Genomic DNA, 56,039 nt, shown 5'->3' on the forward strand with positions numbered 1-56,039 from the left:
GGCGACTTGATCTTGGGGAGGCCTACGGAATTGAGCAGAAGATCGACGGTGCCATTCGGACCGAGCACGCGGATGAAAGCAAAGCTCAGGATGATCGAGGGCACGAACATCGGGAAGATGGCGAGGCCCTGGACATAGGCGGCGATCTTGGAATTGGAGAAGCGCAGGTAAAGTGCGATGGGCAGGCAAATCACGAGGAGCAGCACGGCGCAGACGCCGGTGGTCCAGAGCGTGATCGCGAGGTTCGCCCGGCTATAGGGATCGCTGACGAAGAACTCGTAGCTCGAGACCGAAAGGGTGCGCCCGCCATCGGGGGCCGGCAGCCAGAGGGTCTGGATCACCGCCGAAATGATCGGCCAGATGATGAGCCAGAGAACGAGAAGAACGGGCACGGCCACGAGCAAGAGGCCGATCGGCCTCTTGCGTTGCGTGGGTGCGGGCGCCAGAGCGCCCGCTTCTATCGATGTCACGAGGCAGGGTCCACGTTTGGTGCAACGGCGCGGTACCAGCCATCATTGATGGCGGTTTCCCACTTGCCGCCCGGGAAGGTCGGGATTGATTCCGGGATGATGTCGGCAAAGCGTTCGCGAAGGTCAGCTGCCACATAGTCCCAGGAAACGCCGGGGAAGCCGCCGAGTTCGGTGAGAATGGCGGACTGGATTTCCTCGGTGAGAAGGAAGTCGGCGAGCTTGAGAGCGGCGTCCTTGTTGGCGCCGTTCGAAAGCACGGCGATATAGGTGAAGCCGCCGGGCAGGCCGAGATCCTGAAGCTGGACGAGGCCTGTGGTTTCCGGAAGCACGCCCTGCTGGATGGCCGAGAGCGCCTGATCGGACCAGGCCGGGATCATGGTGACGGCGGACTGGCCGAGCAGCTGCAGCGACTGTGTATTGCCCGAAGTATAGGCGCCGCTTTCAAAAAGCGACGGGGCGAGATCGTTGAGCATGGCCCAGGCTGGGGTCAGGGCTTCTTCGGCAAATTCAGGGGTGAAGTTGTCGACGGTGAATTTCTTGGGGTCGTTGCCATTGGCTTCGAAAATGGCGCGGCGGACGAAATTGCCACCCGAACCGCCCTTGTTGGGACGATTGTAGATGAACTGGCCCGGATTGGCCTTGATCCAGGCGACGAGATCGGCCCAGGTCTTGGGCACATTGGCCGGATCGAGCTTGGTCGTGTCATAGGCAAGGAGCACCTGCGAACCGCGGTAGGGCAAGCGGGTCGGGATGTCGTTGGCGAGCGGGTTGATCTTGGAGTAGTTGGAAAGGCCTGCGGCCGAGAAATCGACGAAAAGGCCCTTGTCGATGGCGCCGGCGTTGACGCGGGTGTCGTAGCCTTCGAAGACGTCAGCCTGCGGGTCGGCGCCGCTCGCGAGGGCGGCAAGGGCGCGGTCGCCGATGGCGGCAACGCCGGGGCCATCGCCACCGTCAACAAGGTTGAGTGTGATGCCGGAATTGGCGGCTTCGAATTTTGGCTTCACCACATTGGTCCAGAAGTCGATGACGTTCTGGTCCGAGGTGAAATAGACGTCGATCACGCCTTCGGCGGCGAAGGTCATGCGCGGCATCAGGGTGACGCCAGCCGAAATGGCGGCGGCTGAAATGAGGAAATTGCGGCGTTTCATCTTATTCTCCCATGGGGGCGGCCTGGGGCTACCCTAGCTGTGCTGATGACGGAGTCCATGCACCGGCTGACGCCGACAGGCAGATGCGCACCAGCCCGCATCCGCAAACTTTTGGGAACTCCCCTCCTCGTTGCGGCAGAACGCGGAGGACAATCCCAATCTTTTGTCGGGTATTGCCGTCAGCGCGACCGCACGGACAAGACAACACCGAATGCCGCTTGCACACAAGTGCATAAGCGACATTTTCGACGACGCTAGTTATGAGGCTTCGATAACGCTTTGATGACAGAGAAGGCATTGCGCACGTGTGCAGCGCTTTGCACTCAGGGCTTCTACTTGCGCGACGCTCTCTAGCCGGCTGATGGCCTTACGCTTTTGCGCCAGACGGGCACCGGCTCGAAAATACGGCGCTCGGCGCCAGCCATGCCCGGATCAAGAACCAGGGCGACGACGTGATCGGCCATTTCATCGAGCGGCTGGGAGAAGGTCGTCAGGCGATAGGATTGCCAAGCTGCTTCCTCGATATCGTCAAAACCGACGATGCAGAGGTCTTCGGGGACATGGAGATCGAACTCGAATCGCGCGGTATCCATGAAGCCCATGGCGAGAAGATCGGTGACGCAAAAGACGCCATCGGGGGCGCGGGAGCGGCCGAAGATGCGCCGGGCAGCTTCACTGCCGGAGGCGTAGCTCGTGGGTCCTGCGGCGATAACGGAAACTTCGACGCCTGCCTTCGCGGCGACTTCGAGAAAAACGCGCTCGCGTTCGAGTAGGCTTGCGGTGCCGGCCGTCGAGGTGACGAGGCCGAGGCGCTTGCAGCCGGCGCGATGGAGCAGGAAGAATGCTTCGCGCCCGGCCATGGCGTTATCGACGCCGAGATTATGGCTGCCAGAAAGACGATCGTCGCGATTGATCAGGACGACCTGCTGGCCATTGGCAAGGCAGGTTTCGATGAGCGAGGCCGGCGGGGTGCCGGACAGGACGACGGTGGCATCGGCGCGATAATTCAGCGTCTGGCGCAGGGCGGCAGCGACACTTTCGGTCTGCGACTCGGTGTTGATCACCATGATGATCTTATCGGCCGCCTGCAGCTTGCGGCTCAGGATATCGACCATGCGGGCGCGGATCGGCGTCGTCATATCGGCGACGACGAGGCAGACGATGTTGCTGCGCTCGCGCAGGCCACGGGCAAGATGGTTGACGTGATAGCCGAGGGCGGTTGCGGCTTCGAGCACCTTGCGGCGCGTGGGTTCGGAGACGCTGGCGCCATCGGTGAAAGTGCGTGACACGGCCGAGCGCGACACCCCTGCCCTTTCGGCCACCATCTGTGCGCTGACAAAGGATTTCGGTTTTGCCGCGTCCATGCTGGTCCTCCCCGGAAGGGGGATATTGACGGCGGCGGGGCTTGCGTCAAGCGTCAGAGGCGTGTCTGAAGAGGGTAAGCCGGTGATCCCGGCGCCCCATTGACCAGATTTGGAAAGGACGCAGCGTGAAATCTCGTGCCGCAGTTGCCTTCGGACCCGGAAAGCCCCTCGAAATCGTCGAGATCGACGTCGCGCCGCCCAAGAAGGGTGAAGTGCTGATCAGGATCACCGATACCGGCGTGTGCCACACCGATGCTTTCACCCTCTCGGGCGATGATCCGGAAGGGGTGTTTCCGGTGGTGCTTGGCCATGAAGGCGCCGGGGTCGTCATCGAGGTTGGCGAAGGCGTGACCTCGGTCAAGCCGGGCGATCACGTGATCCCTCTTTATACGGCCGAATGCGGCGAGTGCCTCTTCTGCAAGTCGGGCAAGACCAACCTTTGTGTGGCCGTGCGCGCGACGCAGGGCAAGGGGCTGATGCCGGACGGAACGACGCGCTTTTCCTACAATGGCGAGCCGATCTACCACTATATGGGTTGCTCGACGTTCTCCGAATATACGGTCGTAGCCGAGGTTTCGCTCGCCAAGATCAACCCGGAGGCGAACCACGAGCATGTGTGCCTGCTCGGTTGCGGGGTGACCACCGGTATCGGCGCGGTGCACAATACGGCCAAGGTGCAGGCGGGCGATACGGTCGCCGTGTTCGGGCTCGGCGGCATCGGCCTTGCGGTGATTCAAGGCGCGCGCCAGGCCAAGGCCGGGCGGATCATTGCCATCGATACCAATCCGGGAAAGTTTGACCTCGCGCGTGAGTTTGGCGCGACCGATTGCATCAATCCCAAGGACTACGATAAGCCGATCCAGCAGGTGATCGTCGAGATGACCGGCTGGGGCGTTGATCACTCATTCGAGTGCATCGGCAATGTGAACGTGATGCGGGCGGCGCTTGAATGCGCGCATCGGGGCTGGGGTCAGTCGATCATCATCGGCGTCGCCGGCGCGGGCCAGGAAATCTCTACCCGACCGTTCCAGCTGGTAACCGGCCGGAAGTGGATGGGCACGGCGTTCGGCGGGGTCAAGGGCCGGACGCAGCTGCCGGGAATGGTCGAAGACGCCATGAGCGGCAAGATCGACCTCGCGCCCTTCGTGACCCACACAATGAGCCTCGACAAGATCAACGACGCGTTTGATCTCATGCACGAAGGCAAGTCGATCCGGTCTGTCGTGAAGTATTGATCTATTCGAAAGAGCGGCCGAGATGACCTGTCTCGGCCGCAGCTGCGACCGTTTCGCGACCGACGACCACCGGCAGACCATGGCGCTCGGCCATCACGCGGCGGCCGAAGCGGGTGAGCTTGAGGCCGCGGGGCGTGATCTCAGCGACATTGTGGAAGCACAGCGCCCGCTGGATGATCCACTCGACATCCTTTTGCGGTCCGGCCGTCATGGCCAGCATCACCAGTTGTTCGGGCATTTTAAACTGGTTCCAGGCGATCTGCCCTGCCCTCTTCGAGAATAGCACTTCAGCCTCCAAGCCTGAATTTCGGAGGTCTTAACGCAGGCGTCTCGACGTGGTTGCGAGTGACGCCGATCACGAAATCGGTGAAGGCTTAGGCGTCGAGACCGGCGGCCGGGACGATGCATGGCATCGATCGAGATTGATTTGGCAACTAGACTAGCCGCCTGCCGTTCCACCGCAAACTTGAGGTGGACATGCGCAAAGAACATCGGAACGACGGAAAGAAGCGTGGCCGCAACGCGGACGGCCCGCAGGATATTCCGCCCGCAGGCTGGAAGGATATCGTCTGGCGCGCCTATCGCGAGATCGGCGATGATCGCGTGACGATGATAGCGGCGGCGGTGACCTATTATCTGCTACTGTCGCTATTCCCGATGCTGACGGCATTCATCTCGATCTACGGTCTTTTCGTCGACGCGCAGACCGTGTCGGATCATCTCAACCTTCTGTCATCCATCGTCCCGCAAGGGGGGATGGATATCGTCAACGAGCAACTTACCAAGTTGTCCGAAACCGGGACGAGCACACTTGGGGTCGCTCTCGTGATCTCGACGGGCCTGGCGATCTGGAGCGCCAGCTCGGGCGTCAAGACAATGTTCGAGGCCATGAACATTGCCTATGACGAACGCGAAGACCGCAATTTCTTTGCTCTCAACGCGATCGCACTAGCCTTCACCTTCGGGTCGATCATCGGTGCGATCGTTCTGCTGGGCGCAGCCCTGCTGGTGCCGGCCGCACTCAATCTCATGGGGCTGGGGACTGGCCTTGAATGGCTCCTGCGGATCGGCTCCTACGCTCTCCTGACGGCGGTGCTGTTGCTTGGGCTCGCGCTGCTCTATCGGTTTGGTCCAAGCCGCCAGCAGGCGAAATGGCGCTGGATTTCGCCTGGCGCTCTGCTTGCCACGGTGATTATCCTCATCCTGTCGCTGCTCTTTTCCTGGTACGCGGCAAATTTTGGGAACTACGACAAGACCTATGGATCGCTTGGCGGCTTGATCGCGCTTTTGACCTGGATCTGGATCAGCGTCACCGCCGTCATCGTCGGCGCCGAACTCAATTCCGAAGCCGAACGGCAAACCCGGCGCGACTCGACGACGGGAGAAGATGCGCCACTGGGCTTCCGCGACGCGGTGGTAGCAGACACGGTGGGACAATCGATCGATGACAAGGACGAAGACGATCCATTCGCCGGAAAAAGTGCTGAGTGGATCGAAGGTTACCGGGCTGCAAGCGTCGCCGCGCGACCGGCCAAGCGGCCTAATCTTGGCTTCGTCGCCGCGGCCATTCCTCTCTCCCTCGCGCTTGCCGCAGCGCGTTCGCGCCGCCGCTCCTGAAACACTGGATCTCCCCGGAACATAGCGCCGGCCATGCCGTTGGCCGCATGCCGACACAACCAACCCAACGGAGTACCGCATGACCGACCTGACCGATTTGGAACGCGAACACATGCGGCAGGCTGTCGATCGTGCGCTGCAGGCAAGGAAAGAATCGGGGAAGGCTGGGATTGCAGCGGCCATTCTGCTTGATGGACAAGAGATCGGCCGGGGCGAAAATGAGGTGCGGCTGCAATCGGACCCAACAAAGCATGCCGAAATGGTGGCGCTGACAGAAGCTGCGCAAAAGCTCGGCACGACGGATCTATCGTCCTGCGTAATGATCTCGACGCTGCAGCCTTGCGAAATGTGCCTTTCGGCCATGCGCTTTGCCGGCATCAAGCGGGTGATTTTTGGCGCAACGCAAGCCAAGGTCGACGGAAAGTACTTTGTGTTTCCACGGCTCACTCTTGAGGATTTCCAATCCTCTGGTGAAGCATTCGACGCAATTGGCGGCGTCTTCGAAGAAGAGCTTTTGCCGCTTTATGAGGATGGAGACGAGTAGGGTTGGTTTGCCTCAAGTCGGCTGCTTGATGGTGCCTCGTTGACCGCGGCAGGCGTCCGAGCAATAGCGAACCTCATGCCAATCCTTCGCCCACTTCTTTCGCCAGGTGAATGGCCGCCCGCAGACGGCGCAAAGCTTGGTGGGCAAGTCCTTCTTGGCGACGCGCTTGGGCATCTTCGCCTACCAACCCATCGATCCTTCAATGCCCTTGAAGGGCCCCACAATGTCGGGCGTGATCCAACCGCCATAAAACCCGCCCGGCTGCGGCGTTACGACTACACCATCGATCGTGCAGGAATCCATGGGCCCGGCATAGAAGGCGACATGGTTGGCTATGGCGGCAAAAGCGCTGGTTGGCTCTGGATAAGTCCAGGCGGCTTTGTCGGCGCGTTTGCTCTTGGCGATGACGTCGAAATAAGCGGCCCTTCCCTTCCACTCGCAGACGCTGCTCCCCGTAGCTGGCTCCAAGGCACCGGGCGCTATGAAATCCGGTGAAATATAGTAGACCGGCGGATGGCTGGTTTCGAGGACACGATGGCAGTGTGGCGCATCGACGATGCGTAGGCCAGCAAACACGATCTCGATGCGTTTTCCGACGTATTCGAGCCGCGGCGGGCGCGGATAATCCCACACGCTCTCCTGTCCGGGTTTTGGCAAAATTCGTTTCGGGCTCGGCATATCGATCTCACAATCTCGAACGCGCTTTGCTTAGATACGAAAGAGCGGCGATGATAGATCGGCGCTGTGCTGCCAAACTTGCGCTGATCTCTGCCTCTATGCCGGAACCGTGATGACGGGTCAGAGTTGCTGAAGGGCGAGGCCTTCCTCGCGGAAATGAGGTCGACAATGTCCAATAGACTAAACGTGGAAACTATTTTCCGCCGTCGACCCTCCACTTTTGAGAGTGTGGCGACCTTTGCCATCATCGCCGCCCTTCTCTATCTGGGCGCAGGCATCCTCGTTCCGCTCACCTTGGCCGTTCTCCTGGCCTTTGCGCTCAGTCCGGTTGTTTCGATGCTCAATCGCAAACTCGGGCTGCCGGACCCCGTGGCAGTGATTGTCGCCGTAGGGCTGGCCTTCTTCGTACTGGCCGGCTTTGCAGGAATCGCCGGCTATCAGATTGCAAGCCTCGCCGCAGAGCTTCCGGGGTATCAGCAGACTGTTATGACCAAAGTCACAGCCTTGCAGACGCAGTTCGGCGGCTTTACCTGGCTCGACCAGATCAATTCGACCATAGCCAATCTCGGCAATTCCATGGGCGCCGAGCGGCCGACCAATGGAGAAAACACTCCCCTTCCGGTGACGATCTCGAACGAATTGGGTCCCCTGACGCTGCTGACGTCCGTCATGGGCTCGGTGCTGGGGCCGGTCGCGACCGTCGCGATCGTGACGGTCTTCCTGATCTTTTTGCTGATGGGCCGCGCCGATCTGCAAGATCGGTTCATCCGTCTGGTGAGTGCCGGCAAATATTCGCTGACCAATCTCGCCATCTCGGACGCCAGCCGCCGGGTGGGGCGCTATCTTATCGTCCAATTGATGGTCAACACCGTTTATGGCGCAATTTTCGGGATCGGACTTTGGCTCATCGGGGTACCGAGTGCCCTGCTTTGGGGCATGCTGATCGTGCTCTTCCGCTACATTCCCTTTGTCGGCGCGCTCATCATCGCGGTGGTTCCGTTCACGCTGGCCTTCGCGGTCGATCCCGGCTGGGGCATGCTTTTGAAGTCGGTCGGGCTGTTTCTTCTGCTCGATCTTACCACTGCCAACGTCATCGAGCCGCGGCTTTATGGATCAAGCACGGGCGTTTCGGCGCTCGCCATTTTGCTTTCGGCCATGTTCTGGGCGACCCTCTGGGGGCCGGTTGGTCTTATTCTTTCAACGCCGATGACTGTCTGCCTGGTCGTCATCGGGCGGCATCTGCCGCAATTCCAGTTCCTTGAAACCCTATTGGGCAGCGAGCCGGTGCTGTTGCCAGCGGAACGGCTCTACCAGCGCATGCTCAAGGGCGACAGTGAAGCCGCCATCGAAATCAGCGAAGACCATATCGAGGAATTCGGCAAACCACATTTCATCGGCGAATTGATGCTGCCGGCATTGCAGATGGCCAATGTGGAGCTGCAAACGGGCCCCGAGGCCGTGCCGCAGCGGCGCGAATTAATGCGATCTTTCGAGACGGTGCTCGATACGACGCTGATGCCGCGCTGGTCGGACGCGGCCGATGTCTTGCTGATCGGGGGGCGGAGCGAAATCGACGAGGCCGCGGCACAACTGCTCGGCACGGCGCTGACCGACAGCGGCGCAGCAGTCGATGTCTTGCCTCCAGGAGCCATCCGGCAGGAGGCGATCGGCCGGCTCGATCTGACCAATGTCGAGACGCTGGTCCTGGTGTTCATGGGCGACGATGTGCGAGCCCAATGCCGCTATGTGGCGCGTCGCGTTCGCCGGATGGCACCGAACATCCGGATCGTTGCCTGCATCCTCAATGATCTCGTGCTCAATGAAACAGCGGAGACGCTGCATGTCGACCATGTCGCCCACGATCTCGACGCGGCCGCCGAAATCATTGTGCAGGATACCCCAGCAAAGCGCGCGCCCGAAGATGTCACCAGCGCCAATCCCTTTGCCGGTGGCGGACGCGGCAGCGATGCGCTGGGGCGCGCGCTCGACGCCGTCGCCGAGCGCTTTCACGTTCCTGCCGCCATCATCAACCTCGTGGACGACCAACGTCATCTCGAAGACGAGGAAGCGGCCAAGCTTACCCTATTGGTGGCCGAACACCGCAAACCGCTGATCGTCCATTCCGACCAGCCCAATCCGCTTGTCGGCGACAACGCCTATCTCCAGACCAACGGCATCGACCTCTATGCCGGGGCACCGCTCCTGATGCCCGACGGCACCTGCCCCGCCGTCCTTGCGCTGATCGATTACGAAGAGCACGCATTTTCGCCGGCAGACAGCCAAGCGCTGATGTTGGCGGCCAAAGAACTGGTCAGCAAATTCGGCATGAAACCCGCGCCAGCACCACGACCGCAACGGCTTTCGGTGGCTTGAGCCGACAATGAGGGGGAACGTGGCGGAGAGGAAGGGATTCGAACCCTCGAGGCCCTTCCGGACCTGCACCCTTAGCAGGGGTGTGCCTTCGACCACTCGGCCACCTCTCCAACGGGGTCGGGTCTAGCGGGAGGGACCAGGGATGGCAAGCGGTTTTTGGCGCGCCTCCCTGATTGGGCGGGAAATCGGCGAATGCCAGCGGGGCTAGGTTTCGATTGGTGTTCCTGCCCAGCGCCGCTAGGCTAGTGCCAGCGGCGGATCGGCTCGAATCACGACGCTGGCGGTTCGAATTTCAAGGCGGCGGCGATGGTACTTCGTGGCACGGCAAATGGCGTTCTGGCTTTGGCGGCTTGGCTGGGCTTTGCGGGGGCAGCTCTCGCTCAAGTCGAGGCGCCGCAATTTCCTTTTCCGCCCTCGCCCATCGAAGGGGTTTGGCGGGCGCAGCTCCTCTCGGAAGTGACGATCGAGGTTTGCGAATTGGGCTATTGCGGGTTCCTGACGAAGATCGTCGTGCCCAGCGAGGGTCTTAGCGCAGAAGAAGCGGCGGCGGCGGCGCAAATGTCGCCCGATCATTTCTTCGACCAGCGCAACGAAGATCCGGCGCTGCGAAGCCGACCGATGCAGGACCTGCAGCTCCTGACCCTGCGGCCGAGCGACAAGCCGACCATCTTTGACGGCGAAATTTACAATCCGCAGGATGGCAAGACGTATTCGGGCTATGTCGAGCTGACGGGGCCCGACACCATGCGGCTCAATGGCTGCGTGCTTTACAATGTCATTTGCCGGGGCGAGGATTGGGTACGGGTACCGCAGGCGGAGCTGGAAGCTCGGGCGGCGGAAGACGCTACCGCCCAATAGGGGTGCACCGCGCGTCACCAGGGGATAAAGCCCAAGGATGACGAGCGGCGCGTTCGGGGATCAGCGGGCGCGCTGGTTGAAGAGGATTTTCTGGGCTTCCTTATCGTCGGCAAGGCTCTTGCCCTGGGCTTCCTTGCCCCAGTTGAGGCCGCTCTGGACGGCAGAACGGGCGCCGACGCGATCGATCCAGGCGAGCGCGTTGGGGAATTCTTCGCGCGTGATGCCATAGCGTTCCCAGGATTGGGCCCAGCCGATGGAGGCGATATCGGCGATGGAATAATCACCAGCGATATAGTCCTGGCCTTCGAGCTGCTTGTTGAGGACGCCGAAGAGACGGTGGGTCTCGTCGCTGTAGCGCTTGATGGCATAGGGGATCTTTTCGGGCGCATAGACGGAGAAGTGGTTGTTCTGGCCCAGCATGGGCCCGAAGCCGCCGACTTGCCAGAAGAGCCATTCATCGACCTTGACCTGGGCACGGGTATCCGTCGGGTAGAACTGGCCGAATTTCAGGCCGAGATATTTGAGGATCGCGCCGGATTCAAAGATCGAGATCGGTTCGCCGCCCGGGCCTTCGGGATCGACGATGGCCGGGATTTTGTTATTAGGAGAAATGGCCAGGAACTCGGGCGTGAACTGCTCACCCTTGCCGATATCGATGCGATGATAGTTCCACGGCACGCAAAGCTCTTCGAGCATGATGTGGACCTTCTGCCCGTTTGGCGTGGGCAGGGAGAATGCTTCGATCGGCTTGGTCTGGGTGGTCATAAGGCACCGTCCTGTTTCTGGATGAGCTAGATATATCGGTGTTTTACGATGATGAGCAAGGTGGGGCTGTGTTTGTGGCGCCAGTCCCTCCCGGCCTCCCCCACAAAGGGGGAGGTGGGGCGCTGCGGCTGCGGAGGGGTCGGAGGTCGGCTGCTATTCCCGCATCAGGCGCATCTGGGGGGCGCCGTTGCCCCGCAGGGCGGGCGAGATGCCGTGGATGTCGACGGTGGCGGTGACGCGCTGACGGGTGGCGGCGAACATGAAGTGCGGGGTGACATTGACCGGTTCATCGAACTGAATGGTCACCTTGTGGTGCTGCATGTCGCTTGAGAGCTGAAGACCGATCAGGAGGCCGCGGAAGGGCTGCTCGAGATAATAGCCTTTGACGCGCATCCCGACCTGGAACGGGACGGCGACGCGATCGGGCAAGGTGGCGCGCGCGGTGTTCCAATCGCGAAAGCCATGCGCGCGGGCAGTCTCTTCGAGAGCGGCGCTGTGGGTGATCGGTTGGCCGGATCTGGCGCGCTCTTCGCGCAGGTTCTTCGCCTCGGACTTCAAAGTCTGGGCGGATGGGGTATCGAGGGAAAAAGCCATCGGGTCATCTCCTTGGGGAGGCGACTGGTGCATGGGTGCCCGCTTTGCCATGATGCGCCTCGGAGGAACCGAAGGGTCGTCAGGTCTTCTCAGGCTGGACTTCACCATGGACACGTGTCCGCGAGCGGCGGGCGCCAGCAACCGGAGGCGTCAATGCGCTCTCCCGATCGGGAAGTCAAGATGGGCGGATCACCGAGCGTGATGGCGAGGATCAGACAATTGCGTTGGGCGAATGTCTGCGTTCGGTCTAGGAACACATGTTTCCCTTTCGCGGAATTGTCATGACCGAACTTCTGCTTTTCATCGCCGGCCTTCTGGGCGGCGCCGTCAATTCGCTGGCCGGCGGGGGATCGTTCATTGTCTTTCCGGCGCTGCTCTTTGCCGGGGTGCCGCCGGTGCTCGCCAATGCGTCGAATACCTATGCCGCCCTCCCCGGCTATGTCAGCGGCGCAGCAGGCTATTGGAAGTCCGTGGCGCCTTATAGGGACAGGCTGCTGATCTACGGGATCATTGCGGCGGTGTTCGGCTTTGTCGGCGCGGAACTGCTGCTGGTGGTTTCGGATGCACAGTTTTCGCTGGTCGTGCCGTGGCTGATGGCTTTTGCCGTGGCGCTGTTCATCTTCGGCAATCGCATCAACGGGGCACTGCGTTCGCGCGGTGGCGGACGGTCGGGGATGAAGGCGCTGGGGGCGGTGCTGATCCTCGTGCTGCTCGCCGGGGTTTCGGTCTATGGCGGGTTCTTCAATGCCGGGCTCGGTATCCTGCTGCTGGCGTTCCTGGCGCTGGCGGGGATGAGCGACATGCATGCGATGAATGGGCTGAAGCTGTTCATCTCGTCCACCATCGCGCTGGTGGCGGTGGTGCGCTTCGTCTTTAATGGCACGATAGACTGGTATCATGGCTCGATCGCGCTGGTTGGCGTGACGATCGGTGGCTATATCGCGGCGCGGCTGGCGCAGCATATTCCGGCGCAGTGGATCCGCGTCGGCGTGATCATCTATGGCATTGCGATGACGGGCTATTTTTTCTGGCGGGCTTATGCCTGAGTCAGAGCCGACTTCCTGATCCAGACCGCTGCGTCGTGGAAGGGGACGCCGCCGAAGGGAGGGGCGGGTTGGGCTGAGGTGAGCATGTTGATGCCTTGGCCGCCGCGATGGGCTTTGTTGCGATGCAGACCCTCGGCGATGAGGGTGCCGGTGGGCAGGCCCGAAAAGACGCGGGCGGTGAGCTGGACCTGGCCGCGGTGATTGCCGACGGTCACGGCGTCGCCATCGGATATCGCAAGACGGGCGGCGTCTTCGGGGTGAATGAAGACGGAGGGTTCACCCTCGCGCTTGAGGCTGCCGGCGGTCTGGTTGAAGGACGAGTTGAGGAAGGCACGGGCCGGGCTGGTCGCGAGCTTGAACGGGTGCTCGGCGTCGGTCTTTTCGGTGATGTCCCAATGGTCAGCGAAGCGGGGCATGATCGATGGGTCACAGACCCAGCGATAGCCTTTCCTGCGGGCGACTTCGTCCCAATCAGGCGCGAAGCGATAGCGGCCATCGGGCCAGCCGAAACCCTTGGCGAAGCGCGCGACGTCGTCCGGGCGTTCCTTGTCGATGAAGCCGGTCTTTTCGACTTCTTCGAGCGTGGGCAGGCCTGAGCGGGCAAAGGTTTCGGCGACCACTTCGCGGTCGGTGGTCGAAAAGGTTGGGTCGGTACTGCCAAGACGGAGGGCCAAGGCGTTGATGACGTCGTGATTGGAGCGCGCTTCGCCGGGCGCATCGACAACTGCGGGGCCATAGAGAATCCGGGTATGGCCACCGCGGGTGTAATAATCGTTGTGTTCGAGGAACATGGTGGCGGGCAGGACGATATCGGCCAGTTCGGCCGTTTCGGTCATGAACTGCTCGTGGACGACGAGAAAGAGATCGTCGCGCAGCAGACCCTGGCGCACCAGAGCCTGATCGGGGGCGACGCAGGCGGGGTTGGTATTTTGCACGATCATGGCATGGACCGGGGCGCCATTTTGCAGCGCAGCGGCATTGCCGGTCAGGATCGGGCCGATCTCTGACATGTCGAGGACGCGCGGTGTGCCCTTTTGCAGATGCGTGCCTTCGAGGCGGGACTTGTCGAGGTTCCACGTGCCGGAATTGGAATGGAACGCGCCACCGCCGCGATGCTGCCAGGAGCCGAGCATGGCGGGGAGAGACAGCGCGGCGTGCATGGCTGTGGCGCCATTGGTCTGGCGGGAGAAGCCGTAGCCGAGACGGAAGAAGGTTTTAGGCGTCTTGCCGATGAGGTGGGCAAAGGTTTCGATTTCGGCGACGGTGAGGCCGGTTATCCCGGCGGCCCATTCGGGGGTGCGGGTAGCGAGATGGGCCTCGAACTCGGGCGAGAAATCGGTGAATTCGGCCATATAGGCGCGATCGGCGAGGCCATCGCGGAGGAGCACGTGCATGGTGGCGACGGCGAGGGCGCCGTCGGTGCCGGGGCGAAGGACGAGGCCGAGATCGGCCTGTTCCATGGTGGCATTGCGATAAATGTCGACGACCAAGATTTTTGCCGCACGGGTTTTGCGGGCGCGCATGGCGTGGGTCATGACGTTGACCTGAGTGTGCACCGCGTTGGTGCCCCAGATCACGACGCAATCGCTCTCGGCCATCTGTTCGGGATTGACGCCCCCGAGAAGGCCGGTGCCCGCAATATAGCCGGGCCAGGCAAGGCCGGTGCAGATGGTGTCGTATTGGTGGGAATAGCCACGGACGGCGCGAAGGCGCTCGATGCCGTCGCGATGCACATGGCCCATGGTGCCAGCGTAGAAGTAGGGCCAGATGGCTTCGGGGCCGTGCTTTTCTTCGATCTCCAGGAAGCGGGCGGCGATCTCGTCGAGGGCTTCATCCCAGGAAATGCGCCGCCACTGCCCTGCCCCCTTGGGGCCGGTGCGGCGCATGGGGTGGGTCAGACGCTCGGGGTGATGGATGCGCTCGGCATAGCGGGCGACTTTTTCGCAGATGACGCCGGCGGTGTAGGGATCGTCCTTGGCGCCACGGACGCGGCCGACCGTGCCATCGGGAAGGATATCGACATCGAGGGCGCAGACCGAGGGACAGTCATGTGGGCAAACGGAGCGGATGGTGCGCTGGGGGATCGGGGCGTTCATGGCGCCAAAGTATTAGAGGCCGCGCGCCGGGACAATCGCATTGTGGTTATGGGCGGGATTTTCGCGCGTGATGGGAGGCCCACCTCGCTTGTCATGGCAAGGGTACTTCGCACGCCTCTACCCAGACACTCGGCTTCCTTCGGGCTTGACCCGAGGGTCACTCGCCTAGGCCCACACTCTTGTGGCTCCCACACTGGCCCTCGGGTCAAGCCCGAGGGAAGCGCGGTGGTTTAGGAGAAGGCGAAGGATGACGAAAAACGCCTCACACTTCAGAAGTGCAGATTGAACAGCACCCCAACAAGCGGAGGGACCTGTTGGTGGCTCTCAGGCGGCGAAGGCCTTGGTGGCGGTTTCGGCGTTGCGGATGGCGCGGGTGGCAGCGTGCTTGGCAAGCTGAGAGGCGCCACCATGGAACTGGGAGAAAGTGATGCGGCCGGTGGTGCCGGTGATGGTGATACCGCGCCAGTTGGGACGGACGGAGCGGACTTCGGACCAATCGAGCGTGGTCTCACGGCCCATGGCCGTGCGGTGGGTCACCTGACGATTGTCCCAGCGGGTGTTGGTGAAGAGGCCCACCATGCCGATGCCAGCGGCGCCGGCGCCGAGGAGAAGGACGGCGATATAAGTAGCAATAAGCTGGGTCGTGTCGGCGGCGCTGCTCATGAAGATGACGGCAAAGAGTAGAACGGCGGCGAGCGCGGCAGCACCGTAGCAGGCAAAATATTCAACCAGCGACGGGCGGAGCTCGGCCCAGCCGCCCTCGACCATGATGCCATCTTCCGGCTGTATGAGACGAAGCGCGAGAAAGGCAGCATAGCCAAAAGCCACAACGCCAGCTGCGCGGGAGAGCGGCAGATGGGCGGTCATCGGCAGGTATTTGAGGGCTATGAGCACGGTAATCACGAACAGTGGCAAAGCCACTTCCTGCCAACGCAAAGGCACGCTTGATTCTCCAGGGGTGCGAGGCCGGTGACGCAATTCCAGCGGGTTAACACTGACAGAGGTTACAGGGATAACGTGATTTGACCATTCACAAATCCGCAAGGAGCCGCTGCGTCGAGCAAGGCTCGACAGAGTGTTGCCAAAGCGCCACCTCGCCTTTCCCGACAGGCGCCTCGCAAAATGAATCAAGGGCATGCGGAAACGAATCCGCATGCCCCGCCAAGCCGTTCTATTGATTTGTTTTTTGACCGATCGCAGTTGTTTAGCGCGTAGCCATGGCCGGAGCACCGACCATGGAGGCCGTTGCGGCTTCTTCAGCGTCGATCTCTGCCTCAGGCTCCTGGCGAAGCGTATTTGCCAAGGGCCGTTCTTCAAGGAGCCAGGCCAGAGCGAAGGCAAGAATGGCAGCGCCGGCGGCGGTGTAGAATACCGGATGGAGGGCGCTGGCGAACGCTTCGAGGACACGGCTGCGGACTTCCGGCGGGAGTATCGCGACGGCGCTGGGGCTGAAGCTCGTACCGCTGCCTTCGGGCATCACATCGCCGAGACGGGCGGCAAGGCCACTCGAAAAGATGGCGCCGAAGACCGAAACACCAATCGAGCCGCCGATCTGGCGGAAGAGCGTGACGCCGGCTGTAGCGGCACCGACGATGTCGCGCGAGACGGCATTTTGCGTCGCGGTAACGCTGACGCTGTTGACCGGGCCGATGCCGGCGCCAACGAGCAGCATGTAGGCAGCGATCTGAATCGAAGGCGTATCGAGCTGCATATTGGCGAGCGCCAGGAGACCGATGACAAGCACGAAGGTCGAGACAAGCGGCAGCATCTTGTAGCGGCCGGTGCGGGTCATGAAGAAGCCCGAGGCGGTCGAGGCGCCGATAAGGCCGATCATCATGGGGACAAGCTGCAGAGCTGAATCCGTGGGCGAAACACCCTTGGCGAGCTGCAGATACATGGGCAGGAAGGTTATCGAGCCGAACATGGCCATGCCGACGAGGAAGCCGACGGCACTGGTCACCGCAAAAGTGTTGTTGCGGAAAAGATCGAGCGGGAGGACAGGCTCGGCGGCGCGGCTTTCCACCCAGACGAAGGCGGCGAGAAAGGCGACGGCGCCTACGATGAGGCCGATGATCTGCGGCGAGAACCAGCCCCAGGTGTTGCCGCCCAGAGAGGTGGCGAGCACGAAGGCAGTGAGGCCGCCTGAGAGCAGCACAAAGCCGGCATAGTCGATCGAGTGCTTGACCCGTTCGGCCCGCGGCTTAAGGGCCACGGCGATGACGGCGAGCGCCAGAATGCCCACCGGCAGGTTGATGAGGAAAATCCACTGCCAGGAGAGGTGTTCAACGATGAAACCGCCAAGGAGCGGGCCGACGACGGTGGCTACACCGAAGACGGCGCCGAAGAGGCCCTGGACCTTGCCGCGCTGACGCGGGGGAATGATATCGGCGACGACGGTCATGGCGACCACCATGAGACCGCCACCGCCGAGACCCTGAATGGCGCGGGCGGCGATGAGGAAGGTCATGGAAGTGGCCATGGCCGAGAGCACGGCGCCGCCGAGGAAGATGACGATGGCGGCTTGCAGCACGATCTTGCGGCCGAAAAGGTCGCCGAGCTTGCCGTAAATGGGAGCAACGACGGTGGAGCTCAGAAGATATGCGATGACCACCCAGGTGAGGTGATCAAGGCCGCCGAGCTGGCCGACGATCGAGGGAAGAGCTGTTGAAACAATGGTTTGACCGAGAGAGGCCAAGAGAAGAGTGACAGCGACGGCACCGATGACCAGCTTGGTCGACGGGTCTTGCATCGCATCGTCCGGTTGAACGGGGTCCGACATTGGGGCAATCCTCAAAACAAGTGGGGCCGGGATGAGCCGGCCCTTGCGAAATGAATTCCGACGGCATACATGTGCCTCACGCAATTACATGTCAATAGCATGCAATTGCATGAAGCATGCGATTTTGTGGAAGCTGCCATGCCCTTGAGCGCCAAGACAGAACTGAACGCCCTGCTGCTACGGGCCGGCATTGCCCATGACACCGCGGAGGCGGTTATGGATATCGACGCATTGATGCAGAAATGGCGGCGCCGCGCGATGAAACGCGAGCTAGGCAACCGGGCCTTGGCGGATTTGCGGATCGGGATTGATCTGGCGCAGCTCGATGTGCTGTTCGCGATCGACGGCCCCTCCTCAGAATTCGAGGGCGAAGCTTTGGGCGAAACGATGGTCGCGACCGTGGCCGACCGGCTCAATATCGATCCATCGCGGGCAAGCCGGCTGGTGGGCGATATGGTCGACGAGGGATTTGCGCGGCGGGCGGTGAGCCAGGCTGACGCGCGGCGAACAATCATCGAACTGACGCCGAAGGGCAAGGCCGTGGTCGATGCAGTACGGGCTTACAAATATCTGATCATGGGCGACTTCCTCGCCAGCTGGGAAAAGGCGGAGGTTGACGCCTTCGTGCCGCTGCTCAAGCGGTTCGGTAGCTGGATGGACAGTATAGAGCCGGCGACGGAAAAGCATGCCGACGAAATCGCGGCTATTGCCGAGACGATCGGCAAGACCGAAGCGCAACTGGCCTGAACTTTTTTGACCCAAAGAATAATTCCCCGCCCGAAGGCGGGGATAGATTGGCGATGGGCTTGAGGATCAGTCCTGAGCGCGGACCTTTTTGTGGTCTTTGACCTTGGGGCGCTTGGGAGCCGGCGCGTCGCCCTCAAGGGTTGGCTTGGACCATTTTGGCTTGCCCTTGTTCTTGTCGAAGGGTTTGGCTTCCTTGGGCTTTCGCGGCTTTGGGGCGCTTTCGGTTGCCGGGGCAAAGTCGTCGGGACGCAGGTTGGACGAGCCATAGCGCTGCTTGCGGTCGGCCTTTTCGGGGCGCGGCGCGGCGGGATCGTAGGCGACCGGGGGGCCGGGCGGGCCACGCTTGGACTGCGGGCGTTCCGAGCGTTCGCCGGGGCCATCTACCGCCGAGATATAAACGCCCTTTTCGCCGGTGCCGTTCTTGCCCACGCTCTTGACGAAGCTATCGACTTTATCAGCTGCGACTTCGAAAATCGTTTCGGTATCGAAGATGCGGATCGAGCCGATGGCACCCTTGGTGACGCCGCCGGCCTTGCAAATCATCGGCAGGAGCCAGCGCGGCTCGGCGCGCTGCTTGCGACCGACAGTGACCTTGAACCAGCTGCCGCCGGCGAAGGATTCACGGGTGCGCGGCTCGCGCTTGTCGAAATCGGTAACGGGGATAGATGAGACGTCCTCGGGGATCGGACGGGCGGCCAGCTGCAGGCGGAGGTAGGCCGCAGCGAGGGCGTCCGGGGTCCATTTGGTTAGCAGTCCGTTAACGCTGACCTGCTCGTCTTCGGTGATCGGGTCACTGAGAAGGGAATTGGTGAGGATTGACTCGCGATAACGCGCATCGATGGCCTCGGCGGTCGGCGGCGCTGTGAACTCGGCTTCGATTTTTGCGGTGCGCAGGATCGACTGGGCGACGCGCTTGCGATGGGCCGGCGAGATGATGACGCAGGTACCCTGGCGCCCTGCCCGGCCGGTGCGGCCCGAACGGTGCAGCAGCGTTTCGGCGTTCATCGGCAGCTCGGCATGAATGACGAGATCGAGATTGGGCAGGTCGATGCCGCGGGCAGCGACGTCAGTCGCGACGCAAATGCGGGCGCGGCCATCGCGCATGGCCTGGAGGGCATTGGTGCGCTCGGCCTGGGTCAATTCGCCCGAGAGGGTGACGACGTCGAAGCCGCGATTGTGGAGGCGGGCCGAAAGGTGCTTCACCGCCTCGCGGGTCGAGGCGAAGACGATGGTGTTGGTGCTTTCGTACCAAAGGAGCGTGTTGATGACGGCGTTTTCGCGCTCGTCGGCGGGCACGACCATGAGCTTGTAGTCGATATCGGCATGCTGCTCGCCGGACGAGGTGGCGGTGATGCGCAGCGCATTGCGCTGGAAGGTTTCGGCAAGCTTGGCGATAGGCTTGGCGACCGTGGCCGAGAACAGCAGCGTGCGGCGTTCTTCGGGAGCGGCGGCGAGGATGAATTCGAGGTCTTCGCGGAAGCCAAGATCGAGCATCTCGTCGGCTTCGTCGAGGACCACGGCGCGGAGCGAGGACATATCGAGGGCGCCGCGGGTGATGTGGTCGCGGAGGCGGCCTGGCGTGCCGACGACGATATGGGCGCCATGCTGCAGCGCGCGGCGCTCGGTGCGTGCATCCATGCCGCCGACGCAGGAGACGATGCGGGCGCCCATCTGGGCATAGAGCCATTCGAGTTCGCGCTGCACCTGCAGGGCCAGTTCGCGCGTCGGCGCAATGACGAGGCCAAGGGGCAGTTCGGCGCGCGGCAGGGTTTCGGCGCCATCGAGAAGAGTCGGCGCGATCGCCATGCCGAAGGCGACGGTCTTGCCCGAGCCGGTCTGGGCGGAGACCAAGAGATCGCGGCCTTCGGCTTCGTCTTCGATGACTGCGGACTGGACGGGGGTGAGGTTCTCATAGCCCTTGGCCGCAAGGGTCGCGGCGATCGGGGCAAAAATCGTTTCGGGAAGGGACATCTTTGGCTTTCGCAAAATCAGCCAAAGAGCGGTCGTTCCCCACTAAGTCGGAACATTCCCGTTCGTGACGGCTGGCAATTTCTGGGTTCCCGCTTTCGCGGGGGGCGGTCCGTGAGGTGGTGGAGCAAAACACGGAATGCAAAAGGCCGCCTCGCGAGGCGGCCTCGATAATGGTTCTCTAGCGGCATGAGGCGCGCGGCGCAAGGCCGGCGGCTGCATGAGGGGCACGGGCGCCCCGCATGGCTTTGGCCTTCAAGCCTTTGGCTGCTTGCGCAGCTCCGAGACTGGCTTGCCCTTGAAACCCCAGTTGTCGAGCGGCACTTCGTCGATGACGACAAAGGTACTCTCGGGGTTCTTGTTGAGCACGCGGACCATGATCTCGGTAATGCCCGCAATCACCTCGGCCTTTTGCTCGGCTGTGACACCGTCATCGAGAATGCGGACATTGACGTAGGGCACTTTTAACCGACCAATTCTTCGTCGGTGAAGAAGTACTTGATTTCCTGGGCAGCGGTTTCCGGGGCGTCGGAGCCGTGGACCGAGTTTTCGCCGACGGAGAGGGCGAATTCCTTGCGGATGGTGCCTTCAGCAGCGTTGGCTGGGTTGGTTGCGCCCATGATTTCGCGGTTCTTGAGGATCGCGCCTTCGCCTTCGAGGACCTGGACGACGACCGGGGAAGCGATCATCTGCTCGACGAGTTCGCCGAAGAAGGGGCGTTCCTTGTGAACCGCGTAGAAGCCTTCGGCCTGGGCGCGGGTCATGTGGATCTTCTTGAGGGCGATCGGGCGAAGACCGGCTTCTTCGAACTTGGTCAGGATCTTGCCGATGAGGTTACGACGGACGGCATCGGGCTTGATGATGGAGAAGGTGCGTTCAATCGCCATGGCGGAAAAGATCCTGCTTGTGCTTGGAAAGGTGGCGCCTTTTAGCGGGAGAGTTTGACGGAGGCAAGACGGGGATGGCGACCGAAACGGCCGTCCCCCTGCTGACATGTTCAGACGCTAGGCTGTGGAAGCTTAGCCCTAACAAAACTGGAGACTTGCCATGACCACGACGATCACGCGCATCAATCCCGCCAGCCTGCCGGACGCTTCACGAGCCGGCTATTCGCAGATTTCGGTGGTCGAACCGGGGCGGCTGGCTTTTGTTTCGGGCCAGGTGGCATGGCGCGCGGATGGCGGGGCGGCGCCGGGCTCGCTGGCCGAGCAGGTCGAGATCGTCGCGCAAAACCTGACAGCGGCGCTGGCGGAACTCAAGGCGACGCCGCACGATATTGCGCAGATGCGGATCTATGTCGTGGGGCTCAATGACGAGAGCATGGGCATCGGCATGGCGGCGATCGGGAAGTTTCTGCAGGGGGCGCAACCGAGCCTGACGGGGATCGGGGTCAGTGCGCTCGCCGCACCTGGGCTGCTGATTGAGGTCGAGATGGTTGTCCGGGTGGATTGAGGCAGCTTTTTGGGCCTAAGGTGTCACTCAATCCGGCTCCATCAACATAGCCCTTTAAACAGACAGAATGACGTCGAAGCGTTCGAACGCTGACGGATCGTCACCACCCGGCTTGTCCGGGTGGTCATACCGTAGTGAGATGGATTACCCCATCCTCGGATCAAGTCCGAGGATGGCCGGGCAATGACGGCGATTGCCTGGTTCTTCGCACAGCCTAGATAAAACACGTTAGTCGTGATCGACATCCGTCGAGCCGGTGGCGATCACTTCGCCGTCCGGGCCGGTGAGCGTCACGTCGATCTTGGAAATGATGTGCTCGGCCTCGATGGTCTGTTCGACCTCGATCTCCTGCACCTGCATGGTGCAGACTTCGGCTGTGGAAATGGTTGGGAAGGTGACGGCGAGGGTGCCGTTGTTGAGTTCGCCGACTTCGGCGGGGCTCACCTGTTCGCAGGCACTACCCTGATATTCAAAATCGATGGTGATTTGGTTGGGATTGATGCGCTTTGCATCGAGGTCGTCGAGCTGGACGGCCTGAGTGGTGGCGGCAGGCGCTGCGGCGGCGTCCTTGGGCGCATCCTGGGCCAAGGCAGGCGCGGAAATGCCGATGGCGGCAACGAGGGCGAGGGTGATACGGGCGTCTAGCATGGGGCGTCCTTTCAGGCTCGGGATGCGGCAGGAATGCGCGTCCAAACCCAAAGGATGCATCAAATCGGGCGACAGAAGGACGCAACCGGGGCTGTTTGCTGGCAGCTTGGGGCCCAGCCAGGCTGGTTTGCGGTTGCCATGACCGATCCTTAACTTTATCGAACAGCCAACACTTCGCCGCGGGTCCCCTGCTCTTTCAGGGACAATTCGACCCGCGTGCCACACTGCTCGAAACGATATTTTCCGCCATGCTGACCATTTCGAACCTCACCTATCGCATCCAGGGCCGCGAGCTTTTCGACGATGCTTCGCTGGTTTTGCCAACGGGGTCGAAGGCCGGTTTCGTCGGCAAGAACGGGACGGGCAAGACGACGCTTTTCCACATCATCCAGGGCCATATCGGCGCGGATGCCGGCACCGTGGAACTGGTGCGCAAGGCCCGGATCGGGGCAGTGGCACAGGAAGCCCCGGCCGGGGAAGAAACCGTGCTCGACGTTGTGCTGGCGGCCGACAAGGAGCGCACGGCGCTGATGGCGGAAGCCGAGACGGCGACGGACCCGGACCGGATCGGGGAAATCTATACGCGGCTCGCCGATATCGAGGCGCATACGGCCGAAGCGCGCGCTTCATCCATTTTGAAGGGGCTCGGGTTCGAGCAGGATCGGCAGAACGCGCCGACGCGGGAGCTGTCGGGCGGCTGGCGCATGCGCGTGGCGCTGGCAGCGGTATTGTTTTCGCAGCCCGATCTGTTGCTACTCGACGAGCCAACGAACTATCTCGATCTCGAAGGCACGTTGTGGCTCGAAAAGTATCTTGCCACTTATCCCTATACCGTCTTCATGATCAGCCACGACCGGGACCTCCTCAACAAGGCAGTGACCTCGATCGTGCACCTCGAGCACAAGAAGCTGACCTTCTATAAGGGCAATTACGACACCTTCGAAACGACGCGCCGCATGCAGATGGAGCTCAACAACAAGAGCCGCGAGAAGACGCTCGACCAGATCGCGCACCTGCAAAAATTCGTGGATCGCTTCAAGGCCAAGGCGACCAAGGCCAAGCAGGCCCAGGCGCGCGTCAAGATGATCGAAAAGCTTCGGCCACCCGAGGCTATGTTCGACGAATATGCGGCGCCATTCCGCTTCCAGCAGCCCAACGTCGACCTGCCGACGCCGATGGTGAACCTCGAAAAGGTTTCGACCGGCTATGGCGACAAAGTCATCTTGCGCAATGTGACGATGCGGATCGACCCTGAGGATCGGATTGCGCTCGTCGGTGTCAACGGCAATGGCAAATCGACATTCGCCAAGCTGCTGGCCGGGGACATTCCCGCGATGGACGGTCATCTGCGCGTGGGCAAGAAGCTCGAGATCGCCCATTTCGCCCAGCACCAGATGGACAAGCTCAAACCCGAATGGACCCCGCTCGAGCATGTGGCGGAGCTGATGCCGCTCGACAACGAGGCCAAGAGGCGGAGCCGGCTGGCGCAAATGGGGCTGACGACCAGCCGCATGGACACCAAGGCCAAGAACCTCTCGGGCGGCGAACGCGCGCGGCTTCTGATGGGGCTTATCACCTTCAGCGGCCCGGGGATGATGATCCTCGACGAGCCGACCAACCATCTCGACATCGACAGCCGCGATGCGCTCGTGCATGCGCTCAACGAATATGAAGGCGCGGTCCTGATTATTTCGCACGACCGGCACCTGATCGAAGCCACTTGCGACCGGCTCTGGATCGCCGAGGGGGGCACGATCCACGAACTCGACGAGGATCTTGACAGCTACCAGCGCTCGATCACTTCAGCCAAGGATACAGGCAAAGGCGGCGGGGCGGCCAAGACAGGCGAGCGCAAGCTTTCCAAACAGGAAGCGGCGGCACGGCGGGCGGAACTGGCGCCACTCAAGGGGCGCATCAAGGACGCGGAAACAAAGATCAGCCGGCTGCAGACGGAAATCGAAAAGATTGATGCGCAGCTGGCCGACCCCAAGGTCTATAATAGTGCGCCGGAGCGGCTGATTACACTGGGCAAGGACAAGGCACGGTTCAGCGCCGACCTGGAGACGACCGAAGAGCAGTGGCTGGCGCTGAGCGCCGAGCTGGAAGAGGCGGAGCGCGCATGAGCCAGCCGACAGCGGCAGAGATCATCGCGACGCTCGGGATGGCGCGCCACCCCGAGGGCGGGTGGTATGTCGAGACCTTCGGCGATGACGAAGGGATCGATGGCCGGGCGCATTCGACGGCGATCTATTATCTGCTCGAGGCCGGGGATCGATCGCACTGGCACCGGGTCGATGCGGTCGAGGTCTGGCATTATTACGCCGGAGCGCCGCTGGCGCTGGAGCTCTCCGACGGGGAGAGTGTGGACCGGCATGTGCTGGGACCCAACATTCTCGAAGGGCAGCGGCCGCAGGTAGTGGTGCCGCGGCATGGCTGGCAATCGGCGCGCTCGCTTGGCGGCTGGACGCTCGTGGGATGCACAGTGGCGCCGGGCTTCCGTTTTTCCGGGTTCGAGCTGGCGCCGCCCGATTGGGCGCCGGCGCGATAGCAGCCATCAAAATGCCGCTGTGGCCCGATCTGGTCGGCTGAAATTGTCCGTGGGGCGGGCAAATGAGCTTGATCGATGCCGTTAACGACGGGCCCTTGGGCGCGTTGACAGTGAAACGGCATTGGCATCTGCTTGCCCGATCAAAGGCCGAAGGCTGTCCATGCGTCGCTTGTTCGTTTCGATTTTGACCGCCCTGGCCTTCGTCGCGCCAGCTTGGGCGCAGGATATGACCGGCTTTACCAAGGCCGAGCGCAACGACATCATTCGCTTTGCCGCCAACAACAGCCTCTTCGTGCTATACCACGAAATGGCGCATCTTCTGGTCGACCAGCTGCGCCTGCCCGTTCTGGGGCGGGAGGAGGATGCGGCGGACAATGTCGCGACCTGGACGCTGCTCAACAAGCGCTCGCCGGAGGCGGACAAAGCGCTGGAGGATGCAGCCCAAGGTTGGGTATTGACCGGGGTCGCCTATGACAGCGGCAAGTATGAAGAAGATTTTGCCGCAGCCCATAGCCTCGACAAGCAGCGGGCCTATCAGATCGTCTGCATGATGGTGGGCAGCGACGATACCGCGTTCAAGCCGATCGCCAACGAATATGCCATCGCCACCGACCGGCAGGACTCGTGCTACTGGGATTATGAGCTGGTCAATCGCAGCCTTGAAAATGTGCTCGAAGAGCACCGAGGGACCGGCGGCACCAAGGTCGACGTGACCTATCACGATGCTGGCGGGCGGCTGAGGTTCGCCGCCGACGCTTTCCGCTCGAGCGGGGTGTTCGACGAAGTCGCCGAGGAAATCCGCAAGAGCTACAATCTGCGCCGGCCGGTGCGGTTCAACGCCAAGCGCTGTGGCGAGGCCAATGCCTATTATGATCCGGACACGACCGAAATCATCTTCTGCTATGAGCTGATGAAGGATTTCATGGAACTTTATGCAGCAGAAATCACCGAGCCAAGCACAGGCGGCAAGGTAAAGCACGTGTCGCGGCCCTGACGTATTTTGCCGCTTAGCACGGCGATGAAAATGCTTTAAATTCCGACCTGTCGCGCTTGGCTGTGAGGGTGTCCCGAGCGTGCGGGGATGAATCACACTCTCTCGGAGCCTTTCGAATGATCTCGCTGCGCAAGCTCGCGGCCGCCACGGCGTGCCTCGCTTTGCTCGTGGCTCCAACGATGGCGAAGGACAAGGTGGCCAAGTGGCGCGCCGACTCGATGGACTTCGCCATGCACGACGCCAGTTTCAGCATGTATCACGAAATCGGCCATATGCTGGTCGACGCCTTCGAGCTGCCTGTGCTGGGCAAGGAAGAAGACGCGGTCGACGCGCTGGCCACTATCTGGCTCCTTACCGATGACAGCGACGATGACAGCTGGAATGCCCTGATCGATGCGGCGGATGGTTGGTATTATAACGCGGTCAAATCGACCGGGTTGGGCATCGACGACCTTTCCTATTCCTCGGACCATAGTCTGGATATCCAGCGTGCCTACGCCATGGTCTGCATGATGGTGGGCGCCGTGCCAGACGTGTTCGGCGACACCGCCGACAATTACAATATCGGCGAGGACCGGCAGGAGGAATGCGGCTACACTTTCGCGCAGGCCTACAACTCCTGGCAGAAGCTGCTGCAACCGCATGTGGTGAGCAAGAAGCGCGGGGCGGAGATCAGCGTCGTCTATGAAGACGCGGGGGACTTCGAGGACTACGCGCGCGCCCTCAGGAAACGCAAGATCCTGGAGCACGCGGCGGAGCTCGTTTCCAAGCAATATGTGTTGCCCGAGCCCATGACCTTCCGGGCCAAGCAATGCGGCGAGCCCAATGCCTTCTATTATCCCGGCGCGAACGAGGTGGTCTATTGCTACGAGATGGCCGACAGCATGTTCTCGCTCTACCTCTACGACATCCTGGGCTGGAGCGGCACGGCCAACTAGCGGAGGTCAGCTGAAGCCGACATAGCGGCCGGGCTTGTGATTGAGCGCGACGATGAGATTGAGCACCAATGCGCCGAGCACGGAATAGATGACGCGATCGAGCGGCAGGATGAAGAAGGCGGCAAGTAGGATCGCCGCATCGACGCCGAGCTGAAAGTAGCCGGCGCGGATGCCGAAGTTTTCCTGCAGATAGAGCGCCAGGATATTGATGCCGCCGACGCTCGCCTTGTGTCGGAAGAGCGAGAGAATGCCGAGGCCGATGAGGCCGCCGCCGACCAGGGCGGCAAAAAGCGGATTGATGTTGTCGATGCCGATCCAGAGCGGGAACTGCCCGGAAAAATAAGACACCAGCGCCACGCAGACGATGGTCTTGAGCGCAAAGGGCCAGCCCATGCGCCAGAAGGCGAGCGCGTAGAATGGCAAGTTTATGCAAAAGAACAGAACGCCGAAAGGAATGCCCGTCGCGTATTGGAGAAGGAGCGCGAGGCCGGCGCTGCTGCCGGTGGTCAACTGCACTTCGGCATAAAAGGCGATGCCGAGCGAAACGAGTACAGTGCCGATCAGTATGGCGAAGATGTCTTCGGGCAGCGTGTGGCGGCTCGGGGTGGCGAGATCGGGCGTCATGCCTTTTTCACCCAGCGGCCATCTGCTTCCTGCTGCCAATAGGTAACGTCATTGCCATCGCGCAGCGTCCGCCAGGCCTGGCGCGCCTCGGCGACGGCTTCGGGATCAAGGCCCGAGAACATATAGACGATCCGATTATAGCCTTCGGTCGATTGCGGCACGGCCCGATCGACGAAAAAGCGGACGGTCGCGCCGTTGGGATTGCTTTCGTCCGTCGCGAGGAGAATGGGCTGGTGCCCGTCGGTCTCTTCGCCGGCAAGCCCATGGGGCAGGAAGGAATCGTCGCGATAGGTCCACAAGAGCGTATCGAGGTTCTCGGCGCGTTCGCGCGATCCGGTTTCGACGACGGCGCGCCACCCGCGCTCGATGGTCTTTTCAAGCAATTGCGGCAGCACCGATTCAAGCGGGCGGACTTCGAGATGATAGAAGAGAACTTCAGCCATAGTTGCACTTTAGCCGCCCCCGCCGACGGGCGCCAGCGCGGCACAGGCGCAACAGCCCTGCCAGAATATGCATGGGAAAAACCTGCGCAATTGTATCGGTTTGCGGTTTCGCTCATGGTGCCGCCGTCGCTGGCCCAACTTGCGACTCATGGGGATGATTGAACGGGCGCATGAGACGACTGACCACCTATCTCGCGCGGCTTTTTGCCACCGACGCCATCATACTCATGGGAATCGTGTGCTTTCTCCTCTGGATGGTGAACTGCCTGCGATCGTTCGAGATCGTGTCGATCAAGGGGCAAGGCTTCGGCACGCTGGCGGTGCAGGCGCTCTATACGATGCCGCCGCTGCTTCTGGCCTTCTTCTATATCTGCGTCGGAATCGGCATGGTGCGCGCGCTCAATGGGCTGCAGCAGAGCCGGGAGCTACACATCATCCACGCCACGCGCGGCTTGAATGGGCTCTGGCGGGCGGCGGTGCTGGTGATCGGTGGGGCGGTGGCCGTGGTGATGCTGCTGGCCCATGTGGTGGAGCCACTGGCCAATCGCAAATATTCCGAACTTGCCGCGAGTGTTGCCGCCGACCTCGTCAGCTCAACCCTGCGGCCCGGGCGCTTTACGCAGGTCACGCCCGGCGTGATCCTGCTGATCGGCGGGCGGCAGGCAGGCGGCGAGATCGTCGACTTCTTTGCCGATGACCGACGCAATCCCGAATCGCGCCGGACCTATATCGCCCAGACGGCACGGGTTTCGAGCGACGGGGACAACTACATTCTCGAACTGCGCAATGGCACGCTGCAATATGTGCAGGATGACGGGCGCTATTCCGAGGTGCGCTTCAGCCGCTACGACATCAGCGTCGAGAGCTTGTCGCAGCCCCTGGCGGCGGGCAATGCGATGGCGGAGATGACGAGCTTCGAGATCGTGGCCGATGCCATGACGACGGGCGTGATTTCGGAGGATGCGGCGAGCCGGCTGCTCAATCGCACGGCCGAAGCCTTGCGCGTGATCGGCATAGCGCTCTTTACCCTGGCCATTGCGGGCTTTCCGAGCGGCAAGCGCGCCCGCATACCGCTACCGCTCGAGGCCATCGTCTTGCTGGTGGGGTTCGCCGAGCGCGGCATCGGCACCTATAGCCCGCTTGGTCCGGGCACGGGCTCCATCCTGCTGATCGCGATGTCGGGTTTCATCCTCCTCAGGAAATCCTGGCCGCGGCGCCCTATCGCCATGGTGCCGGCATGACCCGGATTGACTGGCTGGTTCTAAAACGCCTGTCGAGCCGGATCGGGGCGACGGTCTTCATTTTCTATGGGCTGATCGCGCTTGTGGAATCGCTCGACACCTGGCGCTTCACCGTCGTTTCCGAACAGGCCGGCACCTTGATGGCGATCGTGATGGTGGCAATGAGCGCGGTGCGCTGGACCATCAAAACGCTGCCGGTGACGGTCTTGATGGGCGCCATCCTCGGCCTTGCCGATCTCAAGGCGCGGCACGAGCTGACCGTGATCAAGGCCAGCGGGATCTCGATCTGGCGGGCGGTGCGCGCGCCGACCATTGCGGTGATCTGCATCAGCTTCGTCATCGCGCTTGGCGCTGAAACGGCCAGCACGCAGATCAATCGCGGGCTTTATCCAACGCCGCCGGGACAGGCAGCGCTGCTGACGCCGCCGGGGGAAATCTGGCTCGAGCAGGAAGGCGAAGGCCAGCGCTATGTCATGCTCGCGCGCTCGATGGCGCCGGGCGGCACGCAATTGGGCGATGTCACGATCTTTAGAAGTGGGGGCGATGAAGCGCCACGGATCGAGGCGCCGGAAGCGCTGCTCGAAAATGGGCATTGGCGGCTGCCGATCGCCACGGCGCGGACGGCGAGCGCGCCGCCGGAAACACTGCGCGACTATCAGTTGCCCACGAGCTCGACGCCGGGGGAAATCAGCCTCAAGCTCGCTTCGACCGAAGACATGACCTTTTTCGATCTCGCAAGGCTTTTGCAGTCGGGCGTGGCGGATCCGTCGGTGCGGGCCGCGGCAAATATGCGACTGCTCAAACTTCTTGCACTGCCGCTTGTGCTCTCCGGGTCCCTGTTCATTGCCTTTGCGTTTACCGCAGGTTATCGAAGGGACACTAGTCTAGGTCCGGCCGTGCTCTACGGCATCGTGCTCGGATTTGTTGTGTTCGTGATTACCGAGATGGCCGACCGAGCCGGGTCGACCGGCGTTCTCGATCCAACTTTTGCGGCAGTCGGACCGGCATTGGTAGCCATGGTGATTGGTGTAACGGTGCTGCTGCACAAGGAAGACGGACGAACGTGAGGCGATCGGGGGCAGACAGGAAAGGGCTGATGCGCGCGCTGTTGCTTGGCGCCGCCCTCTGCTTTGCCGCGCTGCCGGCCCAGGCCCAAAACCTCGTCCCGCCCGACTTTTTCAATGCGCCTATCGATCCGGCTGCGCCCACGGGAGTCGATGCAGCAACCCTGACGTTCGATTCGGTGAAAAACCTCATCGAGGCTTCAGGCGACGTGGTGCTGACCTCGAGCGGCTATACGGTCAAGGGGCAAACCCTTGTCTATGACCGCGCGGCGAACTCGGTGAAGATGACGGGCGCCGTGACGGTGATCGATCCATCGGGCAATGTGCTCGAAACCACCGATCTCGATATTACCGGCGGGCTCAAGCAGGCTTTCCTCAATGCCCTGACGATCACCTCCTATGACGGCTCGCGCATTACGGCGGATAGCGCCGATTACGACTCGGTGTTGCAGAGCATTTACACCAACGCGTCCTATGCCCCTTGCGGCGATTGCATCGACGACAAGGGCCGCAGGATCGGCTGGTCGGTGAACGCCTCCCGCATCGTGCACAATTCGGTCGACAACTCGGTTACTCTCGAGAATGCGACGCTGTCATTGCTCGGATTGCCCGTCGCCTGGCTGCCCTATCTGTGGTTGCCCGACCTTAGCAATTCGGCGCTTTCGCGCGCGCCACGCCCGACCTTCAGCTATGGCGACAAGACAGGCTTTGGCGTCGGCGTTTCGGTCAATGCCTATTCGACGCAATGGACCGACATCTATTTCAATCCCAAATTCTTTAGCCGCCAGGGGTTGCTGCTCGGCCTCGAGTGGGTGCAGCGGTTCGACGCCGGCACGATTCAAGTCAAGGCGACCGGTATCAGGCAATGGGATCCGGGTGCTTTCGGGGCGGCCAACGGCAACCGCGAATGGCGTGGGGCACTGCAGACATCGGGCACCTTCACGCCGATGGCGAATTGGGAAGCTGGCTGGTCGTATACGGCGTTCAGCGACGCAGGCTATCTCGAAGACTATGAGCTGACGACGGCGAAATCGACCACCAACCAGGTCTACGCCACCCATGTCAGCGAGCAGACCTATTTCGACATCCGCCTGCAGCACTTCAATCAGCTCGGCACCTCAATCACCGAGACGGACCAGAACCGCCAGGGCGCGAACCTGCCGGTGACGCGGTTCGAGCATATCGTCGATCTCGACGATGATATGGGGCGGCTCGCCTTTGAAGGCCAATTGCGCAATGTGGTGCGCCAGGCCGACAGCGTCGCAAGCGTCAACGGCGCCAATTACGTCTATGGGTATCAGGGCACCAAGACCCATGCGCTGTTGCAGGCAAGCTGGCAGAAGCAGTTTATCGGCGGGGGCGGACTGGTGTTCACGCCCTATGCAGGTGGCCGCGTCGACCTCAGCTACTATGACGGCAGCAGCCCTCTCCTGCCCGGCCAGACGAGCCTGATCAGCGCTACGCCCATCGCCGCGCTCGATATCCGCTATCCGCTGGTCGCCAACAATGGCGCCGATGTGCATATTATCGAGCCGATTGCCCAACTCGTCTATCGCGGGTCCGACACGACCACAGTCGGCATCACCAATGACGATGCGCAAAGCTTCGTCTTCGATGACACGAACCTTTTCAGCTACAACCGCTTCTCTGGCTCGGATCGCCAGGAAACAGGGCTGCGCGCCAATATCGGCGGGCGCTACATGGCCAATTTCGGCGACGGCAGCTATTTCGAGGTCGTCGGCGGACAATCGTTCCAGCTGGCCGGGACCAATGCCTTCGCTACGCCCGGACAGGCCAATACCGGCGTCGGCAGCGGACTTTCCAAGACCAATTCCTATGCCGTGCTCGGCGCCTATGGGTCATTCACGCCCGGCGTGGCGCTCGGGGCCAAGGCACAGGTCGACACCGACGCCTGGAAACTTGCCCGCTTCTCGGCGGGTGGCAGCTATAGTGCGAGCGGCTATGCGGCAAGCGTCGACTATCGCTTCATCGGCGCCAATCCGGGCCAAGGACAGATCAAGGACCAGCACGAGATCGTTGGCGAATTGACGATCCCCGTCGCCGACTACTGGAGCCTCAGGGCCAATACCGGTTGGGACATTTCGGGCAATACCTGGCTGCAGGTGGGTGGCGGCATTGTCTATGACGACGGCTATCTCACCATCGGCGCCAATGCCCGGCGCACCGGTTCGACGCACACTTCGCCGAACAGCACATCCGTGCTCGCGACCTTTGCGATCAAGGCGCCGGCCGGACTCAACCTCGGCTATAACGGCGCCGTGCCCGTTCCGAACTTCTGACCTTCGCTCAATCGGATTTTGGCCGTATTTTTTCGGCAATTGACAGGGCGCCAATCGGGCCGCATTGATGCGGCACAAGCAAAAGCGGACACTTGACCATGACGTTTGCACCTCTGCGGCGCGCTTTCGGCGCCATGATCCTCGGCCTTGCGGTGGCGGGAGCGGCGACCCTGCCTAGCTTTGCGGCAACGGTCGTGACGGTCAACGGGTTGACCATCTCGGACGTGCAGGTCGATCAGCGGCTGCGCCTTTTCCGCATGGAAGGCAATAAAGGCGGCCGCAACGGCGCGCTCGACCAGCTGATCACCGAAGCCATCCAGATGAGCGAGGCGAAGCGCCTCAACATCACCGTGTCCGACGCGCAGGTGGATGAAGCGCTGTTGCAGATCGCCCGCAACCTCAAGGTCAGCCAGGATCGGCTCGTGCAGATGCTGAGCCAGGGTGGCGTCAGCACCGACACGCTCAAGGATCGCCTGCGCGCTTCGATTGCCTGGAATGCGGTCGGCGAACGCGCCGTGGCGCCGAACGTGCAGATTTCCGACCTCGAACTCGACCAGCGCGCTGCCCAGAAGGTGTCGGACTACCAGAAGTTCGACTATATCCTGAAAGAGATCATCTTCGTGGGCTCGGGCGCCAGCGGCCGCAGCTCGCAAGCGAGCAATTATCGCTCCAAATTTAGCGGCTGCGACGGCGCGGTGCAGCTTTCGCTCGCCTATACTGACGCTGCCGTCGTCGATATCGGCCGCCGCCACGCCACACAGCTTCCTGAAGCCATGGCCAAGGAACTCGCTGGCATGAATGTTGGCGGAATCACCAAGCCGCGCGTCGTCGAGAACGGCGTTTCGATGCTGGCGATCTGCGAAAAGACGCAGGCCGAAGACCTGACCTTCGTGAAGGACGATCTTCGCGCCGAAGTGGGCGGCGATAGCATGAAGGCGCAGGTCGACGCGTATCTCGCGCAGCTGCGCAAGGACGCCAAGATCGTCTACAACTGACGCTCGCTCTAAGGCGACCTGACTTCTTTTGCGGAGCCGCATCCTGACCGATGCGCCTCCGCATTGCTTTGGGGGCAAGCATGGCGCCATTGGCGATCAGCATGGGCGAACCGGCCGGGATCGGGCCGGATATTATCCTGTCGCTTTACGAGCAGCGGGCGGCGCTGGGCCTGAAGCCATTCGTTGTCTTTGGGCATGCCGGTTTTCTCAAGGAGCGGGCACGGCGGCTGGGGCTGGACACCGAGATTGCTGCAGTTTCGCCTCATGAGGCCGAGGGTGCTTTTGGGACTGCCCTGCCCGTGATGGATATCGCCGGGGACGTGCCGGATCAGCCGGGGCGGCCGAATGGTGGCGCGGCGCCCGTGGTGATCGGGGCCATCGAGGAGGCGGTGGCGGCAGTCACGGCCGGAACCTGCAGCGGGTTGGTGACGGCCCCGATCCATAAGGGTGCGCTTTACGAGGCAGGGTTCCGGCATCCTGGGCACACCGAATTTCTGGCGGCGCTTTGTGCGGAAAATGGCGTCGAACCGCTGCCGGTGATGATGCTGGCGCATGAGGATTTGCGGACGGTGCCGCTGACCATCCATGTGCCGATCAAGGATGTGCCGGGGCTGATCTCGGTCGAGTTGATCCTTGAGACGCTGCGGGTGATGGACCGGGATCTCAAGGCGCGGTTCGGCATAGTACGGCCGCGCATTGCGGTGGCGGGGCTTAATCCGCATGCGGGCGAAGGCGGGGCGATCGGGCGGGAGGAGATCGAGACGATCATTCCAGCGCTGGAAGCGGCGCGCAATGAGGGTCTCGACGTGGTGGGCCCCCTGCCCGGCGATACGCTGTTTTTCCCCAGGCACTGGCGGCAATATGATGCGGTGCTCGCCATGTATCACGACCAGGCGCTGATCCCGATCAAGACGGTGGCCTTCGATGCCGGGGTCAATGTGACGCTGGGCCTGCCGATCGTGCGGACCTCGCCGGACCATGGCACGGCATTTGACCTGGCGGGGACGGGAAAGGCCTCGACATCGAGCTTTCTCGCGGCCATAGCCATGGCGCACCAGATGACGGCCGGGACACCATGAGCCAGATCGACAACCTTCCACCGCTCCGCGAAGTCATCGCGACTCATGGCCTTCGCGCCAAGAAGGAGCTTGGGCAGAATTTCCTGTTCGACCTCAACCTTACGGCGCGCATTGCGCGGGTGGGCGGATCGCTCGAGGGCGTGCGGGTGATCGAGGTAGGACCGGGGCCAGGCGGATTGACGCGGGCGCTCTTGGCGGAGGGTGCGCGAGAAGTGATCGCCATCGAGCGGGACGCGCGAGCGCTGCCGGCGCTGGCGGAGATTTCCGAGGCTTATCCGGGGCGGCTGACGGTGATCGCGGGCGATGCCATGGACATCGACTATCGGACGCTGGCTGACGGGCCGACGCGGCTCGTGGCCAACCTCCCCTATAATATCGGCACGCAACTGCTCACCGCCTGGCTGACGATGGAACCGTGGCCGCCGTTCTTCGAGAGCCTGACGCTGATGTTCCAGCGCGAAGTGGCGGAACGGATCTGCGCGCGGCCGGGCGAAGACGCCTATGGGCGGCTCGGCGTCCTGGCCGGGTGGCGGACCGACGCGCGGATCGCGTTCAATGTGGGCAAGCAGGCCTTTGTCCCGCCGCCGAATGTGACCTCGGCGGTGGTGCATCTGGTGCCAAAGCCGGTTGAAGACGGTTTGCCGGTTCGCCACGTCGAGCAGGTTACCAAGGCTGCGTTCGGGCAGCGGCGGAAGATGGTGCGGCAATCGCTGAAATCGCTCGGGGTGCCGGTTGAAGGTCTGCTGGCGGCGGCCGAACTCAAGGGCGATGAGCGGGCCGAGGACCTTCCCATCGAGGCTTTCCTGGCGATGGCGCGGGCGCTTCCGGGGTTGAGAAGCTAGGCCCAGAGCCAGGTTAGGTTTTGGCGTAAGACGGCATTAACCATGTTCGTTCAGATTTCCCTCACCATAAATGAGGGCAGCTTCAATGAACCGTCACACCGTCGCTTTGGCAGCAGCCCTGTTTGCCGCTGGCAGTTCGTCTCTTGCCCTGGCGGCTGATGTTGATGTCGATGCGTCGATTCCAGACGTGAATTACGGCCTCCAGGTCCGGAACTGGGATGGCCCGTTTGTCGGCGTCTTCGGTGGATATGAGCACGGCACCGTCACATCCCCTATCACCTTCGATCTCAATGGTGCGATGTTGGGCGTCAATGCCGGTACTAACTTCACGCTTGAGAATGGCGTGGTGCTGGGCGTCGTCGGCGATATCGCGTGGTCGAATGCTAGTGACCCCGACGTAATCGCTCCGCCCGGTGCGTTCGATGTGAACTGGTTCGGCAGCGTGCGCGGCAAGGTCGGCTACGATGCGGGCGCCTTCATGCCTTACCTCACGGGTGGTCTGGCGATCGCTGGCGGCAAGCTGACGGCGTCGACGGGTGATGTCGTTGCCTCGAACGCGCACTATGGCTGGACCTTGGGCGCGGGCGTCGAGGTCAAGGCGACCGAAAATATCGGGATCGATGTGTCCTATCGCTACTCCGACTATGGGGCGCGCGCCTATGGCGTGACCGACTGGAAGTTTGCGACGCATCAGATCACGGCGGGCGTGAACTGGCATTTCTGAACGTCTATCGCCTGAGCAAACCAAAAGCCTGCCCTTTCGCTAGGGCAGGCTTTTGGTTTTGAAGGTTATTGCGCCAAGGGACCTTGCGCCGGCTGTTCGGCTTCGGGGAGTGGCGCGATGAAGGCTAGCCGGATGGCGACCAGCACTGCAAGGACAGTCGCCGTGCCGCAGACGAAGAGGACGCCGGGCCAGTTCCAGGCGGTCCAGGCATAGCCACCGAGCGTGCCGAGGGACGAGGCGCCGAGATAATAGGCGACCAGATAGAGGGCGGAAGCCTGGGCCTTGCCGGTGCGGGCGCGGCGGGTGACCCAGGCGCTGGCAACGCCATGGGCGGCGAAGAAGCCCATGGTGGCGATGGCGAGGCCGAGGATGGTGATGGCGGTGTTCTCGAAGGCGGTCAGCGCCATGCCGGAACCCATCAGCGTGACAAGCGCCCAGAAGACCTTGCGGCGGCCGAGACGTTGGGAGAGGCCACCGGCCCAAGTGGAGCTGAGGCTGCCCAACAAATAGACGAGGAAGATGGCAGCGATGGCCGAATGGCTGAGAAGGAAGGGCGGCAGGGCCAGACGGAAGCCGGCATAGTTGTAGAGCGTGACGAAGGCGCCCATGAGCAAGAAGGAGCTAGCGAAGAGCCAGGGGAGCGCGGCATCGGCAAAGCTCGCGCGGCAACGGCGCCAGAGTTCGGGCAGGCGAATGGGATCCCGAACCGAACGGCGCGGCTGGGGCAAAAGCACGATGACGGCGAGGACCGCTGCCATGATGAGCGCGGCGAGAATGCCGGTGCCGAGGCGCCAGCCGAGCAGGTCGGAGAGAATGCCGGAAATGACGCGGCCGGCCATGCCGCCGATGGCGGTGCCGCCGATGTAAAGGCCCATGGAAAAGCCGAGGCCATCGGCGTCCATTTCCTCGGAGAGATAGACCATGGCGACGGCGGGAATACCGGCGAGGGAAAGGCCCATGGCGGTGCGGAGGGCGATGAGCTGCCACCAGGTTTGCGCGAGCGGCAGGAGGAGGCCCAGAAGAGCGGTGATGGCAAGGGCGCCGACCATGAGGCGACGGCGGCCGAGGCGATCGGAGACGAAGCTGGCGGGGATCAGCGCAACGGCCATGGTGGCCGTGGTGACTGACAGCGCCAGGGAAGCAGTGCCGGCGTCACGCACCCAGTATTGGGCGAACATGGGCAGCAAGGGCTGCACCGAATAGAGCGACGCGAAGACCGAAAAGGCCGAGAGGAAGAAGGCGACGTTTGCGCGCAGAAATTCAGGCGTGCCGCGACGGATGCCCGGCACTGCCGGCATGGTCAGGCGGGGCCGATCTGGTTTTGCAGATCGCGCACGAAACCATCGAGGTCGCGCTGGCGCTTACGTTCCAGACGGGCCGAGGCCAAGATGGCGCGGACGCGGGCGACGGAAAGTTCGAGGTCTTCGTTGACGAGGACATAGTCGTATTCGTTGTAATGATCCATCTCGCGGCGCGCGTTCTTGAGGCGCTTTTCGATGGTGCCGACGCTGTCCTGAGCGCGGCGTTCGAGACGGGCGCGCAGTTCCTTGATCGAGGGCGGCAGGATGAAGACCGTGACCATGTCGGCGCGGCACTTTTCATAAAGCTGCAGCGTGCCCTGATAATCGATGTCGAAGAGGATGTCGTTGCCGGCGGAGAGCTGTTCTTCGACGCGGGCGCGCGGGGTGCCGTAGAAATTGCCGTGGACTTCAGCCGATTCAAGCAGACCGCCGTCGCGGCGCATCTGCTCGAAGGTCGGCACATCGATGAAATGATAATGCTTGCCATCGATCTCGTCGGTACGGCGGGCGCGGGTCGTGACCGAAACGGAAAGCTTGATATTGGGATCGGCGCCGAAAAGGGCGCGCGAGATCGAGGATTTTCCGGCGCCCGAAGGCGAGGCGAGGACGAGCATGACGCCGCGGCGCTGAAAATCCATGAGAAGCTACTCTACTCGATGTTTTGGACTTGCTCGCGTAGTTGATCGATCGCTGCCTTGAGGTCAAGGCCGATGGCGGTCAGCTCCACTGCGTTCGATTTCGAGCAAAGCGTATTGGCTTCGCGATTGAACTCCTGAGCGAGAAAATCGAGGCGGCGGCCCACTGGGCCGGCGCTGGCGAGAAGCGCGCGGGCGCCGGCAATGTGGGCGCGGAGGCGATCGATCTCTTCCTGGATATCGGCCTTGGTCGCGAGCACAAGGGCTTCCTGGGCAAGGCGCTCGGGGGAGATGTCGGCCTCCTGACGAAGGGAGGCGACCTGCTGGCTGAGGCGGGCAGCTATGGTTTCGCGCGAACGGGCAGGATGAGCATCGGCCTGATTGACCAGCCCGGCGATAACGTCGATCTGTGCGGCGAGAATTTCGGCGATGCGGGCGCCTTCCTGAAGGCGCGATTGAAGAAGGCCGGCGATCGCTTCGCGGGCAGCGCCCATAAGGATGGGTTCAAGACCTTCTTCGTCGAGTCCCCTGCCCTCTTCGACGGTGAGGACGCCGGGAAGGGCGAGAATGCCATCGAGCGTGGGTCGCTGTGCATCAAGATGCATGGCCAGCGAATCCATTGCGGCAAGTACGATCTTGAGCGCGGCCTCATTGACCGTCACGGCACCGGAGGGCCCCTGCCGCTCGATGGAGACAGCCAGATTGACCGATCCGCGCGAAAGCGACTGGCCAACGAGCTGGCGCAACGGGATATCAAAGGCATCAAGGCCCGGGGCGAGGCGCGTGCGAATATCGAGGCCGCGGCCATTGACCGACTTGAGCTCGACGCGGAGACGCCCGGCGCCAAAGGCGGCGTCTGACCGGGCATAGCCGGTCATGCTCGCAAGGCGGGATGTCACTGACCGGTGCCCTGGGCGTCAGTCGCCTGTTGCGCTTCTTCTGCTTCCAGGGCCTGGCGGGCGGCTTCCGCCTCTTGGGCGGCCTGCTCGGCAGACTGGCGCTCGATCTCCCGATACCGCGCGACATTTTCCTGATGCTCGGCATAAGTCTCGGCAAAGACGTGGCCATCGCGCGGGGATGCGCCCTTGGCGACGAAATAGAGATAGTTGTGGTCATCCGGATGGGCGACGGCTTCCAGCGCATCAATGCCGGGGTTGGCGATCGGCGTCGGGGGAAGACCATCGATCTGGTAGGTATTGTAGGGCGTTTCTTCCTGAATTTCGGAACGGCGCAGGCCGCGTTCGAGCTGTGACTGGCCCTTGGTGATGCCATAGATGATCGTCGGATCGGACTGGAGGCGCATGCCTTCACGCAGGCGATTGACAAAAACGGCGGCGACCTGGGGACGTTCTTCGGGAACGCCGGTTTCACGCTCGACGATGGACGCGAGGATGAGAAGCTGCGCGGGTGACTCGAGCGGCAGATCCGCCTCGCGACCCTCCCACACTTCGTTTAGCGCCGTGGTCATCGCCGCCTGCATGCGGTCGATCACGGACTGGCGGGTATCGCCGGGAATATAATCGTAGCTGCCGGGAAGGATCGATCCTTCCGGTGGCAGGGTGTCGATGGTTCCGGTCAGGCGATCATCAGCGTTGACGCGCTGCACGACCTGCCAGGAGGTCCAGCCTTCCGGAATGGTGACGGCATAACGGATCGGCGTGCCGGTCGTCAGCTCGTTGAGGATTTCGGACATGCTTGCGTGCGCAGGGATGGTGAAATCGCCAGCCTTGACGGTGGTGTTTTCGGCGACGCGGCTGCCGAACTGGCTGAAGATCAGCGCATTGGAAATAAAACCCTGCTCTTCGAGGCGGCTGGCCGTGGTCGACAGCGCATTGCCGGTCTCGACGCGGAAGACGCGTTCTTCGGGCAGCGGACCATCGCCATAATATTGCGAAGCGACGAAGAGGAAACCACCGCCAACGACGACGAGGCCGATTACCAGCAAGGTAAGGAGTGCATTGAGCACATCGACGAGACCATTGGACGAGCGGCGGCGGCGTTTACGTCGTTCGTTCATCGTTGGGAATCACCTCTGGCCCGTTTCGGCATCTTATTAGCCGCCACAGAGTGGCGAAGCGGCGGCATTGTTTGCAATGGATTTGAATAAAAACAAGGGGCACGTTGCCTGGTCTGGCAACGTGCCCCTCTTGATCATCGAAAAAATCAGGCGACCTTGCGCATGACCAGCGTCGCATTGGTGCCGCCAAAGCCGAAGCTATTGGACAGCGCCACGTTGATTTCCTTCTTGAGCGCCACCTTGGGGACAAGGTTGATCGGCGTTTCGACGGAGGGATTATCAAGGTTGAGCGTCGGCGGGGCGATGCCGTCGCGCATGGCGAGAAGGCAGAAGATGGCTTCGACCGAACCTGCAGCACCAAGAAGGTGACCGATGGCCGACTTGGTCGAGCTCATCACGCGGCCTTCGGCGGCAGCGCCCAAGACGCGGGTGACGGCGCCGAGTTCGATTTCGTCGCCAAGCGGCGTCGAGGTGCCGTGGGCGTTGATATAATCGATTTCGGAAGCCGAAATACCGGCGCGCTTGACAGCGGCGCTCATGGCGCGGAAGCCACCATCGCCATCCGGCGCGGGCGCCGTGATGTGATAGGCGTCGCCCGAGAGGCCATAGCCGATGATTTCGCCATAGATCTTGGCGCCGCGGGCCTTGGCGCGCTCATAGTCTTCGAGCACGACGATGCCGGCGCCTTCACCCATAACGAAGCCGTCGCGATCCTTATCATAAGGACGGGACGCGGCGGTCGGATTGTCGTTGAAGCCAGTCGAAAGCGCGCGCGCGGCAGCGAAGCCAGCGAGCGACAGACGATTGACGCAGCTTTCGGCGCCACCGGCCACCATCACATCGGCATCGCCGAGCGCGATCAGCCGGGCCGCATCGCCGATGGCGTGGGCGCCGGTCGAACAGGCGGTGACGACGGAATGGTTCGGCCCCTTGAGGCCGAAGCGGATCGACACGTGGCCGGAGGCCAGGTTGATCAGACGGCCCGGAATAAAGAACGGGCTGATGCGGCGCGGACCCTTTTCGTGCAGCGTGACGGAGGCATCATAGATGCCGCCGATGCCGCCAATGCCAGAGCCGATCAGGACGCCAGTGCGCTCCTGTTCTTCCTGGGTCTTGGGTTCTACACCCGCATTCTGGATGGCCTGGGTGGCAGCAGCCATGGCATAGACGATGAAATCGTCGACCTTGCGCTGTTCCTTGGCTTCCATCCACTCGTCGGGATTGTATTTGCCCTCGGCATAATCCCCGAGGGGTAGCCGATGGGCGATTTGGCAGGCGATATCATCGACCTGGAAGTCGTCGATACGCTTGGCTCCACTCTTGCCTGCGATAATATTGGCCCAGGTGGCCTCCACTCCGCAACCAAGGGGCGTGACAAGCCCCATTCCGGTGACGACGACTCGGCGCAGTTCCATGTCTATCCCTGCCCGGCCAGCTTAGCTGGTGGCCTTGGTCAGGAAAGCCACGGCGTCGCCGAACGTCTGGATCGACTCGGCAGCGTCGTCGGGGATCTCGACCGAGAATTCTTCCTCGAAAGCCATCACCAGCTCGACCTGATCGAGCGAGTCGGCGCCCAGATCGTCGATGAAGCTGGCCTTTTCGGTGACCTTCTCGGCGTCCACATTGAGGTGTTCCACAACGATCTTGCGGACCCGATCAGCGACATCGCTCATATTTGACTTCCCTTTTTAGAAATCGACGTTTCGTTTCGCTTCTTATTGGCGATGCGCCAATTCAGCAAGCTCGGTTTTGACTTTGCCGGGGCGCAATGTAAGCGGCCTTTCAGGCGCTCGCAAGGGAACCGGCAAGAGTTAACGCGGCGGCGAGTAACACGTTTCAAAATGCTTTGCCAGCCGCGCGAACCTTGGTTTCCAAGGGTTTTGGACCCTTGAAACCGCGATTTAGATCATTGCCATGCCGCCATTGACGTTAAGAGTATGGCCCGTGATGTAGGCCGCAGCGTCGCTGGCGAGGAAGACGGCGCAGGCGGCAACTTCCTGTGCAGTGCCGAGGCGATTGGCCGGAATGGTCGACAGGATGGTCTCGCGCTGCTTGTCGTTGAGTTCGTCAGTCATGGCCGAGGCGATGAAGCCAGGCGCGATGGAATTGACGGTGATGTTACGGCTCGCGACTTCATGGGCGAGCGCCTTGTTCATGCCGATAAGGCCGGCCTTGGAGGCAGCGTAGTTGCCCTGCCCCGGATTGCCCATGACCCCGACAACAGAGGAGATGCCGATGATGCGGCCCCAGCGTTGCTTCATCATGCCCCGCAGGACTGCGCGGTTGAGGTGAAAAGCGGCGGTGAGATTGACCGCGATGACCTCGTCCCACTCTTCATCCTTCATCCGCATAAAGAGATTGTCGCGCGTCATGCCGGCATTGTTGACAAGGATATCGAGGCCGCCCATGGCCGCTTCGGCAGAGGGCACGAGCTTGTCGACGTCATCAAGCTTGGAGAGATTGCAGGGCAGGATCGGGCAATCCTCGCCGATTTCCTTGGCTGTATCCTCAAGCGCGCCAACGCGAGTGCCCGAGAGCGCGACAGTGGCGCCCGCTGCGGCCAAGGCTTTGGCGATTTCGCGGCCGATGCCGCCGCTGGCGCCGGTAACGAGGGCGCGCTTGCCGGTCAAATCGAACATTTTTATTCCTCGGGTCAGGCTATCTGGGGTCAAGCGGTGACGACAGTGACGAAGGCGTCGATATCGGACGGGGTGCCGACAGACTGGGTCGCGACATCGGGGGCGATGCGTTTGGCAAGGCCGGAGAGCACCTTGCCGGTGCCCAATTCGACAAGCTGGGTGACGCCACCTTCGCCGGCAAGCCAGGTGACGGTCTCGGTCCAGCGGACGACGCCGGTGACCTGCTCGACGAGGCGCTGGCGGATTTCGGCAGGATCGGTGATGGGGGCGGCCAGAACGTTGGCGACGAGCGGAACCACCGGAGCTTTCATCTCGACTTCAGCGAGCGCGGCGGCCATGGCTTCAGCGGCAGGCTGCATGAGAGAGCAATGGAATGGCGCGCTGACCGGGAGCATGAGCGCGCGCTTGGCGCCTTTGCCCTTGGCGATTTCGAGCGCCCGTTCAATGGCTGAAACGGCTCCGGAAACGACGACCTGGCCGGGGGCATTGTCATTGGCGACCTGGCAGACTTCTCCCTGAGCGGCTTCCCCGGCGACGGCGCGGGCAGTTTCAAGATCAAGGCCAAGAAGCGCTGCCATAGCGCCATGGCCGACCGGGACAGCCTTTTGCATCGCCTGGCCGCGGGTGCGCAGGAGACGGGCGGTATCCGACAGGGAAAACGTGCCAGCTGCGCAAAGAGCCGAATATTCGCCGAGCGAATGGCCTGCTACGAACCTGGCATGATCGGCAAGGCGAACACCACGACTTTCAAGAACGCGCAGGACGGCAATGCTCGAGGCCATCAGCGCCGGCTGCGCATTTTCAGTGAGGCGCAGGACGTCTTCGGGGCCTTCGAACATGATGGCCGACAGTTTTTGACCGAGCGCATCGTCCACCTCGTCGAAGACGGCGCGCGCTTCGGGATAAGCGTCAGCCAGTTCCTTGCCCATGCCGACGGCCTGGCTGCCCTGGCCTGGAAAGGTGAAAGCTGAACTCGTCATGGCATATCTCCGGAAATGCGGGCGGTTGCGAGGCTTTGCCGAGTGAATTTGGCGAAGTCAAGCAATCTCTATTTAGGAATTTGAGGCAAGAATTGCGCGCAAAAGCGATTTTTCGGAGACGCCATGGATAATTTTAGCCCAGCGGCATCCCGCAACCCGCTGTTCCGAAATCCCGCGATTGCCGCGGTGGTGACGGCTTGCCTTGTTTTCATCTCGAGCCTTGCCGGCTTCTGGGCCGAGGCGGTGGCGCCTCATGTCGGGCTTTGGCCGGCCAATGCCATATTGCTGGGGATATTGGCGATCCATCCGCGCGCCAACAATCCGCTAAGCTGGGCGCTGATCGTTGCCGGCTATGTTTTGCCCTGGCTTCTCGTGGGCGACGATCTGACAAGCGCGCTCTGGCATAGTGGGGTCAATATCGTCACGGTAGCCTTCGGGGTGATGCTGTTCCGTTTTTCTGAGCCGCGTATCTCGCCGATCACCAATCCATCGGGGCTCGTGACGCTTTTTGCGATCATGATCGCCACGGCTGCGCTTGCGGGACTGGTCGGTGGGCTCTCGCCCCTGCCGAGCATGGATGCCGCTTGGATCGGACGGATCTTAAGCCGGGGTGCGACCGAATTTGCCAATCTCACGATCTTCCTACCGCTTGTGGTGGCGGGCGTGATGATACAGGGACCGCCGCGCCTGCGCACGCCGCGCGATCGGGGCAAGCTCATTCGCCACGGCGCCGCGCTGGGCACGCTGGCCGTCTCCTGCATGCTGATGGTGGTGATCGGCGGGCCGGGCGCATTCGTTTTTTATCTTCCGGCGCTCATCTGGTGCTCGACGCGCATTCGCTCCCGCTTTGCCTTCATGCTCTCGGGGGCAACGGCGGTCTGGACGCTGGCGACGGTGCCGGCCGGGCTGGTGCTGCTCGGCGAAGGGCACAATCACATCACGACGAGCCTCGACATGGCGTCGTTCCGGCTGGGCGTCGGCTTCGTAACCCTCGGGGCCATTGCCGTGGTGGCGCTCAACGCTTTCTGGCGACGCGAGCATCACGAGCGCATGCAGCGGGCCAATTTCGACGAACTGACCGGCCTGCTCATGCGCAAGGATTTTTACGAGAGCGCCGAATTCATGCTCAAGCGGCTGAAACCGGGCGCGACGAGCGTTGCCATCGCCATCGACATCGACCGGTTCCGCAATATTAACGACCGGCATGGGCAGCCGGCGGGCGACCAGGTGTTGCAGACGGTTGCGGACCTGCTGACGGCCAATATCAGGCGGGGCGATATCGTCGGGCGCCTGGGCGGAGAGGAATTCGCCATCGTGCTGCCGGGCGCGGGGCTGGAAGAGGGCAACAGGGTTGCCGAGCGCATGCGTGAAGCGATCGCCGATGAACCGTTCCGCACGAGCGAGACCGAGTTCAGCGCCAGCGTCAGTATCGGGCTGGTCGAATTCCGCGCGCCGGCCGATCTTTCGCGCATGCTCAGCCTAGCCGACGAAGCGCTCTATGAGGCAAAGAGCGCGGGGCGCAATCGCGTCGTCGCACACACGAGCGAGACGATCGCCGGCAGCGCTGCCTAGGCCCAAGCCTTGCAATAGGGCTGCATCTGCTTTATAGCGCGCCCAGCAATTCGTTTGGCCGGGGGCTGAACGGAGGGTTTTTCCTTTTGGAAGAACAGGATCCTGAACGAGTCCGGCCTCCCGTGTTCCCGCTCTTTGCAAGACTGCTTTGACGCCTTTCCGGCTTCGAAGGGGCTCCGCGCCAGCGAAACGCTTATGACAACTGAAAGGAAGGCGCACTCAATGGCCCTTTACGAACACATCTTCCTGGCGCGCCAGGACGTTTCCCAGCAGCAGGTCGAAGAACTGACCGCGCAGCTGACCGAAATCCTGTCCCAGGGTGGCGGTAAGGTTACCAAGAACGAATATTGGGGCCTCAAGGGTCTCTCCTACCGCATCCGCAAGAACCGCAAGGCTCACTACACGCTGCTCAACATCGACGCTTCGGCTCCGGCCGTTGCCGAAATGGAACGCCAGATGCGCATCAATGAAGACGTTCTGCGCTTCATGACCGTGCGCGTCGACGAGCTGGAAGAAGGCCCGTCCGCGATGATGCAGAAGCGCGATCGTGACGATCGTGATGGCGGTGGCCGTGGCGATCGTGGTGGCCCGTCGGGCGACCGTCGTCCGCGCCGCTTCTAAGATAAGGAACGCATAGCCATGGCTATTAAAGACCTCACCACTTCCCAGGCCCGTCGTCCGTTCCAGCGTCGTCGCAAGACCTGCCCGTTCTCGGGCGAAGGCGCACCGAAGATCGACTACAAGGACGTCCGCCTGCTCTCGCGTTACGTTTCCGAGCGCGGCAAGATCGTCCCGAGCCGCATCACCGCCGTTTCTGCAAAGAAGCAGCGTGAACTAGCTCGCGCGATCAAGCGCGCCCGCTTCATCGGCATCATGCCGTATGCGGTCAAGTAAGCTCGCTGGGCAGGCGATCTAGCGGCGGTTCGCTGCGCTTCCGGTGCTCACGTACTCATGTACGCTCCGCTCCGGTTCTCGCGAACCACCACTATCTCATCCAGCCCAACGGCTTCCTTTCGGCATACCAGTGCCGGACAAAACAATACCCGCTGGGGTTGCGGATGGTCCGCGGCTCCTAACCGTCTTAAAGACGGGACAGCCAAAGGAATAAAAGAATGAAGGTCATTCTGCTCGAGCGGATCGGTCGCACCGGCACCATCGGCGACGAAGTCAATGTGAAGGACGGCTTTGCCCGTAACTTCCTCCTGCCCCAGGGCAAGGCTCTTCGCGCCACCGAAGCCAACCGCAAGCGTTTCGAAAACGAACGCGCCCATATCGAACAGCGCAACGAAGAGCGCCGTAACGCCGCTGCCGGTATCGCCGAAGGCCTTAATGGCCGTACCGTCGTGATCATCCGCCAGGCCGGCGAAACCGGTCAGCTTTACGGTTCGGTCGCCGCTCGCGACGTCGTCGAGGCCCTGGCCAATGACGGCTTCACCGTGCAGCGCAACCAGGTCGATCTCGCCGATCCGATCAAGTCGGTCGGCGTGCACACCGTGCCGCTCGCTCTCCACCCGGAAGTTGCCGTTTCGATCACCGTCAACGTCGCTCGCTCGGCTGATGAAGCCGAACGTCAGGCACAGGGTGAAGACGTCACCGTCCACACCTTTGAAGACGACGAAAACAGCGACTTCGCCGCCGGCCAGAAGGACGCTGCTTCGGACGACCGTTTCGAAGAGTAGTCGCTTCTTATCGACGACTTTGAAAAGGCCGGGAAACCGGCCTTTTTCTTTGCCTTGGCGCAGGAAGCGGCTTCTGGGGCGAGCCTGTGTAATCCAGGGCTGGGGGCTTTTGGCTGCGCCGATATCTCACTATGATCGCGCCGTATTCAGGGAGCCCATCATGCGTATTGTTTTCGCCGCACTTGCAGCCGTGATACTGGCCGCTCCCGCCATGGCGCAGGATGGACGGACCTTCGTCGACCGCTTGCCGCTCGATACGCCTCAAGGTGCCGCGACGGCCTTTCTCGACGCTTTCAATGCAGAGGATTATGCCGCGGCCTATTATATGCTCTCGCCAGAGGCGAAGCAGACATTTGTCGACAGCTATTACACCTACACGGCGGGGCGCTATTTCACCGTTGGCGAAGGGGCGTTCATCGAAGGATCGCTGATGTCCGAAGCCGATATTGCGGACGAGGAAATCGCCGAAGTCGGCAGCGATACGGCGCTCATTTTCGACAACCTCGTCTTTCATGCACATGAGAACGGCGAGATGCCGTTTGACCTGACCGATGCGAAAGTCGCGTCAGTGGAAGAGACCGGCGACGAGAACAAGGCAGTGGTGATCGTCGAGGGCGGCAAGCCGAGCCCGATCAGGATCGAGGCAGTGCATCTTTACAATGGCGACTGGCGGATCGACCGAATTCATTGGGCAGGCTCGGACGCGGCGCTCAAGCCTTGGGGCCCGGGCCACGGCAAGGTCAAGAATCGCTAGGGAGCGTTCACGTCTTGTTCGCATGACAAGAAAGCGCTAGAACTATCCCCGTTGTTCACAGTGTTAACAGGCTGTGGAATTTGTTAACCGCTGACCCGGTACGTGACTTGGGACTCTTGCCACGCCTGCGTGGTTTAAAAGGTTAACACACCCGAGGACACAATGGCTGAGATCGCACGGCTTCATCCGGTCGAAGACAAGTCGTTTCGCGTCGCCCCACACAATGTGGAGGCCGAGCAGGCGCTGCTGGGCGCTATCCTCATCAACAACGAAGCGTTTTACCGGGTCTCGGATTTCCTCGAACCCGAGCATTTCTACGAACCGGTGCATCGCGACATCTATGACATCACCAGCAAGGTGATCCGGGCCGGCAAATCGGCGGATCCTACGACGATCAAGATCCACCTTCCCGATCAACTACTGCCTGAAGTGACCATGTCGCAATATCTGGCGCGGCTTGCGGCTGAAGCGACGACGGTCATCAATGCCGGTGACTACGGGCAGGCGATTTACGATCTCGCCATCCGCCGCAACCTGATCCTCGTCGGCGAGGAGATGGTTTCGGTCGCCTATGAATCCGACGTCGAGATGACGCCGACCAAGCAGATCGAAAAGGTCGAAGGCGAACTCTTCCAGCTGGCTGAAAAAGGCCGCTACGATGGGGGTTTTCAGGCTTTCGGAACGGCGCTCAATGCCTCGATCCGCATGGCCGGGGAGGCCTTCCAGCGCGATGGCGGCCTTTCGGGCGTCGCGACGGCACTGCATGACCTCGACCGGCAGATGGGCGGCTTGCAGCGCTCGGACTTGATCATCCTGGCCGGCCGCCCGGCCATGGGCAAGACCTCGCTCGTGACCAATATCGCCTACAATGTCGCCAAGGCCTGGCGGGGCGATGTGACGCCGGACGGACACAATAAAACGATCGATGGCGGTGTCGTCGGCTTTTTCAGCCTCGAAATGAGCTCGGAGCAGCTGGCGACGCGTATTCTTGCCGAGCAGGCAGAAATCTCGTCGTCGGACATCCGCCGCGGCCGCATCCACGATAGCCAGTTTTCAAAGCTGGTGGACGTCTCCAACATGATGAGCCGGGTGCCGCTTTATATCGACGATACCGGCGGCATCTCCGTCGCGCAGCTTGCGGCGCGTGCCCGCCGCCTGAAACGGCAGAAGGGGCTCGACCTGCTGATCGTCGACTACCTGCAGCTCCTTTCCGGCTCGTCCAAGTCTTCGAGCCAAAACCGCGTGCAGGAACTGACCGAAATCACGACGACGCTCAAGGCGCTGGCCAAGGAGCTCGAAGTTCCGGTGATCGCGCTTTCCCAGCTTTCCCGTCAGGTGGAAGCGCGTGACGACAAGCATCCACAGCTAGCGGATTTGCGCGAATCGGGTTCTATCGAGCAGGACGCCGACGTGGTGCTGTTCGTTTATCGCGAAGAGTACTATCTCAAGAACAAGGAACCCAAAGAGGGCACGCCGGAGCATATCGCCTGGCAAGGGGAAATGGAGAAGGTGCATGGCAAGGCGGAAGTCATCATTGCCAAGCAGCGCCATGGCCCGACCGGTACGGTGCAGCTGAGCTTCGAGGCGCAGTTCACCCGTTTCGGTAACCTCGCAAGGGCAGACTACCTGCCCGAACGCATGGAATAGGCATGAAGCTGACGTCTGGCCTTGGCGGCCAACTGACTGTCGACCTGGGGGCGCTGGCCCGCAACTGGCGCGCGCTCGACAAGGTAAGCCAGGGCGCGCTGACGGCTGCCGTGGTCAAGGCGGATGCCTATGGGACCGGCATCGAAATGGCGGCGACGGCGCTTTATGCGGCCGGGGCGCGCTTTTTTTTCGTTGCGACACCGGATGAGGGCGTTGCGGTGCGCACGGCGCTGCCCAATGCCCATATCTTCGTGCTAGACGGGCTCTATCCCGGGGCATCCAATCTTTACATCCGGCAGAACCTGATGCCGGTGATCTCCTCGATGGAGATGCTCGAAGAGTGGCTCGCCAAGTGCGTCGAGCGTAATGAAGCCTATCCCAGCGCCTTCCACTTCGACACCGGCATGAACCGGCTCGGCTTTCGGCTGAACGAGGCGGTGGTGGTGCGCGAGCGCATCGCGCGGCTGAGCTATGCGCCGCAGATGGTGATGAGTCACCTGGCCTGCGCCGATGTGCCGAACCACGAAAAGAACCGCACGCAGCTGGCGCTTTTCAGTTCGGTGATGAACCAGTTTCCGGGCATTCCGGCGTCCCTGGCCAATTCGGCGGGCCTGATGACGGGACGCGACTATCACTTCCAGATGGTGCGGCCGGGCATCGCGCTCTACGGCGGCCGGGCGGTCGTCGGGCGGCGCAACCCGATGGCCAATGTGGTGACGCTGCACGCCCCTGTCCTGCAGGTGCGAGAAGCGCGAACCGGGGAAACGGTCGGCTATGGCGCCGCCTATTCACTCTCGCGCGATAGCCGGCTGGCGGTTGTCGGCATCGGCTATGCCGATGGATTCCAGCGCGCACTTTCTTCGAACAATGCGCGGCCGGGCGGCAAGATGTTCGTCAATGGCCGGCTGTGTCCGGTGCTCGGCAAGATTTCGATGGACATGACCATCGTCGATGTCACCGATCTGGGGCCCAACTTGCCAAGGCCCGGCGAGGGCGTCGAGGTTTTTGGGCCGAATGTGAATATCGACGATCAGGCGGACGTGGCCGGCACGATCGGCTATGAAATGCTGACCTCTCTCAAGGGACGCTATTCGCGCAATTATGTCGGCACGGGCTATCTGCCCGAGCAGTAGGGACCGCCCCAGTTTTTGCGCAGCTGGCGCCGATCGGCTAGCGTGAGGCGGGGAGCGGATAAATGGCGACCAAGCCGAGCACTTATGTGATCTTGCTGCGCGCCATCGGCCCGGTGACGCACAGGCTAATGTCCATGGCGGCATGGCGGGAGGCTTCGGCTGTTGCGGGTTTCGAGGCCCCGGAAACGCTCGTCAATACGGGCAACATGATTGCCGGCTTCGATGGGTCGGCAATCAGGGCTTCCTTGGTGATGGCTGACCTACTGCAGGGCTTCGGGCTGGGCGAGAATGTCGTGCCAATCGTGCGGAAGCCAAGCGTCTTGCAGCGGCTTATCAAGGCCGATCCGATCGGCGAAGCGGCAATAAACCGGTCGAACCAGACCGGGGTCTATTTCTTTGCAGCCAGCAAGCCCGACTTTTCCTGGCTTGCCGCTTATGACGGACCAGAGGCCGTGCATGTGGTGCAGGATCATCTTGTCATCGACTTCAGGGGCGACGTGGCGCAGTCGGGTCGGCTGATCCGGCTCATCGACAAGCAATGCGGGGTCAATACCGCCCGGAACTGGAACAGCGTGCGTCGCATCGCCGAGCGGTGTGGGATGCGGGACAATTCGATGAGGTCCGCGAGCCGCTCGACCGGCGGTCCATGATCTGGGCGGTCGCCCTCCCGTCTCGCCATATCACGACGCTTCCATTAGCAGTTCGCTATTTGTTCTTGCCTGAAAAGCTGCATATGGCTAAATCGGAAAAGCGTTTCCTGTTGCGAGCAATCCATTGGCCAAGAGCAAATCCAATTTCGTATGCCAGGCCTGTGGTGCGGTAACAACCCGCTGGCAGGGGCGTTGCGATGCGTGCGGAGAATGGAACACCATTGTCGAAGAGATGGTGGACAGCGGCATCGGGGCGGGACCGAAGGCGGCAAAATCTGGCGGACGGCCCACCAATCTGCAGCCCCTTGCCGGTGAAACCGAAAGTGCGGCGCGGGTCGTCACGGGCATTGCAGAGCTCGATCGCGTGACCGGCGGCGGGTTCGTGAAGGGCTCGGCGCTGCTGGTCGGGGGCGATCCGGGAATCGGCAAATCGACGCTGCTGCTGCAATCGGCCGCCGCGCTCGCGAACAAAGGCAAACGCGTCATCTACGTTTCGGGCGAAGAAGCCGTGGCGCAGGTGCGGTTGCGGGCACAACGTCTAGGGCTCGGCGAGGCGGGCGTGTTGCTGGCGGCGGAGACTAATGTCGAGATCATTCTCGCCACGCTCGAAAATGGGCCGGCGCCGGACCTTGTCATCATCGATTCCATCCAGACGCTCTGGACCGACCGAGTGGAGAGCGCGCCGGGGACGGTGACGCAGGTGCGCACCTCTGCCCAAGCGCTGACGCGGCTGGCAAAAAAGACCGGCGCGGCAGTGGTGCTGGTGGGCCACGTGACCAAGGATGGACAAATCGCCGGACCGCGCGTCGTCGAGCACATGGTCGATGCGGTGCTCTATTTCGAGGGCGATTCGAGCCACACCTTCCGCATCCTGCGCGGGGTCAAGAACCGCTATGGCGCAACCGACGAGATCGGCGTCTTCGCCATGACCGAGCGCGGGCTCGAACAGGTGGCTAATCCCTCGGCGCTGTTTCTCGATCAGCGCGATGAAGACGCGGCGGGGTCAGCGGTTTTTGCCGGCATGGAGGGGACGCGACCGCTGTTGATCGAAATTCAGGCGCTGGTGGCCCCCTCCCCGCTGGGCACGCCCCGAAGGGCCGTGGTGGGCTGGGATTCCCAGCGCCTTTCGATGGTTCTAGCCGTGCTGGAGACACGCTGCGGTGTGCGGATCGGGGCGAACGACATCTATCTCAACGTCGCTGGCGGGCTAAAAATCTCCGAGCCGGCGGCGGATCTCGCGGTCGCTGCGGCGCTTATCTCCTCTTTGACCGGAGCACCGCTGCCCAAGGAAGCGGTTTACTTCGGCGAAATCTCCCTCGCTGGTGGGGTGCGGCCAGTGTCGCATGCGGGATTGCGGCTGCGGGAGGCGCAAAAGCTCGGCTTCCAATCGGTGGTCACCGGACGGGTCAATACCGTCGACAAAACGGCAGGGTTCGAGGTCACGGAGTTTTCGCAATTGTCGGAAATGGTTGGGCGGATCGCGGCCAATGGCAAGAAGCCGGTGGCCGAGCCGGAGCAATGGTAGCCGGGCGCGGATCGCTTTGCTCCGCAGTCGACGCGCCTCTTGCCTTCCAACCGGAACCCGCTTTGGGCCGACATGTTAAGAATATCTGAAAGTTCACGACCTTACGCGGCTCGTGGCTTGGCAGGGGCGACCAAAGTCGTTAAAGGTCGCGGCAACGAGCCGGGCGGCAACTGGAGACAGGCAGACATATGCTGACAGCGTTTGACGTTGGTGTGGGCGTGCTGGTGTTGATCTCGGCAATCCTGGCAACCGCCAGGGGCCTGACGCGCGAGGTGCTTTCGCTGGCGACCTGGGCCGGCTCTGCGGCCATCGCCATCTACATGTATCTCTATCATCCCGATATCGCCCAGCAGTATATCGCCGAAGAGATCGTGGCCAATATCGCTACGGTCGTCGTCAGCTTCATCGTGTCGCTGATCGTGCTGCATCTTTTGACCATGCGTATCGCCGATTTCGTGGTCGATAGCCGGATCGGGCCGATCGACCGCACGCTCGGGTTCATCTTCGGCGTCTTGCGCGGCATCCTGATCGCCATCGTGATCACGATTTTCGGCGTGTGGCTACTTGGGACCAACCTGCCGGAATGGGCGCGCAATTCGCAGTCGCTGCCCTACTTGCAGAACATGGGCGACACGCTGATCTCCATGCTCCCAGAAGGCCTCGAACAGCAGGTCAACGATATTCTCCAGGGCGGCGGCGCAGAACTGACCGCCGATCCGGAAGCTCCGACGACGCCGCAGGAAAGCGTGCCGGTCGACCCAAGCGTCGATGGCACGGTTGATCCGACCGAAGCTCCGGTCGACGGCGAAACGCAGATTTGAGGTGAAGCGGGCGCCCTCGCCCGCCTCAGGTCTCGCCCCCAAAACTGTCATTGGTGGCGAGCCAGCAAATGCGCTATTGGCGTGAACCAAGTGACCGGCTTTGCCGGCATCGCCCGCGGCCGGCGGGCGGTGAGCCTAAAGTTCATGGAGAAGTTCGGTGACCCACCCGAGCGACGACGATTTCGATCTTGAAGGCGACACGCTGCATGAAGAGTGCGGCGTGTTTGGCATTTTGGGGCACACGGATGCTTCGACGCTGACGGCGCTAGGGCTGCACGCCCTACAGCATCGCGGACAGGAAGCGGCGGGCATCGTCAGCTTCGACGGACGCCAGTTCTATCAGGAAAAGCGCATGGGCCTTGTGGGTGACCACTATACGGACCCTGCCCTTCTCGCCAAGCTTCCGGGCACCATGGCGATCGGCCATACGCGCTATTCGACGACTGGCGAAGTGGCCCTGCGCAACGTGCAGCCCTTGTTTGCCGAACTGGAGGCCGGCGGCATCGCCATTGCGCATAATGGCAATTTCACCAATGGCCTGACGCTGCGCCGGCAGATCATCGCGACGGGTGCGATCTGCCAATCGACCTCGGACACCGAGGTGGTGCTGCATCTGATCGCCCGCTCGCGCCATTCTTCGACAACCGATCGCTTCATCGATGCGATCCGGCAGATGGAGGGCGGCTATGCCATGCTGGCGCTGACGCGCACCAAGCTGATCGCCGCGCGGGACCCGGTGGGGATCCGGCCCCTCGTGATGGGCGAGCTCGACGGCAAGCCCATCTTCTGCTCGGAAACCTGCGCGCTCGACATTATCGGGGCCAAGTACATCCGCGACGTCGAGAACGGCGAAGTCATCATCTGCGAAATCCAGCCCGATGGATCGATCACCATTGAAGAGCGCAAGCCGGCCCGCAATGTGCCGGAGCGGCCGTGCATTTTCGAATATGTCTATTTCGCGCGTCCGGATTCGGTGGTTTCCGGCCGCAGCGTCTATACCGCCCGCAAGAGGGCGGGCATGAACCTGGCCAAGGAAGCACCTGTCGAGGCGGACGTGGTCGTGCCGGTGCCGGATGGGGGGACGCCTGCCGCGATCGGCTTTGCGCAGCAGAGCGGCATTCCATTCGAGCTCGGGATCATCCGCAATCACTATGTCGGCCGCACCTTCATCGAGCCGACCCAGCAGATCCGGGCCTTCGGCGTGCGGCTCAAGCACTCGGCCAATCGCGCCGAGATTGCCGGAAAGCGGGTAGTCCTGATCGACGACTCGATCGTGCGCGGGACCACCTCGGTCAAGATCGTGCAGATGATCCGCGATGCCGGGGCGACGGAAGTGCATATACGCGTCGCGAGCCCGATGATCTTTCATTCGGACTATTATGGGATCGACACGCCCGATCCGGACAAGCTCCTTGCCAACCAATATGCCGATATCGAGGCCATGTGCCGCTATATCGGCGCGGATTCGCTCGCCTTTCTCACCATCGACGGGCTTTACGAAGCCGTCGGCGGGGAGAAGCGCGATGCCGAAGCGCCGCAATTCACCGATCACTATTTTACCGGTGACTATCCCACACGCCTGACCGATCTCAATGGTCACGCTACCAATGACCCCAAGCAGGTTTCGCTCCTCAAGGAAGCGGGTTAATGACTGACAATACTGAACTCACCGGCAAGGTCGTGCTGGTCACCGGCGCTTCGCGCGGCATCGGCTATGCTGCGGCGCTCGAAGCGGCACGCCGCGGCGCCCATGTCGTTGCCGTGGCGCGAACGGTGGGTGCGCTCGAAGAGCTGGACGATGCGATCCAGGATTTTGGCGGATCATCGACACTCGTCCCGTTCGACCTGCGCGATGGCGATGCCATCGACCGTCTGGGCGCGGCGATTTTCGAGCGTTGGGGGCATCTCGATGGTCTCGTTGCCAATGCCGGCATGCTGGGAACGCTGAGCCCGGTGCCGCATCTCAAGCCCGATGAGTTCGAAAAAGTCTTTGCGATCAACGTGACGGCCAATTTCCGCTTGCTGCGCTCGCTCGACCTGCTTCTGCGCCAGGCTTCAGCGGGGCGTGCGGTGTTCGTGTCGTCAAGCTCCGCCCGATCGGCCCGTCCGTTCTGGGGGCTTTATGCTGCGAGCAAAGCGGCGCTCGACGCCATGGTGAAGGCCTATGCCGGAGAAATGAGCATCACCAACGTCAAGACCAACGTCTTTTACCCCGGCGCCGTGCGCACGGCGATGCGCGCCAAGGCTATGCCCGGCGAAGATCCGGAAACGCTGCCGGCGCCGTCCGTGGTTGCGCCCAAGCTCGTTGATATGCTGAGCCCCACCCTGATGGAAAACGGGCGCCTTTACGACGTGACGACGGGCGCGTTCGAGGACATATAGGCGTCGTCTTTACAGGCAAAGCCTGTTGCTGGGGACGGCAAATGGTTTTGACGCTCTCACGAAAAAGGCCCCGGATCGCTCCGGGGCCTTTTCTTATGCGCCTTCGCTAGGTTGCAGCGGCGAAATCAGG

General features: G+C 62.0%; 57 protein-coding genes and 1 tRNA gene (2 of these 58 cut by a window edge). 31 read left to right on the plus strand and 27 right to left on the minus strand.

Features of this window, described 5'->3' with window-relative positions; translation table 11 throughout:
* From VW35_RS02945 to VW35_RS02955, 3 genes are all read right to left on the minus strand, one after another.
* A protein-coding gene (locus VW35_RS02945) for an ABC transporter permease (protein ID WP_046141473.1) crosses the window boundary here: on the minus strand, positions 1 to 470 show its 5' portion. Its footprint begins 409 nt before the window's first position; 470 of the gene's 879 nt are visible here — the first part of the coding sequence; it begins with the start codon at positions 468 to 470; its stop codon lies beyond the left edge, outside the window.
* Entirely contained in the window at positions 467 to 1,618 is a 1,152-nt protein-coding gene (locus VW35_RS02950) for an extracellular solute-binding protein (protein WP_046141474.1), read from the minus strand. The genes VW35_RS02945 and VW35_RS02950 overlap by 4 nt, the downstream gene beginning before the upstream one ends.
* A gap of 350 nt (positions 1,619 to 1,968) precedes the next feature.
* Positions 1,969 to 2,982, minus strand: a complete 1,014-nt coding sequence (locus VW35_RS02955) for a LacI family DNA-binding transcriptional regulator (RefSeq protein ID WP_046141475.1) — start codon at positions 2,980 to 2,982, stop codon at positions 1,969 to 1,971.
* 125 nt (positions 2,983 to 3,107) lie between these two features.
* Here VW35_RS02955 and VW35_RS02960 point away from each other — a divergent pair, with 125 nt between their 5' ends.
* Positions 3,108 to 4,217: an S-(hydroxymethyl)glutathione dehydrogenase/class III alcohol dehydrogenase gene (locus VW35_RS02960; protein WP_046141476.1), complete on the plus strand. Its 1,110-nt coding sequence runs from the start codon at positions 3,108 to 3,110 to the stop codon at positions 4,215 to 4,217.
* A gap of 1 nt (position 4,218) precedes the next feature.
* Here the strand turns inward: VW35_RS02960 and VW35_RS02965 are convergent, their stop codons facing one another.
* Entirely contained in the window at positions 4,219 to 4,503 is a 285-nt protein-coding gene (locus VW35_RS02965; protein ID WP_152662450.1) for a hypothetical protein, read from the minus strand.
* A gap of 191 nt (positions 4,504 to 4,694) precedes the next feature.
* Between VW35_RS02965 and VW35_RS02970 the strand changes: the two genes are divergently transcribed.
* Complete coding sequence (locus tag VW35_RS02970) at positions 4,695 to 5,834, plus strand: YihY/virulence factor BrkB family protein (protein WP_083982356.1); 1,140 nt, start codon at positions 4,695 to 4,697, stop codon at positions 5,832 to 5,834.
* A 79-nt stretch (positions 5,835 to 5,913) separates the two neighbouring features.
* Positions 5,914 to 6,378, plus strand: a complete 465-nt coding sequence (locus VW35_RS02975; protein ID WP_046141478.1) for a nucleoside deaminase — start codon at positions 5,914 to 5,916, stop codon at positions 6,376 to 6,378.
* 12 nt (positions 6,379 to 6,390) lie between these two features.
* Here the strand turns inward: VW35_RS02975 and VW35_RS20875 are convergent, their stop codons facing one another.
* Positions 6,391 to 6,552 carry a DUF2256 domain-containing protein gene (locus tag VW35_RS20875; RefSeq protein ID WP_083982358.1) on the minus strand — a complete coding sequence of 54 codons (162 nt, stop codon included), beginning with the start codon at positions 6,550 to 6,552 and terminating at the stop codon, positions 6,391 to 6,393.
* A 6-nt stretch (positions 6,553 to 6,558) separates the two neighbouring features.
* Complete coding sequence (locus tag VW35_RS02980) at positions 6,559 to 7,056, minus strand: DUF427 domain-containing protein (protein ID WP_046141479.1); 498 nt, start codon at positions 7,054 to 7,056, stop codon at positions 6,559 to 6,561.
* A gap of 168 nt (positions 7,057 to 7,224) precedes the next feature.
* Here VW35_RS02980 and VW35_RS20370 point away from each other — a divergent pair, with 168 nt between their 5' ends.
* On the plus strand, positions 7,225 to 9,429 hold the full coding sequence (locus tag VW35_RS20370; RefSeq protein ID WP_161796847.1) for an AI-2E family transporter: 2,205 nt from the start codon (positions 7,225 to 7,227) through the stop codon (positions 9,427 to 9,429).
* A gap of 20 nt (positions 9,430 to 9,449) precedes the next feature.
* Here the strand turns inward: VW35_RS20370 and VW35_RS02990 are convergent.
* Positions 9,450 to 9,539 (minus strand) — tRNA-Ser (locus VW35_RS02990).
* A gap of 196 nt (positions 9,540 to 9,735) precedes the next feature.
* Here VW35_RS02990 and VW35_RS02995 point away from each other — a divergent pair.
* On the plus strand, positions 9,736 to 10,287 hold the full coding sequence (locus tag VW35_RS02995) for a DUF2147 domain-containing protein (protein ID WP_052951450.1): 552 nt from the start codon (positions 9,736 to 9,738) through the stop codon (positions 10,285 to 10,287).
* Positions 10,288 to 10,347: 60 nt separating this feature from the next.
* Here the strand turns inward: VW35_RS02995 and VW35_RS03000 are convergent, their stop codons facing one another.
* Both VW35_RS03000 and VW35_RS03005 read right to left on the minus strand, forming a co-directional pair.
* The gene (locus tag VW35_RS03000) at positions 10,348 to 11,052 is read right to left on the minus strand and encodes a glutathione S-transferase N-terminal domain-containing protein (protein ID WP_046141480.1); all 705 of its coding nucleotides are present in this window, start codon (positions 11,050 to 11,052) and stop codon (positions 10,348 to 10,350) included.
* A 153-nt stretch (positions 11,053 to 11,205) separates the two neighbouring features.
* Positions 11,206 to 11,646 (minus strand): glyoxalase superfamily protein, encoded by a 441-nt coding sequence (locus tag VW35_RS03005; protein ID WP_046141481.1) that lies wholly within the window; start codon positions 11,644 to 11,646, stop codon positions 11,206 to 11,208.
* A 281-nt stretch (positions 11,647 to 11,927) separates the two neighbouring features.
* Here VW35_RS03005 and VW35_RS03010 point away from each other — a divergent pair, with 281 nt between their 5' ends.
* Complete coding sequence (locus VW35_RS03010) at positions 11,928 to 12,692, plus strand: sulfite exporter TauE/SafE family protein (protein WP_046141711.1); 765 nt, start codon at positions 11,928 to 11,930, stop codon at positions 12,690 to 12,692.
* On the opposite strand, the gene VW35_RS03015 is transcribed toward VW35_RS03010, so the two are convergent.
* The 3 genes from VW35_RS03015 to VW35_RS03025 form a co-directional block, all read right to left on the minus strand.
* Positions 12,683 to 14,788 (minus strand): molybdopterin-containing oxidoreductase family protein, encoded by a 2,106-nt coding sequence (locus tag VW35_RS03015; protein WP_046141482.1) that lies wholly within the window; start codon positions 14,786 to 14,788, stop codon positions 12,683 to 12,685. The genes VW35_RS03010 and VW35_RS03015 overlap by 10 nt on opposite strands.
* 324 nt (positions 14,789 to 15,112) lie before the next feature.
* Entirely contained in the window at positions 15,113 to 15,730 is a 618-nt protein-coding gene (locus tag VW35_RS03020; RefSeq protein ID WP_152662452.1) for a hypothetical protein, read from the minus strand.
* Positions 15,731 to 15,992: 262 nt separating this feature from the next.
* Positions 15,993 to 17,567 carry an MDR family MFS transporter gene (locus tag VW35_RS03025; protein WP_046141484.1) on the minus strand — a complete coding sequence of 525 codons (1,575 nt, stop codon included), beginning with the start codon at positions 17,565 to 17,567 and terminating at the stop codon, positions 15,993 to 15,995.
* A gap of 138 nt (positions 17,568 to 17,705) precedes the next feature.
* On the opposite strand from VW35_RS03025, the gene VW35_RS03030 reads away from it, so the two are divergent.
* Positions 17,706 to 18,314: a MarR family winged helix-turn-helix transcriptional regulator gene (locus tag VW35_RS03030; protein ID WP_046141712.1), complete on the plus strand. Its 609-nt coding sequence runs from the start codon at positions 17,706 to 17,708 to the stop codon at positions 18,312 to 18,314.
* A 66-nt stretch (positions 18,315 to 18,380) separates the two neighbouring features.
* Here VW35_RS03030 and VW35_RS03035 read toward each other — a convergent pair whose 3' ends face one another.
* From VW35_RS03035 to ndk, 3 genes are all read right to left on the minus strand, one after another.
* Complete coding sequence (locus VW35_RS03035; protein ID WP_046141485.1) at positions 18,381 to 20,285, minus strand: DEAD/DEAH box helicase; 1,905 nt, start codon at positions 20,283 to 20,285, stop codon at positions 18,381 to 18,383.
* 252 nt (positions 20,286 to 20,537) lie between these two features.
* Positions 20,538 to 20,744, minus strand: a complete 207-nt coding sequence (locus tag VW35_RS03040; RefSeq protein ID WP_046141486.1) for a tautomerase family protein — start codon at positions 20,742 to 20,744, stop codon at positions 20,538 to 20,540.
* Positions 20,745 to 20,746: 2 nt separating this feature from the next.
* The gene (gene ndk, locus VW35_RS03045) at positions 20,747 to 21,169 is read right to left on the minus strand and encodes a nucleoside-diphosphate kinase (protein ID WP_046141487.1); all 423 of its coding nucleotides are present in this window, start codon (positions 21,167 to 21,169) and stop codon (positions 20,747 to 20,749) included.
* 160 nt (positions 21,170 to 21,329) lie between these two features.
* Here ndk and VW35_RS03050 point away from each other — a divergent pair, with 160 nt between their 5' ends.
* A complete protein-coding gene (locus VW35_RS03050) occupies positions 21,330 to 21,734 on the plus strand; it encodes a RidA family protein (RefSeq protein ID WP_046141488.1) in 405 nt (134 codons plus the stop codon).
* A 228-nt stretch (positions 21,735 to 21,962) separates the two neighbouring features.
* Here VW35_RS03050 and VW35_RS03055 read toward each other — a convergent pair whose 3' ends face one another.
* On the minus strand, positions 21,963 to 22,382 hold the full coding sequence (locus VW35_RS03055; protein WP_046141489.1) for a hypothetical protein: 420 nt from the start codon (positions 22,380 to 22,382) through the stop codon (positions 21,963 to 21,965).
* Between the two features lie 248 nt (positions 22,383 to 22,630).
* On the opposite strand from VW35_RS03055, the gene VW35_RS03060 reads away from it, so the two are divergent.
* The 4 genes from VW35_RS03060 (at position 22,631) to VW35_RS03075 (ending at position 26,862) form a co-directional block, all read left to right on the plus strand.
* Positions 22,631 to 24,505 (plus strand): ABC-F family ATP-binding cassette domain-containing protein, encoded by a 1,875-nt coding sequence (locus VW35_RS03060; RefSeq protein WP_046141490.1) that lies wholly within the window; start codon positions 22,631 to 22,633, stop codon positions 24,503 to 24,505.
* Entirely contained in the window at positions 24,502 to 24,930 is a 429-nt protein-coding gene (locus VW35_RS03065) for a cupin domain-containing protein (protein ID WP_046141491.1), read from the plus strand. Before VW35_RS03060 ends, VW35_RS03065 begins: the two co-directional genes overlap by 4 nt.
* A gap of 160 nt (positions 24,931 to 25,090) precedes the next feature.
* Positions 25,091 to 25,924: a DUF4344 domain-containing metallopeptidase gene (locus VW35_RS20375; protein ID WP_052951451.1), complete on the plus strand. Its 834-nt coding sequence runs from the start codon at positions 25,091 to 25,093 to the stop codon at positions 25,922 to 25,924.
* Between the two features lie 116 nt (positions 25,925 to 26,040).
* Complete coding sequence (locus tag VW35_RS03075) at positions 26,041 to 26,862, plus strand: DUF4344 domain-containing metallopeptidase (protein ID WP_052951452.1); 822 nt, start codon at positions 26,041 to 26,043, stop codon at positions 26,860 to 26,862.
* A 6-nt stretch (positions 26,863 to 26,868) separates the two neighbouring features.
* On the opposite strand, the gene VW35_RS03080 is transcribed toward VW35_RS03075, so the two are convergent.
* Both VW35_RS03080 and VW35_RS03085 read right to left on the minus strand, forming a co-directional pair.
* Complete coding sequence (locus VW35_RS03080; protein WP_046141492.1) at positions 26,869 to 27,486, minus strand: YitT family protein; 618 nt, start codon at positions 27,484 to 27,486, stop codon at positions 26,869 to 26,871.
* On the minus strand, positions 27,483 to 27,929 hold the full coding sequence (locus tag VW35_RS03085) for a DNA polymerase III subunit chi (RefSeq protein ID WP_046141493.1): 447 nt from the start codon (positions 27,927 to 27,929) through the stop codon (positions 27,483 to 27,485). Before VW35_RS03085 ends, VW35_RS03080 begins: the two co-directional genes overlap by 4 nt.
* 170 nt (positions 27,930 to 28,099) lie before the next feature.
* Here VW35_RS03085 and VW35_RS03090 point away from each other — a divergent pair, with 170 nt between their 5' ends.
* The 7 genes from VW35_RS03090 to VW35_RS03120 all read left to right on the plus strand — a co-directional run bounded on the left by VW35_RS03090 (position 28,100) and on the right by VW35_RS03120 (position 36,174).
* Complete coding sequence (locus tag VW35_RS03090) at positions 28,100 to 29,170, plus strand: LptF/LptG family permease (protein WP_046141494.1); 1,071 nt, start codon at positions 28,100 to 28,102, stop codon at positions 29,168 to 29,170.
* Positions 29,167 to 30,237, plus strand: a complete 1,071-nt coding sequence (locus tag VW35_RS03095) for an LptF/LptG family permease (RefSeq protein WP_046141495.1) — start codon at positions 29,167 to 29,169, stop codon at positions 30,235 to 30,237. Before VW35_RS03090 ends, VW35_RS03095 begins: the two co-directional genes overlap by 4 nt.
* A 29-nt stretch (positions 30,238 to 30,266) precedes the next feature.
* Positions 30,267 to 32,534 (plus strand): LPS-assembly protein LptD, encoded by a 2,268-nt coding sequence (locus VW35_RS03100; RefSeq protein WP_046141496.1) that lies wholly within the window; start codon positions 30,267 to 30,269, stop codon positions 32,532 to 32,534.
* A 98-nt stretch (positions 32,535 to 32,632) separates the two neighbouring features.
* Complete coding sequence (locus VW35_RS03105) at positions 32,633 to 33,529, plus strand: peptidylprolyl isomerase (RefSeq protein ID WP_046141497.1); 897 nt, start codon at positions 32,633 to 32,635, stop codon at positions 33,527 to 33,529.
* Between the two features lie 80 nt (positions 33,530 to 33,609).
* Positions 33,610 to 34,608: a 4-hydroxythreonine-4-phosphate dehydrogenase PdxA gene (pdxA, locus tag VW35_RS03110; protein WP_046141715.1), complete on the plus strand. Its 999-nt coding sequence runs from the start codon at positions 33,610 to 33,612 to the stop codon at positions 34,606 to 34,608.
* Positions 34,605 to 35,450 (plus strand): 16S rRNA (adenine(1518)-N(6)/adenine(1519)-N(6))-dimethyltransferase RsmA, encoded by an 846-nt coding sequence (gene rsmA, locus VW35_RS03115; protein WP_046141498.1) that lies wholly within the window; start codon positions 34,605 to 34,607, stop codon positions 35,448 to 35,450. Before pdxA ends, rsmA begins: the two co-directional genes overlap by 4 nt.
* Before the next feature lie 85 nt (positions 35,451 to 35,535).
* Positions 35,536 to 36,174, plus strand: a complete 639-nt coding sequence (locus VW35_RS03120; protein ID WP_052951453.1) for an outer membrane protein — start codon at positions 35,536 to 35,538, stop codon at positions 36,172 to 36,174.
* Positions 36,175 to 36,239: 65 nt separating this feature from the next.
* Here the strand turns inward: VW35_RS03120 and VW35_RS03125 are convergent, their stop codons facing one another.
* The 8 genes from VW35_RS03125 to fabD all read right to left on the minus strand — a co-directional run bounded on the left by VW35_RS03125 (position 36,240) and on the right by fabD (position 43,746).
* Positions 36,240 to 37,472, minus strand: coding sequence for an MFS transporter (locus VW35_RS03125; RefSeq protein ID WP_046141499.1), 1,233 nt, complete (start codon positions 37,470 to 37,472; stop codon positions 36,240 to 36,242).
* A gap of 2 nt (positions 37,473 to 37,474) precedes the next feature.
* Positions 37,475 to 38,113 carry a guanylate kinase gene (gene gmk / locus VW35_RS03130; RefSeq protein ID WP_046141500.1) on the minus strand — a complete coding sequence of 213 codons (639 nt, stop codon included), beginning with the start codon at positions 38,111 to 38,113 and terminating at the stop codon, positions 37,475 to 37,477.
* Positions 38,114 to 38,124: 11 nt separating this feature from the next.
* The gene (locus tag VW35_RS03135) at positions 38,125 to 39,009 is read right to left on the minus strand and encodes a YicC/YloC family endoribonuclease (RefSeq protein WP_244465811.1); all 885 of its coding nucleotides are present in this window, start codon (positions 39,007 to 39,009) and stop codon (positions 38,125 to 38,127) included.
* A complete protein-coding gene (gene mltG, locus VW35_RS03140) occupies positions 39,006 to 40,127 on the minus strand; it encodes an endolytic transglycosylase MltG (RefSeq protein ID WP_046141502.1) in 1,122 nt (373 codons plus the stop codon). The genes VW35_RS03135 and mltG overlap by 4 nt, the downstream gene beginning before the upstream one ends.
* 146 nt (positions 40,128 to 40,273) lie before the next feature.
* On the minus strand, positions 40,274 to 41,536 hold the full coding sequence (gene fabF, locus VW35_RS03145) for a beta-ketoacyl-ACP synthase II (protein WP_046141717.1): 1,263 nt from the start codon (positions 41,534 to 41,536) through the stop codon (positions 40,274 to 40,276).
* Between the two features lie 27 nt (positions 41,537 to 41,563).
* Positions 41,564 to 41,800 carry an acyl carrier protein gene (locus tag VW35_RS03150; RefSeq protein ID WP_046103861.1) on the minus strand — a complete coding sequence of 79 codons (237 nt, stop codon included), beginning with the start codon at positions 41,798 to 41,800 and terminating at the stop codon, positions 41,564 to 41,566.
* A 228-nt stretch (positions 41,801 to 42,028) separates the two neighbouring features.
* The gene (gene fabG, locus VW35_RS03155) at positions 42,029 to 42,766 is read right to left on the minus strand and encodes a 3-oxoacyl-[acyl-carrier-protein] reductase (protein ID WP_046141503.1); all 738 of its coding nucleotides are present in this window, start codon (positions 42,764 to 42,766) and stop codon (positions 42,029 to 42,031) included.
* A 29-nt stretch (positions 42,767 to 42,795) separates the two neighbouring features.
* Complete coding sequence (gene fabD, locus VW35_RS03160) at positions 42,796 to 43,746, minus strand: ACP S-malonyltransferase (RefSeq protein ID WP_046141504.1); 951 nt, start codon at positions 43,744 to 43,746, stop codon at positions 42,796 to 42,798.
* 123 nt (positions 43,747 to 43,869) lie between these two features.
* Between fabD and VW35_RS03165 the strand changes: the two genes are divergently transcribed.
* The 12 genes from VW35_RS03165 (at position 43,870) to VW35_RS03220 (ending at position 55,909) form a co-directional block, all read left to right on the plus strand.
* Positions 43,870 to 45,318, plus strand: coding sequence for a GGDEF domain-containing protein (locus tag VW35_RS03165; RefSeq protein WP_046141505.1), 1,449 nt, complete (start codon positions 43,870 to 43,872; stop codon positions 45,316 to 45,318).
* A gap of 222 nt (positions 45,319 to 45,540) precedes the next feature.
* Complete coding sequence (rpsF, locus tag VW35_RS03170) at positions 45,541 to 45,939, plus strand: 30S ribosomal protein S6 (protein WP_046141506.1); 399 nt, start codon at positions 45,541 to 45,543, stop codon at positions 45,937 to 45,939.
* Positions 45,940 to 45,957: 18 nt separating this feature from the next.
* Complete coding sequence (gene rpsR, locus VW35_RS03175; RefSeq protein ID WP_035083777.1) at positions 45,958 to 46,212, plus strand: 30S ribosomal protein S18; 255 nt, start codon at positions 45,958 to 45,960, stop codon at positions 46,210 to 46,212.
* A 218-nt stretch (positions 46,213 to 46,430) separates the two neighbouring features.
* Positions 46,431 to 46,997 (plus strand): 50S ribosomal protein L9, encoded by a 567-nt coding sequence (gene rplI, locus VW35_RS03180; protein WP_046141507.1) that lies wholly within the window; start codon positions 46,431 to 46,433, stop codon positions 46,995 to 46,997.
* Between the two features lie 160 nt (positions 46,998 to 47,157).
* On the plus strand, positions 47,158 to 47,751 hold the full coding sequence (locus tag VW35_RS03185; RefSeq protein ID WP_046141508.1) for a hypothetical protein: 594 nt from the start codon (positions 47,158 to 47,160) through the stop codon (positions 47,749 to 47,751).
* Between the two features lie 162 nt (positions 47,752 to 47,913).
* Positions 47,914 to 49,398 (plus strand): replicative DNA helicase, encoded by a 1,485-nt coding sequence (locus VW35_RS03190; protein ID WP_046141509.1) that lies wholly within the window; start codon positions 47,914 to 47,916, stop codon positions 49,396 to 49,398.
* A 2-nt stretch (positions 49,399 to 49,400) separates the two neighbouring features.
* Entirely contained in the window at positions 49,401 to 50,531 is a 1,131-nt protein-coding gene (gene alr / locus VW35_RS03195) for an alanine racemase (RefSeq protein ID WP_046141510.1), read from the plus strand.
* A gap of 62 nt (positions 50,532 to 50,593) precedes the next feature.
* A complete protein-coding gene (locus VW35_RS03200) occupies positions 50,594 to 51,181 on the plus strand; it encodes a DUF1697 domain-containing protein (protein ID WP_046141511.1) in 588 nt (195 codons plus the stop codon).
* Between the two features lie 124 nt (positions 51,182 to 51,305).
* On the plus strand, positions 51,306 to 52,706 hold the full coding sequence (gene radA / locus VW35_RS03205; RefSeq protein ID WP_046141512.1) for a DNA repair protein RadA: 1,401 nt from the start codon (positions 51,306 to 51,308) through the stop codon (positions 52,704 to 52,706).
* Between the two features lie 188 nt (positions 52,707 to 52,894).
* Complete coding sequence (locus VW35_RS03210; RefSeq protein WP_083982364.1) at positions 52,895 to 53,527, plus strand: CvpA family protein; 633 nt, start codon at positions 52,895 to 52,897, stop codon at positions 53,525 to 53,527.
* Positions 53,528 to 53,684: 157 nt separating this feature from the next.
* Positions 53,685 to 55,175 carry an amidophosphoribosyltransferase gene (purF, locus tag VW35_RS03215; RefSeq protein ID WP_046141513.1) on the plus strand — a complete coding sequence of 497 codons (1,491 nt, stop codon included), beginning with the start codon at positions 53,685 to 53,687 and terminating at the stop codon, positions 55,173 to 55,175.
* Positions 55,175 to 55,909 carry an SDR family NAD(P)-dependent oxidoreductase gene (locus VW35_RS03220; RefSeq protein WP_046141514.1) on the plus strand — a complete coding sequence of 245 codons (735 nt, stop codon included), beginning with the start codon at positions 55,175 to 55,177 and terminating at the stop codon, positions 55,907 to 55,909. Before purF ends, VW35_RS03220 begins: the two co-directional genes overlap by 1 nt.
* A 93-nt stretch (positions 55,910 to 56,002) precedes the next feature.
* Here VW35_RS03220 and VW35_RS03225 read toward each other — a convergent pair whose 3' ends face one another.
* On the minus strand, positions 56,003 to 56,039 hold the 3' end of the coding sequence (locus VW35_RS03225) for a hemolysin family protein (protein ID WP_046141719.1). Its footprint extends 1,241 nt past the window's final position; only the last 37 of its 1,278 coding nucleotides appear in the window; its start codon lies off the right edge, out of view; it ends in the stop codon at positions 56,003 to 56,005.

This window comes from Devosia soli, from assembly GCF_000970455.1.
GTDB classification, from domain to species: domain Bacteria; phylum Pseudomonadota; class Alphaproteobacteria; order Rhizobiales; family Devosiaceae; genus Devosia; species Devosia soli.

Coding starts and splice junctions, on each gene's coding strand:
- VW35_RS02950 (WP_046141474.1), bottom strand. CDS start 1,618: ATGAAACGCCGCAATTTCCTCATTTCAGCCGCCGCCATTTCGGCTGGC.
- VW35_RS02955 (WP_046141475.1), bottom strand. CDS start 2,982: ATGGACGCGGCAAAACCGAAATCCTTTGTCAGCGCACAGATGGTGGCC.
- VW35_RS02970 (WP_083982356.1), top strand. CDS start 4,695: ATGCGCAAAGAACATCGGAACGACGGAAAGAAGCGTGGCCGCAACGCG.
- VW35_RS02975 (WP_046141478.1), top strand. CDS start 5,914: ATGACCGACCTGACCGATTTGGAACGCGAACACATGCGGCAGGCTGTC.
- VW35_RS20875 (WP_083982358.1), bottom strand. CDS start 6,552: ATGCCCAAGCGCGTCGCCAAGAAGGACTTGCCCACCAAGCTTTGCGCC.
- VW35_RS02980 (WP_046141479.1), bottom strand. CDS start 7,056: ATGCCGAGCCCGAAACGAATTTTGCCAAAACCCGGACAGGAGAGCGTG.
- VW35_RS20370 (WP_161796847.1), top strand. CDS start 7,225: ATGTCCAATAGACTAAACGTGGAAACTATTTTCCGCCGTCGACCCTCC.
- VW35_RS02995 (WP_052951450.1), top strand. CDS start 9,736: ATGGTACTTCGTGGCACGGCAAATGGCGTTCTGGCTTTGGCGGCTTGG.
- VW35_RS03000 (WP_046141480.1), bottom strand. CDS start 11,052: ATGACCACCCAGACCAAGCCGATCGAAGCATTCTCCCTGCCCACGCCA.
- VW35_RS03005 (WP_046141481.1), bottom strand. CDS start 11,646: ATGGCTTTTTCCCTCGATACCCCATCCGCCCAGACTTTGAAGTCCGAG.
- VW35_RS03010 (WP_046141711.1), top strand. CDS start 11,928: ATGACCGAACTTCTGCTTTTCATCGCCGGCCTTCTGGGCGGCGCCGTC.
- VW35_RS03015 (WP_046141482.1), bottom strand. CDS start 14,788: ATGAACGCCCCGATCCCCCAGCGCACCATCCGCTCCGTTTGCCCACAT.
- VW35_RS03025 (WP_046141484.1), bottom strand. CDS start 17,567: ATGTCGGACCCCGTTCAACCGGACGATGCGATGCAAGACCCGTCGACC.
- VW35_RS03030 (WP_046141712.1), top strand. CDS start 17,706: ATGCCCTTGAGCGCCAAGACAGAACTGAACGCCCTGCTGCTACGGGCC.
- VW35_RS03035 (WP_046141485.1), bottom strand. CDS start 20,285: ATGTCCCTTCCCGAAACGATTTTTGCCCCGATCGCCGCGACCCTTGCG.
- ndk (WP_046141487.1), bottom strand. CDS start 21,169: ATGGCGATTGAACGCACCTTCTCCATCATCAAGCCCGATGCCGTCCGT.
- VW35_RS03050 (WP_046141488.1), top strand. CDS start 21,330: ATGACCACGACGATCACGCGCATCAATCCCGCCAGCCTGCCGGACGCT.
- VW35_RS03055 (WP_046141489.1), bottom strand. CDS start 22,382: ATGCTAGACGCCCGTATCACCCTCGCCCTCGTTGCCGCCATCGGCATT.
- VW35_RS03060 (WP_046141490.1), top strand. CDS start 22,631: ATGCTGACCATTTCGAACCTCACCTATCGCATCCAGGGCCGCGAGCTT.
- VW35_RS03065 (WP_046141491.1), top strand. CDS start 24,502: ATGAGCCAGCCGACAGCGGCAGAGATCATCGCGACGCTCGGGATGGCG.
- VW35_RS20375 (WP_052951451.1), top strand. CDS start 25,091: ATGCGTCGCTTGTTCGTTTCGATTTTGACCGCCCTGGCCTTCGTCGCG.
- VW35_RS03075 (WP_052951452.1), top strand. CDS start 26,041: ATGATCTCGCTGCGCAAGCTCGCGGCCGCCACGGCGTGCCTCGCTTTG.
- VW35_RS03080 (WP_046141492.1), bottom strand. CDS start 27,486: ATGACGCCCGATCTCGCCACCCCGAGCCGCCACACGCTGCCCGAAGAC.
- VW35_RS03085 (WP_046141493.1), bottom strand. CDS start 27,929: ATGGCTGAAGTTCTCTTCTATCATCTCGAAGTCCGCCCGCTTGAATCG.
- VW35_RS03090 (WP_046141494.1), top strand. CDS start 28,100: ATGAGACGACTGACCACCTATCTCGCGCGGCTTTTTGCCACCGACGCC.
- VW35_RS03095 (WP_046141495.1), top strand. CDS start 29,167: ATGACCCGGATTGACTGGCTGGTTCTAAAACGCCTGTCGAGCCGGATC.
- VW35_RS03100 (WP_046141496.1), top strand. CDS start 30,267: ATGCGCGCGCTGTTGCTTGGCGCCGCCCTCTGCTTTGCCGCGCTGCCG.
- VW35_RS03105 (WP_046141497.1), top strand. CDS start 32,633: ATGACGTTTGCACCTCTGCGGCGCGCTTTCGGCGCCATGATCCTCGGC.
- pdxA (WP_046141715.1), top strand. CDS start 33,610: ATGGCGCCATTGGCGATCAGCATGGGCGAACCGGCCGGGATCGGGCCG.
- rsmA (WP_046141498.1), top strand. CDS start 34,605: ATGAGCCAGATCGACAACCTTCCACCGCTCCGCGAAGTCATCGCGACT.
- VW35_RS03120 (WP_052951453.1), top strand. CDS start 35,536: ATGAACCGTCACACCGTCGCTTTGGCAGCAGCCCTGTTTGCCGCTGGC.
- VW35_RS03125 (WP_046141499.1), bottom strand. CDS start 37,472: ATGCCGGCAGTGCCGGGCATCCGTCGCGGCACGCCTGAATTTCTGCGC.
- gmk (WP_046141500.1), bottom strand. CDS start 38,113: ATGGATTTTCAGCGCCGCGGCGTCATGCTCGTCCTCGCCTCGCCTTCG.
- mltG (WP_046141502.1), bottom strand. CDS start 40,127: ATGAACGAACGACGTAAACGCCGCCGCCGCTCGTCCAATGGTCTCGTC.
- VW35_RS03150 (WP_046103861.1), bottom strand. CDS start 41,800: ATGAGCGATGTCGCTGATCGGGTCCGCAAGATCGTTGTGGAACACCTC.
- fabG (WP_046141503.1), bottom strand. CDS start 42,766: ATGTTCGATTTGACCGGCAAGCGCGCCCTCGTTACCGGCGCCAGCGGC.
- fabD (WP_046141504.1), bottom strand. CDS start 43,746: ATGACGAGTTCAGCTTTCACCTTTCCAGGCCAGGGCAGCCAGGCCGTC.
- VW35_RS03165 (WP_046141505.1), top strand. CDS start 43,870: ATGGATAATTTTAGCCCAGCGGCATCCCGCAACCCGCTGTTCCGAAAT.
- rpsF (WP_046141506.1), top strand. CDS start 45,541: ATGGCCCTTTACGAACACATCTTCCTGGCGCGCCAGGACGTTTCCCAG.
- rpsR (WP_035083777.1), top strand. CDS start 45,958: ATGGCTATTAAAGACCTCACCACTTCCCAGGCCCGTCGTCCGTTCCAG.
- rplI (WP_046141507.1), top strand. CDS start 46,431: ATGAAGGTCATTCTGCTCGAGCGGATCGGTCGCACCGGCACCATCGGC.
- VW35_RS03185 (WP_046141508.1), top strand. CDS start 47,158: ATGCGTATTGTTTTCGCCGCACTTGCAGCCGTGATACTGGCCGCTCCC.
- VW35_RS03190 (WP_046141509.1), top strand. CDS start 47,914: ATGGCTGAGATCGCACGGCTTCATCCGGTCGAAGACAAGTCGTTTCGC.
- alr (WP_046141510.1), top strand. CDS start 49,401: ATGAAGCTGACGTCTGGCCTTGGCGGCCAACTGACTGTCGACCTGGGG.
- VW35_RS03200 (WP_046141511.1), top strand. CDS start 50,594: ATGGCGACCAAGCCGAGCACTTATGTGATCTTGCTGCGCGCCATCGGC.
- VW35_RS03210 (WP_083982364.1), top strand. CDS start 52,895: ATGCTGACAGCGTTTGACGTTGGTGTGGGCGTGCTGGTGTTGATCTCG.
- VW35_RS03220 (WP_046141514.1), top strand. CDS start 55,175: ATGACTGACAATACTGAACTCACCGGCAAGGTCGTGCTGGTCACCGGC.